Below are 54,363 nucleotides of genomic sequence, written 5' to 3'. Positions count from 1 at the left end.
CCGTGTTGCGCCTGGCGCGTGACCGGGGGCTCGACATGCCGGTGACGCAGGCGACCGACGACCTTGTCGCCGGCCGCGCAACGGTCAAGGATGCGATGCGCACCCTGCTCGACCGCGACCTCAGGACCGAATGACCATGCTTCATGCCCTTATCTGCACCGACAAACCCGACCACCTGAGCGTACGAAAGGAGAATCGCGAGGCGCATCTCGAGTATCTCCGGGCCGATCCGCTCGTGATCCAGGCCGGCCCGCTGATCGGTCCCTCGGGCGAGATGACCGGCTCGCTGATCGTGTTCGACACCGACAGCCGCACCCATGTCGAGGCCTTCGTGGCCGGCGACCCCTATGCCCGCGCCGGGCTTTTCGCCGACGTTCGGATCGAGACCTGGAACCGGGTGATCGACCGGTGAAGTACTGGCTCTTCAAGTCGGAGCCTTCGGTCTGGTCTTGGGACGACCAAGTCGCCAAGGGCGACATGGGCGAGGAATGGAACGGCGTTCGCAACTATCAGGCGCGCAACCACATGCGCGAGATGGCCATGGGCGATCGCGGGTTCTTCTATCACAGTCAGGACGCGCGGGCGATCGTCGGCACGGTTGAGATCTGCGCGACCGCGCATCGCGATTCCACCACCGATGACGACAGGTGGGACTGCGTCGACATCCGCGCACTCGCCCCCTTGCCGACACCGGTTCCACTGGCCCGCGTCAAGGAAACGCCGGAATTGTCGGATATGGTCCTGGTCAGGAACAGCCGCCTCTCCGTGCAGCCTGTGACCGAAAAAGAATGGCGCCTTATCTGTGAGATGGGCGGGTTGTCCTGAGACGATGAAACCGTCGGCGTCCGCGCCGCGTTCGTCGAGAACCAGGAGGCCGACCGATGATCGTCCCACGCGTGATCCGCATCGAAGCCGTTCGCTTCAACTATCTCGATGCCCGCTACGAGGGCGTCGCGATATGCCGGGCCGCGAATGGCGTCCTCACCCGTCGTGTCTGCAAGGTTCGCGGCGACCCGACTTGGACCCACGGACAGGCCGTGCGTGCCTTGGCCGGGATCGCCGCGCACTGAAGCGCCGCTGGACAGGACTGCACCGGTCCCCTAGGTCCGCCGGGCCGACTGCCCGGAGGTTGCCATGTCCCCTCACCCGTCATCCGACGACCGACTGATCGTCGCGCTGGACGTCCCCGATGCCCATGCCGGCCTGACGCTGGCCGAGCGTCTGGGCCCCGAGGTCTCCTTCTACAAGATCGGTCTCGGCATGCTGACGGGCGGCGGTCTGGCCCTTGCGAACGAACTGAAATCGGAACACGGCAAGCGCATCTTCCTCGACATGAAACTGTTCGACATCGGCGCCACGGTCGAGGCGGCGGTACGCGGCCTCGCGCGGTTCGACCTCGATTTCCTGACCGTTCAGGGCGACCCGCATGTCGTCCGTGCGGCGGCGCAGACGAAGGGGTCGATGCACATCCTGGCCGTGACCGTGCTGACATCGCTCGACCGCGCGGATCTGGACGCGGGTCTGATCGTGCCGGGCGATGTCTCGGACATCGTCACCACCCGCGCCGCCCGTGCGTTCGAGGCCGGCGCCGACGGCGTGATCGCCTCACCGCACGAGGCCGCGATGATTCGCGCCCTGCCCGAGGCTGACGGGCGATTGATCGTGACGCCAGGCGTTCGTCCGACGGGTTCCGCGCGCGGGGACCAGAAGCGGGTCACCACGCCCGCCGATGCCATCGCCGCCGGGGCGGACCATATCGTCGTCGGGCGACCGATCCACGCGGCCGACGACCCGTGCGCGGCGACACGGGCGATCCTGGCCGAACTGCCTGCGCCTATTCGTTCGCGATAGGCGCGATCGGATCGCCGTCGCCATCCACCAGGCCATCCTCGTCGGGCAGCACGATCCCTTCGACATCGTCGACGGCGGGGCCCTCGTCGGTCAGGAAATAGAGGTTCGGCAACACGAAGATCACCAGGACCGCGCCGATCAGAATGGCGACCACCAGACCGATGTAATAGTTCTTTTTGGACTTCTCCGGCACCGGCGCGTCGTCGGGTTCCCTGACCATGCTCATCTCCTGTCATGTGGCAGAAGGTGAACCGGCCCGGCCCGCGCCGCGTTCCATCGGAGCCCGCGTCAGGTGGACGCGGTCAATCGTTGATGTCGCGGTCGAAGGTCTGGGATGACTGCCCGGAACGACCGAACACGGCCCGCAGCCCAAGCCATGCGACCAGCGAGACCAGCGCGAAGATCAGCAGAAGCCAGGCCAGCCCGTAAGTCGTACCCGCCAGCGCGCCGAGGATGCCGAAGACCAGGCCCAGCGCGACGATTGCCGCGCCCAGCGCGAAACCCAGCAGGATATAGGTCGGCGCGACCACTTCCAGGATGGCCAGGATGACGGCGACGACCGCCCAGAACCACCACGCCGCCCACATTACGCGCGCCCCTTGAGCATGCGGAACGCCTCGCCGAACGCATCGAGCGCCGAGGCTGGGACCACGACCGTCTGCGACCCGTTCCCCTTGCCCAGCGCGGTCAGCGCCTCGACCTGCTTGAGCGCGACCTGGTACTGCGCCGCCTCCAGCCCGTTGTCGGCGATGGCGCGTGCCACGACCTCGGTGGCATAGGCTTCGGCATCGGCGGCGATCCGGCGGGCCTTGGCCGTCTGCTCGGCGGCGTAAAGCTCGGCATCGGCGGCCAGTTCCACGGCGCGGCGCTTGCCCTCGGCCTCGGTCACCTGCGCGCGGCGGGCCCGTTCGGCGTTGAGCTGCTGCAGCATCGCATCGCGCGTCTGTTCATCCAGGTTGACGTCCAGGATCTCAGCGCGCGTCACTTCGATTCCCCAGTCGTCGACGGCGTCGGCGACCTGCGCCTTGATCTTGGAGATCACCTCGGACCGGTTCGACTGTACCTCGTCCAGTTCCATCATGCCGATTTCGGCGCGCACGATGCCGGCCACGGTGGTCGCGATCGCGGCGTCCACGTCACGGATGCGGTAAACGGTCTTTTCGGGCTGCAGGATGCGATAGAACACGCTCGTCTCGACCTGGACGAGCACGTTGTCGCGGGTGATGGCATCCTGCTCGGCATTGGGAAGCTGGCGTTCCAGGATGCTGATGCGGTGCGCAACCTTGTCGAGGAACGGCACGATCAGGTTGATCCCCGGACCCAGTACGCTGCGCAGGCGTCCGAACCGCTCCACCACGAATTTCTGCGACTGCGGCACGATGCGGACGCCCAACAGAATGCAGAGCACCACGAAGATCGCGAGGCCGATAAGCACCGCGTTCTCGCCCAAGAAGTTCATGAGGTCCTGTTCCATGTCCGTCGATCACCGTTCAACCGCGTTTCAGGTTCCAGATAGGTACCCGGCACGGAAAAGGGGATGATCCGATCGGATCATCCCCCAAACGCGGACCGCATCTGTGGCACGCCGGGCGCAGTCGCCATCTAATTGCCCAGATCGCCCGCGGGTGCATCGTCGTCGGTCACGATCGGCGCGGGCTCGTCCGACGACAGGTCGGGCGCATCGTCGGCCCAGAGGAACACGATCGCCAGGACGGCCACGACGACCAGGGCGAACACGACGAAACCGGCGGTGGCGCGGCCCCGGTGCGGGGCCACGTCCTCGGGCGCCAGATCGCGCCCGCCGGGGGCACGATCGCGGTCGCTCATTCCTCGACCGGCGTGATCGGCACGGTCCCGGTGACGGCGTCGTCGCTGGCGCCCTCGACGGTGACCGCATCGCCGTCCACGGCCTCTTCGGGCACGACAACGACCTCGGCATCGCTCTCGTCGGTATCGACGACGACGGCGTCATCGGCGGGCACGACGGCGTCGGTCTCGACGGTCTCGACATCACCCGGCAGCAGGAAGAACAGCAACAGCAGCACGATCACGGCCGCGATGGCGATCCAGAGCCACTTCATGCTCGACTTGTCCTTGGGCTCCTCGACCGCGGCATGGCTGGATCCGGACGGCGGGACATGGGCGCCGGTGGGTTCGACATGTGCGGGATCGCGCGGGTCGGCGGGATCGAGGGCCGGGTCACGGGGGTCACGGGCGGGCGGCGGGGTGGTCGTGGTCGGCTTGGCCATGATTGGTCTCCGTTTACAGGTGTATGCAGACAAACGCCGATGGGTGCGGCGCAGGTTCCCCATCTCTCGGGCCACGCGCGGCTTTGCGCCGGCGCCGGCCTTGGTTAGATGGGGGAATGTCCGCCCTCTGCCGCCAATGCTCGACCGTGTTCGAGGACGCGAAACGCTGCCCCGTCTGCCGGTCGCCGCGCGTGTTGACGCATCCGGAGTTGTTCGACCTGGGCATCGCCCATATGGATTGCGACGCCTTCTATGCCAGCGTCGAGAAACGCGACCGCCCGGAACTGGCCGACAAGCCGGTCATCATCGGCGGCGGGCGGCGCGGAGTCGTCACCACGTGCTGCTACATCGCCCGGATCCGGGGCGTCCGCTCGGCCATGCCGATGTTCAAGGCGCTGGAGCTTTGCCCCGATGCTGTCGTCATCAAGGGCCGGATGGACCTCTACGTCGAAATCAGCCGCAAAATCCGCGCCATGATGGAGGAGCTGACCCCCGCGATCGAACCGCTGTCGCTGGACGAGGCGTTCATGGACCTGACCGGTACCGAACGCCTCCACGGCGCCCCGCCGGCGGTGATGTTGAACCGCCTGACGCGTCGCATGCGGGAAGAGATCGGCATCACCGGGTCCATCGGGCTGAGCCATAACAAGTTCCTGGCCAAGATCGCCTCGGACATGGACAAGCCGCAGGGCTTCTCGGTCATCGGACGGGCCGAGACGCAGGCGTTCCTCGGGCCGCGCAAGGTCGGCATCATCTTCGGAATCGGGACGGTCGGCGCGGAGACGCTGCGCAAGGCGGGGATCGAGACCATCGCCGACATCCGCCGTTGGGACCGTACCGACCTGATGCGCCGCTTCGGGTCGATGGGCGACCGCCTCTGGCACCTCGCCCGGGGCGAGGACAGACGGAGCGTGCGCGCCAACCGTCCGGTCAAGTCGATCTCGAAGGAGACGACGTTCCACGAGAACACGTCCGATCCCGATATTCTCGACGGTCATCTCTGGCGCCTGTCCGAACAGGTCTCGGCGCGCGCCAAGGCCCGCGACCTTGCCGGGCGCGTCGTTACGCTGAAGCTGAAGCACGCCGATTTCGCGGTCGTGACGCGCAGGCGCGCCCTGCCAGACCCCACGCAGATGGCGGACCGCATCTACCGCGAGGCGCGGGCGCTCTTCGATGCGCTCGGGCCGCCGGGGCCCACGCGGCTGATCGGGGTCGGCATCTCGGACCTGGTCGCCGCGCAGCAGGGCGACCGGGCCGGCGACCTGCTCGACCCCGATGCGGCACGGCGGGCGGGGGCCGAACGGGCCGCCGACGCGATCCGGGCCAGATTCGGCGACGACGCCATCCGCAAGGGGCGCGCGCTGCGCTGAGCTATTCGGCGGCCAGGTCCCGGATGCCGCCGACATGGGCGCAGATGCGACCGACGGCCTCGGTCATCAGGTTGCGCATGCCATCGAACCCATCGGCCGGCCGGACGCGCATCTCGTCGAGATAGAGCGCGCGGTCGATCTCGATCTGGATCGCCTGGCGCCCCCGTTCGGGCCGGCCATAGGCCTGCGTGATGTAGGCGCCCGCGAAGGGCGCGTTGCGGGCCACGCAGAATCCCAGATCGGCGAAGACGGCCTCGACCGCATCGACCAGATCGGCCGAGGCAGAGGCGCCGAACCGGTCGCCCAGCACGATCTCGGGCGTGCGACCCCGGGGGCCGGCCCCCTCGATCGCCTCGTGCGGCATGGAATGGACGTCGAGCAGAACGGCGTGGCCGAAACGGTCCTGCGCGGCCTGCATCAGCGCGGCCAGCTGGTCGTGATAGGGCCGCCAGACCCGGTCGATACGGTACCGCGCCTCGTCGCGGCTGATCTTGCCATCATAGATGGCCCGGCCCTGTGCCACGACCCTGGGAATCACGCCCAGACCCGACGTGATGCGCGGGTTGGTCGCACCGCGCGGCAGGCCCTGGATCACCGCCGGGTCGAGTTCCTCGGGCGCGCGGTTCAGATCCAGGAAGGCACGCGGCATCTCGGCGGCCAGAAGCGGCACGCCCAGGCCCGGCACGCCATCCAGGAGGAGGTCGACATAGGCATCCTCCGACGAGCGGATACGGTCGGCGTCGAGCACCGTGGCCGACAGAAAGTCCCAGTCGTAGATCCGCCCCGAATGGGGGCTGGCCACGACCAACGGGGCCATCACCGGGTCGGGGCGCATCAGGCGGAAAGTCGGTCGTGACATGGGGCGGGACGCTCTCATTTGGGCGCAGGATATGCCAGTGGCGAAACTCTCGAAAGCCCCCTTGCACGCCATCGTGAAAGACACTATCCACCGCGCACCAATGCGCCGGGCGGGCCAGGGTTGCCCTGTGTCGTCAGTCGCAACGGGGCGATTAGCTCAGCGGTAGAGCACTTCGTTGACATCGAAGGGGTCACTGGTTCGATCCCAGTATCGCCCACCATTCACCGCCCCGTTCGCCGGGGCACGCGTTCAACCCGAGGCGTCACCGCGCGCCGCGATGATAGGAGAGCAGCCATGAAGGTTCGCAATTCCCTCCGGTCGCTCAAGAACCGTCACCGCGACTGCCGTGTCGTGCGCCGCAAGGGACGGGTCTATGTGATCAACAAGACCCAGCGTCGGTTCAAGGCCCGCCAGGGCTGAGCCGCGCTGATCCGGCAGGATGGGCCGCCCGCTGGGGCGGCCCTTCTTCGTTTCAGGGGTCGGAATCGGGCCGGTTCAGCTCGGGTCCTTCGTGGTGCGAAGATAGGGGAAGTGGGTCGTGAACTCCCCGAATTTCGCCTTCGCGTCCTCGTCGCTGACCGTCGCGGGGATTACCACGTCGCGGCCGTGGTCCCAGTTCGCCGGGGTGGCCACCCCGTGCTTCGCCGCCGTCTGCAGCGCATCGACGGCGCGCAGAACCTCGGCGAAGTTGCGGCCGACATTCATCGGATAGGTCATCGACAGCTTCAACTGCTTGTCCGGCCCGATGATATAGACCGACCGGACCGTGGCGGTGTCGTTCGGGGTGCGCCCATCGGGCAGATACGCATCTTCCGGCAGCATGTCGTAGGCCTTGGAGACGTCCAGCCCCTCGTCCGCGATGATCGGAAACTCGGCCTTCGCCCCGCCGAAACCCTCGATGTCGCCCTTCCATCTGCGATGCGAGTCGGCATCGTCCACCGAGATGCCGATCACCTTGACGCCGCGCTTCTTCCACTCGGCATCCAGCTGCGCCACGGCGCCGAATTCGGTCGTGCAGACGGGCGTGAAATCCTTGGGGTGACTGAACAGGATCGCCCAGCTGTCGCCGATCCAGTCGTGGAAGCGGATCGGGCCCTCGCTGGTCTCGGCCTCGAAATCGGGAACGGTCTGATTGATGCGCAGGCTCATGGCTGCCTCCCGGGCAAGTTGCTGTCGAGCCTGTCTAGTCCGGCGGGCGCCCGGGGGGAAGAAGCGAGGTCCGTGCGTCCGCCCCGGGGCGGCGCGTCGCGACCGGACGGCGTGCACCAGTCAGAACGGACAGGGCGCCTCGAGCCGCAGGACCTTGCCGCTGATCGGATGCTCGAACTTCAAGCCCTCGGCATGCAGCATCATGCGCGGGAAATCGGCCGCCGGACCGTTGGCATAGAATGGATCGCCCAAGATCGGGTGGCCAAGGGAGAGCATGTGGACACGCAGCTGGTGGCTGCGCCCGGTGCGCGGCATCAGGCGCATGCGGGTCGTCCCATCTTCCACCGCCATGCGCCTCCAGTCGGTGACGGCCTTCTTGCCGCGTTCGTGGTTGACGTGCTGCAGCGGGCGGTTCGGCCAGTCGACGATCAGTGGCAGGTCGATCGTGCCTTCGGCCTCCGCCACCTCGCCCCAGACGCGGGCGACGTAGCGCTTGGCGATGCGCTTGACCTCGAACATGCGGCCGAGCTTGCGCTGCGCCGCCTTGGTCAGGGCGAAGACCATGATGCCGGACGTGTCGCGGTCGAGGCGGTGGCAGAGCAGCACTTCGGGAAACTCGATGGCAAGCCGCGCGATCAGGCAATCCGCCAGATGCGGCCCGCGTCCGGGCACCGACAGAAGGCCATGCGGCTTGTCCACGACCATCAGGTGTTCGTCGCGGTGGACGATCGGGATAGGCCCGTCGGGCGGGTCGTAGGGGGTCGAGGCGGCGGCGGCATCCATCCGCGCCGCCTATCGCGCCCGGCCGGGGGATGCCAGCCGGATGCGGGCGTCCGGGCCGACGGGTCAGGCGAGGTAGACGCGGAACCAGGCGATCGTATCCTCCCACGCGGCTTCGGCGGCGGCCGCGTCGTAGCGGGGCGTGGTATCGTTGTGGAAGCCGTGGTTCACGTCGGGCCAGATGTTGGCCTTGTAGATCTTGTCGTTCTCCTCCAGTGCGCGCTGCATCTCGGGCCAGCCGGAATTGATCCGGCTGTCGAGGGCCGCGTATTGGAACAGGAGCGGCGCCTCGATCTTCGGAACGTCCGACGCGGCGGCCTGCCGTCCGTAGAATGGCACGCCCGCCGACAGCTCCGGATAGGCCACGGCCAGCGCGTTCACCACGCCGCCGCCGTAGCAGAAACCGGTCGCGCCCACGCGGCCATTGGTGCCGTCGAGCGCGGCGAGGTATTCGTAGCCGGCGAAGAAGTCGTTCATCAGCTTCTCGCCATCGACTTGGCGCTGCATCTCGCGGCCCTCGTCGTCGTTGCCGGGATATCCGCCCATCGAGGTCAGCCCGTCGGGCGCCAGCGCGACGAAGCCGGCCTTGGCGACGCGGCGCGCGACATCGCGGATATAGGGGTTGAGGCCCCGGTTCTCGTGCACGACCAGAACGGCGGCGGGCGGCGCGTCGGTCGTGGCGGGGCGCACGAGATAACCATTGACGGAACCGTGGCCGTTCGGGCTGTCATAGGTGATGTCCTCGGCCGCGATGTCGGCGTCGTCCTCGGCGACCTGCTGCGCCAGGGCATAGTTCGGGCTGAGCGTCTGGAGAATCGCCACCGCGGTCAGGCCGCCGACGGCCCACTTGCCGGCGCGGTCGAGGAACTCGCGCTTCGATATCTTGCCATGCGCATAGAAGTCGTAGAGGTCGAGCAGATCCTGGTCGAAATCCTTGGCGGTCATGCGTGTCATCGTGGTCCCTCCGGAGCGGTATTGCCGTCGCGGCAAGCTAGCACGGAGCGGCGCGGGACATAGGGAACGAAGGCGCATGGCGCGGCGTTTGACCGCATGACACGCACAACGCTCGCCACCGCACTGGCCGCCGCCCTTCTCGCCCTGCCCGCCAATGCCGAACAAGTCGGCGAGGTCGGGGTCGACTGGGTCGGCAACGACATCATCATCGACGCCATCCAGGACCCAAAGGTCGAGGGCGTCACCTGCCACATCGCCTATTTCGAGCGGTCGCTGATCGACCGGCTGAGCCAGGGCAACTGGTTCGAGGACCCGTCGAACGCGTCGATCGCGTGCCGCCAGACCGGGCCGATCCGGCTGGGCGACATCGACACGTCGGAGGATGGCGAGCAGGTGTTCCGCGAAGGCCGGTCGATCATCCTGAAATCGCTGCGCATCAAGCGGATCTTCGATCAGCCGAACCAGACGTTGATCTATCTTGTCCATGCGCAGGAACTGACCGAGGGGTCGGCGAAGATGTCGATATCGACGGTCCCGCTCTACGGCGCAGAACTGGCGACGGACTAGCGGCCGGCGCCTAGATCTTGAGGAATCGCTGCGCGATGCGCGGCAAAAAGCCCGAGAACCGCAACGGCGCGTCGGTGACGACGAGGCAGATGCAATCCTCGCCCGCCTCGGCGGTCGGAGTGTGTTCGTCCGCCTCGGACGCGACCTCCAGGTCGCCGCGGGCGAACCGGGCGTCGCCGTCCAGGAACGCCCCCTGCAGGACCAGTGTGAACTCCGTACCGCCATGGCCATGGTCCGGCATCGCGTGCCCCGCGGGGATCGACAACAGACGCGCGACGCCACCGTCGTCTTCGCCCAGGTCGATCACGCATTGCCGTACGCCCATGCCCACCGGGCGCCAGCGCACCGCCTCCAGATCCCCGCCGACGGCATCGCGCAACGGTTGCGGCAACACCGCACCGGACGATGACGCGGCCCGCCCGGACGTGGCGGGCCCGTCGAGCCGTGCCATCACCGCGTCCAGCGCATCGGGCGCGATCTCGGTCTCGCCCGTATCCTCCAAGAGGATGCCGCCCAGCGCGTCGAACCCGCCAAGCCGCGCGCGGGCGTCATCGTCCAGCGACACCGCCGTCGCCACCAGCAGGTCCTGCGCGGCCGGCAGCCGGCCGGCAGCGTAGTTCAGCAGCATCTCGTCTCCGATGGGATGGTGGATCATCTTGGTTCGTCTCGCGTTCAATGTCGGTCGTGGGGGCGCGGCAGATCGCGCCGTTCGTTCTGCATGGCATGACGCAGCCGGTCGATCGCCAACCGGATGCGTGACTTGATCGTGCCAAGCGGCAAACCCGTCGCCGCGGCGATTTCGCTGTGCGTCGCATCGCCGAAATAGGCCCGTTCCACCAGGTCGCGCTGCTTGGGCGGCAGGGTCGCGATGGCTTGGGCCAGGCGCGCCGTTTCCTGTTGCAGGGCCAGCGCGTCGGCCTGTTCCGGCGCCGGCTCGGGCCCCCAGGGCAGATCCTCGGGTTCGGGCCGGCGGGTCCTGCGGATCAGGTCGATCTTGCGATTCCGCGCGATGGTGAAGAGCCACGTCGCCGCCCCCGCCCGCGCCGGATCGTATTGATGCGCCTTGCGCCAGAGCGTGACCATGACATCCTGCATGCAATCCTCGGCCATGGCGGGCGACAGGCCCGTCCGGATCAGGAAGGCCTTCACCCGCGGGGCATAGTGGCGGAACAGTTCGGCGAACGCGTCGCGGTCGCGGTCGCGACCCACCGCGACCAGCAGGGCCGACCAGCGGGCATCGTCCTTGGGTTTGGGGGCCAAGCGCATCTCCGGCGGGGCGGCAAGGTTCAGACCGAGCGCATTCATCAATCGCCTGACATCTTGAGGGCGGGACTGCCCGGGTTCAAGTTCACAGGCTCTACGCAACGTCGTGTTGTCCGGATCAGTTTTCGTGTCATGTAGAGAGGAGGGGACGCCACGACGGCATCCTGATCCGCGAGGCCGGCCGGTCCGTAGAGACACAAGAGCGAACCCGGAACGGAAACAGAGACAGCAGTGCCCTTCGACAAACAGACACTCAGCCGCGTCGCGATCATCGGCGGCGGCATAAGCGGCATGGCCGCCGCCCACGCGCTTTCTGGCGATCACCACGTCACCCTGATCGAGGCCGAGCCGCGCTTGGGCGGGCACGCACGCACCGTCCTGGCCGGGCGACGCGGCGACCAGCCGGTGGATACCGGGTTCATCGTCTTCAACAAGGTCAACTATCCGAACCTGTTGCGCCTGTTCGAGGACCTGGATGTCCCCATCGCCGACAGCGACATGTCCTTCGCGGCGTCGCTGGGCGGGGGCCGCGTGGAATACTCGCTTCAGACGGCGGACACGATGTTCGCGCAGCGGCGCAACCTGCTGTCGCCCCGGTTCCTGCGCATGACGCGCGACATCTTCCGTTTCAACGCCCGCGCCGCCGATGCCGCCAACGACCCGGACCTGCCGCTTGGCGCCTTCCTTGATCGGCTCGGCATGGGGCAGACGTTCCGCGACTGGTATATCGGGCCGATCTCGGGCGCGATCTGGTCCACCCCCAGCCAGAACGTGATGGATTTCCCGGCGCAGGCCATGGTGCGCTTCTTCCGCAACCACGCGCTGCTCAGCCACACCGGACAGCACGACTGGTTCACCGTTCGGGGCGGATCGGTGGAATATGTCCGCCGCCTTCAGGCGCATCTCGGACGGCAAAGCGTCGTCCTTCGCACCGGCACGCCCGTGGCCGGCATACGCCGTGTCCCGGGCGGTGCCGAGGTGCGCATGACCGGTGGCGAGTGGGAGGCGTTCGACGACGTCGTATTGGCGACCCATTCCGACGATAGCCTCGCCCTGCTGTCGGACGCCACCGAGGAGGAGACGGCCCTGCTGTCGCGGGTGCGCTATCAATCGAACGAGGCCGTTCTGCATGCGGACGAATCCGTCATGCCCCGGCGCCGGAAGGTCTGGGCGTCCTGGAACTATGCCGAACAGGCGGATCGCCCCGACCGCATCGGCCTGACCTACTGGATGAACCGGCTGCAGCCCATTCCGGCGGAGGATCCGATCTTCTCCACCCTCAACCCCCAGCATCCCATCCGGGAGGCGTTGATCTACGACCGGACGACCTTCCGTCACCCGGTCTACGACCTGGCCATGCTGGATGCCGTCGGCCGGCTGCGCGAACGTAACGGAACGGCAAACACATGGTTCTGCGGCGCCTGGATGCGGAACGGCTTTCACGAGGACGGGTTCGTCAGCGCCCTCGACGTGGCCGAGGGGATGGCCGGCCGCGCCCACCTCGCCGTCGCAGCGGAATGACCCGTGTCCTGGACCATGTGCCGGGTCTGACGTTCCATGGCCGCAAGGCCGAAGGGGTGGAGAACGCCTTTCGCTATGGCGTCGACTACGTGCTCCTCGATCCCGAAGACCGCGGCCCGTTCCCCCGGCTGTTCGGGCGAAATCGTGCAGCCCTCGCCAGCCTGCGCGACCGGGATCATGGTGGCCCCCCGGGCGACGGACGCGGGGTGGCCTGGCTGCATGACATGCTGGCCGAAAAGCTGCCGGACCTTCGCGCCGGGCGCATCCTGTTGCTGGCGCAGCCGCGCGTGCTGGGACACACGTTCAACCCGGTCAGCTTCTGGCTGGTGCATGACCGCGATGACGTCCTGCGTGCCGTGGTGGCGGAGGTCACCAACACCTATGGCGACCGCCATTCCTACCTTTGCCATAGCGCGGACCTGGCGCCGATCGGCGCGGGAACGACGCTTGCCGCACGCAAGATCCTGCATGTCTCGCCGTTCCAGCCCGTGGCCGGGGGCTATCGCTTCCGCTTCGACATCCGCGACGACCGCCTGGCGATCTGGATCGACTATCGCAGTCCGGGGGGCCGCCTGATGGCGACGCTGTCGGGCCCGCGCCGCCCGCTGACGAACCGGGCGATCCTCGGTGCGGCGCTGCGCCGGCCCTTCGGCACGCGCCGCGTCCTGGGCCTGATCCATTGGCAGGCGCTCCGGCTCTGGTGGCGCGGGGCGACGTTTCGCGGCCGGCCCGCCCCGCCCCCGTCCGAGGTCTCACGGTGACGCTTGCCGGCCTGCCGCGATACGCGGTCTTCGCCGGCGTCCTGGCGGCGGCCGGCCTTCCGATCTACATCCATGCACCCAAGTTCTACGTCGATACCTATGGCGTGACCCTCCGGCAGCTTTCGGTCGCGCTGTTCGTGCTGCGCCTGATCGACGTGGTTCAGGACCCGCTGCTGGGCCGCTTGGCCGAGACGACGCGCGCACGACGCGGGCTGATGGTCTGGTGCGCAGGCGTGATCATGGCCGGGGCGATGGCGATGCTGTTCGCCGTGCCCCCGCAACTGCCGGCGGTCTGGTGGTTCGCCCTGTCGCTCGCGGCGCTGTTCTCGACATTCTCCTTCCTGACGATCTGCTTCTACGCGCAGGGCGTCGCCAAGGCCGGCGCGGTGACCGACGGCCACCTGCGGGTGGCGTCGTGGCGCGAAACAGGGGCGCTACTCGGCGTCTGCCTGGCGGCGGCCCTACCGTCAATCCTTGCCGCGACCGGGCAGCCGTTCACGATCTACGCCGGGCTCTTCGCGCTGGCCGCGCTGGCGGCGCTGGCGGCGATGACGCCGGAATGGTCCGCCGCGGGGGCACCACCGGCCACCGGCGGCCTGCGGGCGGTGCTGCGCGACGGGACGGCGCGCCGCCTGCTGTTGATCGCGCTGGTCAACGCGACGCCGGTGGCGGTCACCTCGACGCTTTTCCTGTTCTATGTGTCCGACCGGCTGGCCGCACCGGGATGGGAAGGCGTCCTTCTGCTGACGTTCTTCCTGTCGGCCGCGCTCGCCGCACCGCTCTGGGCACGGGCGGCGGCGCGCTGGGGGACACGCCGCGCCCTGATGATGGGCATGGCGCTGGCGCTTGCATCCTTCGCCTTCGCGCTGCCGCTGGGGGCGGGCGATCTCTGGCCGTTCGCGGTGGTCTGCATCGCATCGGGCGCCGCCGTGGGGGCCGACCTGACGCTGCTGCCGGCACTGTTCGCGCGGCGGATGGCGACGATCGCGCCGTCGGCGGCCGACGGGTTCGGGCTGTGGTCCTTCGTCAACAAGGCGACGCTGGCGCTGGCGGCCATTCTGCTGTTCCCGGCGCTGCAACTGGCCGGATTCCAACCCGGGGAACCGAACGGAGCGGTCGCGCTTTGGTCCCTTACAGCGCTTTATGCGGGTTTGCCGCTCCTGCTGAAGGCGTTCGCGCTCATCCTGCTTGCCCGCACCGGGCCCGAGGTTCACCGATGACCCTTCTGCTTTCGTTCGCGCTCGGGGTTCTCGCCACGCTTCTCGGCCTCGTGCTCGTGCAGCGGGTCGCGGGGTTTCCGTCGCAGAAGGTGCGCGATCACCGTGCGCTGCAACCGGCTTTCGACCTGCCGACCCGGTTGTCTGGCCCCATGGATTGCACCGGGACGATCTTCGGGCCGCTGGGACGCGTCTCTTCGCGTTTCAAGGCGAGGATGCACACGAGCTGGAACGGACCAAACGGCATCATGGACGAGAACTTCACCTATGATGACGGCAGCACGCAAACCCGTCAGTGGCGGCTGACCATCGGTCAGGACGGATCCTTGCGCGCCGAGGCCGACGACGTGCCCGAGGCCGGCCACGGCCAGCTTGCCGGGAATGCGCTTCGGCTGACCTACCAGATCCGCCTGCCGAAGGAGAATGGCGGCCATGTCCTGGATGCGGTCGATTGGATGTACCTTCAACAGGATGGCACGATCCTGAACCGCAGCCAGTTCCGAAAATACGGGATCATGGTGGCGGAGTTGTTTTGCGTGATGCGCCCCGAGGAGGACGAGGATGCGTGACTGGACGGGAAAGCGGTATTGGCTGGTCGGCGCCTCGGAGGGGCTGGGCGCGGCGCTGGCGCGCAAGCTCTCGGCGGCGGGCGCGGTCGTGATCCTCTCGGCGCGGTCCGAGGACAAGCTGGCGAAAGTGGCCGCGGGTCTGCCGGGCCGGTCGGAGGTGGTGCCCTGCGACGTGTCCGACCGCGCGTCGGTCGAGGCGGCGGCGAAGGCGGCGGGCCGGATCGACGGGATGGTGTTCCTGGCGGGCGTGTACTGGCCGCAGGCGGCGCAGGATTGGAACGCCGAACAGGTCGAGGCGATGTGCGACGTCAATTTCACCGGTGCGGCCCGCGCGGTCGGCGCGGTGATCGGCGACATGGTGGCGCGGGACGAGGGCCACATCGTGCTGACCGGATCGTTGTCGGGGTTCCGCGGCCTGCCGGGGGCGACGGGCTACGGCGCGTCGAAGGCCGGCGTGATGTGGTTGGCCGAAGGAATGCACGCGGACCTGCGCAAGACCGGCGTGACGGTGCAGGTGGCCAATCCCGGCTTCATCGAGACCCGGCTGACCGAGAAGAACGATTTCGACATGCCGTTCCTGATGACGCCCGAGGCGGCGGCCCAGCAGATGTTCGAGTTGATGTGCACCGACCGCTTCAAGCTCAGCTTTCCGACGGTGTTTTCCTTGCTGTTCCGCGGCGGGCAATTCCTGCCGGACTGGCTCTGGTACGGGATGATGGCGCGCACGGGCTGAGATCGGCGCAGGGCCCCGGCCCTCCGCCCCCACGGGATATTTTCGAAGCGGAGAAACGGATCGTCGTTTCGCGCCCGCGCGGCGTCGCGGGCGGGCTTTCGGACGGGCGCCCGGGGTTCTAGTCTTCGGCGAAACGGAGGCACGCATGTCCGACGCGATCACATTCACGCTCGACGGCGAGACGGTCGCGGCGCAGCCCGGCCAGACGATCTGGGAGGTGGCGAACGGGCGCGGCCTGGTGATCCCGCATCTGTGTCACAAGCCGGCGCCGGGCTATCGCCCCGACGGCAATTGCCGCGCCTGCATGGTGGAGATCGAGGGGGAGCGCGTGCTGGCCGCGTCCTGCATCCGCGAACCGGCCGAGGGCATGGTGGTCACGACCGACAGCGCGCAGGCGAAGGGCGCGCGCAAGATGGTGGTCGAGATGCTTCTGGCCGACCAGCCGGAGCGGGACGCGGCGCATGACCGGTCGTCGCATCTGTGGGACATGGCCGATGCGGTCGGCGCGGGCGAAAGCCGCCTGCCGACGCTGGAGGCCGGGCGCATCCCGCTTCTGGACGACAGCCATGTCGCGATGCGGGTCAACCTGGATGCCTGCATCCAGTGCGGCCTCTGCGTGCGGGCCTGTCGCGAGGTGCAGGTCAACGACGTGATCGGCATGGCGGGCCGGGGGCACGACGCCTATCCCGTCTTCGATTTCGACGACCCGATGGGCGAGAGCACCTGCGTCGCCTGCGGCGAATGCGTGCAGGCCTGTCCGACGGGGGCGCTGATGCCGGCGACGATGGTGGACGCCGCGCAAGTTGGCGACAGCGCCGATTGGGACCGGGAAACGAAGAGCATCTGCCCGTTCTGCGGCGTGGGGTGCCAAGTGTCGCTGAAGGCGAAGGGCGACCGCATCGTCAAGGTGGACGGGATCGACGGACCGGCGAACGAGGGGCGGCTTTGCGTCAAGGGGCGGTTCGGGTTCGACTACATCCACCACCCGCACCGCCTGACCGTGCCGTTGATCCGCCGCGAGGACGCGCCGCCGAAAGGGTTGAACGTCGATCCGGGCGATTGGGGCAATGTGTTCCGCGAGGCGAGCTGGGACGAGGCGCTGGACGTGGCGGCGGGCGGATTGCGCGGCCGGGGGCGCGAAGTGGCCGGGTTCGGGTCGGCCAAGTGTTCGAACGAGGAGGCGTACCTGTTCCAGAAGTTCATCCGGCAGGGCTTCGGGCACAACAACGTCGACCACTGCACGCGGCTCTGCCACGCCTCGTCAGTCGCGGCCCTTCTGGAGAACGTCGGATCGGGCGCCGTCACCGCGACCTTCAACGAGATCGAGAATGCCGACGTCGCCATCGTCATCGGCGCCAACCCGGTCGAGAACCATCCCGTCGCCGCGACCTACTTCAAGCAGTTCGCCAAGCGCGGCGGCAAGCTGATCGTGATGGACCCTCGCGGCGTGGGCCTGCGGCGGCATGCCAGCCACATGCTGCAATTCCGGCCGGGGGCGGACGTGGCGCTGCTCAATTCGATCATGCACGTGATCGCCGAGGAGGGCCTGACCGACCGGCAATATATCGAGGCGATGACCGAGAACTGGGCGGCGCAGCGCGAACATCTGCGTGGCTTCGCGCCCGAGACGGTCGAGGGGCTGACCGGGATCCCGGCGGATGTCGTGCGCGACGTCGCGCGGACCTTCGCGGGCGCGAAATCCGCGATGATCTTCTGGGGCATGGGGATCAGCCAGCATATCCACGGGACGGACAATTCGCGCTGTCTGATCAGCCTTGCCCTGATGACGGGCCAGATCGGGCGTCCGGGATCGGGCCTGCATCCGCTGCGCGGGCAGAACAACGTGCAGGGCGCGTCGGATGCGGGGCTGATCCCGATGTTCCTGCCGGACTACGCCAGCGTCCTGTCGGACGACGTGCGGGCGAAATACGCGGCGCTCTGGGGGTCCGAGCCGCTGGCCGAGAAGGGCCTGACGGTGACGGAGATCCTGGACGCCGTCCATGCGGGCGACATCCGGGCGATGTACATCCTGGGCGAGAACCCGGCCATGTCGGACCCGGATGTGGACCACGCGCGCGAGGCATTGGCGGCGTTGGATCATCTGGTGGTGCAGGACATCTTTCTGACCGAGACGGCGAATTACGCTGACGTGATCCTGCCCGCCGCGGCCTTTGCGGAGAAGACGGGGACGGTGACCAACACCAACCGGCAGGTGCAGATGGGGCGCCCCGCCGTGCCGCCGCCGGGCGACGCGCGGGAAGATTGGCGGATCACGGCGGAGCTGGCCTGGCGCTGCGGCCTCGACTGGCGCTATGCCCATCCGAAGCACGTCTTCGCCGAGATGAAGCAGGTCATGCCGTCGCTCGACAACATCACCTGGGACCGGCTGGAGCGCGAGGGCGCGGTGACCTATCCGTCGCTCTCGCCCGAGGATCCGGGCCAGCCGATCGTGTTCGGCGACCGGTTCCCGAGGCCCGAGGGGCGCGCGAAGTTTACGCCCGCCGACGTGGTTCCGCCCGACGAGGTGCCGGATGCGGACTATCCGATGATCCTGACAACGGGGCGGCAGTTGGAGCATTGGCACACCGGGTCGATGACGCGGCGGTCCAGGGTCTTGGATGCGGTGGAGCCGGAGGCGAATTGCTCGCTGCACCCGGCCACCTTGCGGCGGATGGGCGTGGCACCGGGCGGGCATGTGCGCCTGACGACGCGGCGGGGCACGGTGACCTTGATGGCACGGGCGGACCGGGCGATCGCGCCGGACATGGTGTTCCTGCCCTTCGCCTATGTCGAGGCGGCGGCGAACCTTCTGACGAACCCGGCGCTCGACCCGTTCGGCAAGATCCCGGAATTCAAGTTCTCGGCCGTAAAGGTCGAACCCGCCAGTCCCGTCGCGGCGGAATAGGCGCATCGATCAGAAAGGGCCGGCCCCCGAAGGGACCGGCCCGATGCCGTCAGGCCGCGAAATGCCGACCTCCGCCCCTGACCGGCAAACAAAAACCCGCATGGGGTCGGCCGGAACGGTCACGGTATCCACGACCCAACCACTTGTGATTCAACACGGTTCCCGAGAATTCTCCGGTTGACGCCACGTCGTGGTCATTCGGTCATTCCGCAGTCAGGCGCGTGATGAGTACCGTGACCTCGGGTCGTTTTCCGACCTCGTCCTGGGCCACCTTTCGGACGCCCTTCACGATCAGATCCTCCAGCTTTTCGTCATCACCGGCCGTGCGCGTATCGGCGCGGGCCAACTGGCCGGCCAGATGCTCCTCCATCATCGACGCGAGGGAGGCGGAGCCGCGCGCGAGTTCGGGCAGGCCGCGAATGTCGACCCAGGTATCCTCCAGGATCTGGTCATCGTCGTCGACCATGACGGCCACCACCACATGGCCGTTCAGCGCCATGCGGATGCGATCGCGCACCACCCCGTCGAACTGCCCGACCAGGGCCGAGCCGTCGAGATAGGTGCGCCCGGTCTCGACATGGTCGACAACCTTCGGCTGGTTGCCCGACAGCTCCAGCATGGTTCCGTTCGGTGCGACCACACCGATCCGGCCCGTGGCTTCGGCGAGCTTGGCATGTTCGCGCAGGTGGCGGTGTTCGCCATGCATCGGGATGACGATCTGCGGATCGACGATGCGGTGCACGGTCTCCAGGTCCGGGCGATTGGCATGGCCCGAAACGTGGTAGAGGCCATCCTCGTCGGTCACGACATCCACGCCCAGTTCGGACAGGTTGTTCATGATCCGGGCGACGTCCTTCTCGTTTCCGGGGATCGTCTTGGAGGAGAAGAGGAACGTGTCGCCGTCCTTCAGCTCCATCCCGAAATACTTGCCACGGCTGAGTTGCGCGGAGGCGGCGCGGCGCTCCCCTTGGCTGCCGGTGACGATCAGCATCAGGTTCTCGCGCGGCAGGCTGGCCGCGTCCTCGGGCGATATGGTCCGGGGGAAGTCGGTTAGGATCCCCTCCTCGACCGCGGCTTCGGTCATGCGGCGCATGGCCCGGCCCATCAGGCAGATCGAGCGGCCCGCCGCGACGCCGGCATCGGCCAGCGACTTCAGGCGCGCGACGTTCGACGCGAAGGTCGTGGCGACAAACATGCCCTTGGCGGAGGCCACCAGCGGGATCAGGTTCGGCGCGACTTCGGATTCCGACCGGCCTTCGTGCTTGGAGAACACGTTGGTGGAATCGCAGACGAGCGCACGAACGCCGGGCTTCGACGCCTCGGCCCAGAGGTCGGCGTCGAACGCCTCGCCCACGACCGGCGCGCGGTCGATCTTGAAGTCGCCGGTATGGATGATGCGGCCGGCCGGCGTGTCGATCACAAGCGCGCCCGATTCCGGGATCGAGTGGGACACCGGCAGAAAGCCCACCTTGAAGGGGCCGGCGTCGATCATGGCGGGGAAGGGTTCGGCGGTCACGACGGCCTTCGGGTCCTGACCCTTCTCCTGCAGCTTGCGACGGGCGAGGTTCGCGGTGAACTTGCGCGCGTGGATCGGCTTCTTCAGTTGTGGATAAAGGTGGCCGACACCCCCCAGGTGGTCTTCGTGGCCATGGGTGATGAACACCGCTTCCAGCCGGTTCAGGTTGGCCAGCAGCCATGAGATGTCCGGCAGGATGATGTCCACGCCGGGGGTGGTGTCCATGTCCGGGAAGGCAATCCCGAGATCGACGAGGATCAGGCGTTCCTTTCCCTCGGGGCCGTAGCCGTAGACATAGGCGTTCATTCCGATCTCGCCCGCCCCGCCCAGGGGGAGGTAGATCAACCGCTCGCGCTTGGCGCTCATGCGTTTTCCTTGTTGTATCTGTGGATGACGGTCAGGCCGTGCATCGTGAGGTCATCGTCATAGGCGTCGAACAGCGTCTCGGCCTGTTGGAACAGGGGCGCGAGGCCCCCGGTTGCCACGACTTTCATCGTGCGCGCGCGCTCTGCGCGGATACGGGCGGACACTTCCTTGATAAGGCCCACGTAGCCCCAGAAGATGCCCGATTGCATGCAAGTAACGGTGTTGGTTCCCACCACCCGCTGCGGTTGCGTGATGTCGACATGCGGCAGGGCCGCGGCGGCCATATGCAGGGCTTCCAGCGAGAGGTTCACGCCGGGTGCGATCACCCCGCCGACATAGGCGCCGTCATGGTCGACCACGTCGAAGGTGGTCGCGGTGCCGAAATCGACGACGATCAGGTTGCCGCCGTGCCTGTCCCACCCCGCGACGGTATTTACAAGCCTGTCCGGCCCGACCTGCGTGCCCGCATCGACGCGCACGTCGACCGGAAGCCGCGTGTCCGGCTTGCCGACGACGTAAGGCCGCGTGCCGAAATAGCGGTCGCAGAGGACGCGCAGGTTGAAGACGACGCGCGGCACGGTCGAGGACACGATGACATCGGTGATCGTCACGTCGATCCGGTGCAGGTCCATCAAGGTGCGCAGCCAGGTATAATATTCGTCGGCCGTCCGCGTGGCCTGCGTGGCGCAGCGCCAGGAGGCCGCGAAGGCGGTGCCGTCCCAGATGGCGAAGACGGTGTTGGTGTTGCCGCAATCGATGGTCAGTAGCATCAGGTCCCTCCGAAGAAGACGTCGCCGGCCGCGATCCGCCGCACCCCGGACGGCGTCCGAAGGACGAGCCTGCCGTCGGCATCCACGTCCTCGAAACGCCCCGCGATCGTCTCGGACATGGTGCGGGCCGTGACCTGTTGCCCCCGCCCGGCGGCGCGATCCAGCCACGCGGCGCGGATGGCGGGGAACCCTTCGGCGCGAAACAGCGCCTCGCGCGCGGCGAAGGCCGGAGCGAGACGGTCCAGCAGCGCCTCGGGGGCCAGGCGGAGGCCGGACGCTTCCAAGAGCGAGACGGGCGCCACGGCGCCCGGTTCTACCTCGGCGGGCTGCGGCGCGGCGACGAGGTTCACGCCGATGCCGAGGACGAGCAGTCCCGGACGGGGGCATTCGAGCAGGATTCCGGCCAGCTTACGCCCCTCCAGCAGGACATCGTTGGGCCATTTGAGCGAAAGCCCCCGCACCCCCAACTCGATCAGCGCGTCGGACAAGGCCAGCGACGCGATGAAGCTGCGCAGCGCCATCGCCGCCGGATCGTCCTGTGGCCGCCAGACCAAGGAGGCGGCGAAGTTGCCAGGCGCCATCCTCCAAGCACGCCCGCGGCGTCCACGGGGCGTGGTCTGACGACGTGCCATGACCCATGTGGGCTGCGCCGGCGCGCGGCGGGCCGCCTCGACCGACGTGCTGTCGATCTCGTCCAGCACGACGCGCTCCACCCCCTCGGGCCAGGGAGAGGCGGACGCGGGACTAGTTGACAAGGGTGGCTGCTGCGGCCGCGGCGATGCCCTCGAGACCGAACATGTTCACGACGCCGAGGACCATGATCCCGGCCGCGACCACGAGCGCCGCCAGCTGAGCCACCGGCATATGAGTGTCCAGCTTGGGATCGCCTTCGCCGAAATACATGAAATACACGATCCGCAGATAGTAGAATGCCCCGATCACCGACGCGACGACCCCCAGGATCGCCAACCAGACGAGCCCGGCATCGACCGCCGCCTGCAGCACGTAGAGCTTGGCGAAGAAGCCGACCATCGGCGGGATGCCCGCAAGGCTGAACATCAACACGAGGATGGCCAGCGCCGTCCCCGGCCGTGCCTTCGAAAGCTGGTTGAGTGAGGCGATGTCCGTCACTTCCATCCCCTCGCGGGACATCGACAGGATGAACGCGAAGGTGCCGATATTCATCACCACGTAGATCGCCGTATAGAGCAGCATGGCCTGCACACCGCCCACCGTACCCGCCGCCAGACCCATCAGGGCGTAACCCATATGCGCGATCGAGGAATAGGCCATCAGCCGCTTGATGTCGCGTTGGCCGATGGCGGCGATGGCGCCCACGAACATCGACATCACCGACAGTACCACCAGGATCTGCTGCCAGTCGCCGACCGCGCCACCGAACGCGTCATGCGTGACTCGGGCGAACATGCCCAGCGCCGCGACCTTGGGTGCGGTGGCGAAGAAGGCGGTGACCGGCGTCGGCGCGCCCTCATAGACGTCGGGCGTCCACATGTGAAAAGGCGCGGCGCTGATCTTGAACGCCAGGCCCGAAATCATGAAGACCAAGCCGAACAGCAGGCCCAGCGAGGTCGAGCCGGTGGCGGCCAGGTAGACCGCGGCGAACTCGGTCGACCCGGCATAGCCGTAGGTCAGTGAGATGCCGTAGAGCAGAAGGCCCGACGACAGCGCGCCGAGGACGAAGTATTTCAGCCCCGCCTCGGTCGACTTGACGCTGTCGCGCCGCATCGACGCGACCACGTAGAGCGACAGCGACTGCAACTCCAGACCCATGTAGAGCGTCAGCAGGTTGCCGGCCGAGACCATGACCATCATGCCGATGACCGACAGTGTGATCAGCAGCGGATATTCGAACTTCATCAGGCCGGCGCGTTCCATGTAGTCCTGCCCCATCAGCAGGACGATGGCCGCCGACAGAAGGATCGTGACCTGCGCGAAGCGGCTGAACCCGTCCTTGACGATCATCGCGTTGAACCCCGTCCCCACCTCGGGCGAGACCGCGATCCAGAAAGCCGTCATGGCCAGCACCAGCGAGGTGAGCCAGATCAGCGGCCGGGCGAGCTTGTCCTGACCGGTATAGACGGCCACGAGCAGCGCCCCCATCGCGTAGACGGCGAGCACGACCTCGGGGAGGATGATGTTCAGATCAGCGATCATGACGACCTCTCTCAGTGTCCGGCATCGGCGACGGCGTGATCCAGGATCAGGTCGGCGGTTGCGATCTCATGGTTCTCGACAAGGTTCGCGACCGACGGCCCGATGATGTCGGTGATCAGGCTCGGATAGATCCCGAACAAAATCGTGGCCACGACCAGCGGTGCGAAGATCGCGCGCTCCCGGCCTGTCATGTCGGTGATCGAGCGCAGGCTCTCCTTGATCAGGTCGCCGAAGACGACACGGCGATAGAGCCAGAGCGCGTAGCAGGCCGAGAAGATCACACCCGTCGTCGCGACCAGCGCGACCCAGGTGTTGACCTGGAACACGCCCATCAGTGTCAGGAATTCACCGACGAACCCGCTGGTGCCGGGCAGGCCGACATTGGCCATGGTGAACAGCATGAAGACGAGCGCGTAGGCCGGCATCCGGTTCACCAGCCCGCCATAGGCCGTGATCTCGCGCGTGTGCATCCGGTCGTAGATCACGCCCACGCAGAGGAACAGCGCGCCCGAGATGAAACCGTGGGAGATCATCTGGAAGATCGCCCCGTCGACGCCCTGCTGGTTGGCGGCGAAGATACCCATGGTCACGAAGCCCATATGCGCGACGGACGAATATGCGATAAGCTTCTTCATGTCGTCCTGCATCATCGCCACGAGCGAGGTGTAGACGATCGCGATCGCCGAGAGCCACAGAACGAGCGGGCCCATCACTTCGGACCCCACGGGGAACATCGGCAGCGAAAAGCGCAGGAAGCCGTAGCCGCCCATCTTCAGCAGGATCGCGGCCAGCACGACGGAGCCCGCGGTCGGTGCCTGGACGTGCGCGTCGGGCAGCCAGGTATGGACCGGCCACATCGGCATCTTGACCGCGAAGCTGGCGAAGAAGGCGAGCCATAGCAGCGTCTGCGCCCCGCCGACGATACCGAGGCCCAGCACATTCAGCGGCGCATAGCTGAACTGATGCTCCAGCAGCGTCGGGATGTCGGTGGTGCCCGCGTCGAGATACATGAAGATCATCGCCACCAGCATCAGGACCGAGCCGAGCAGCGTGTAGAGGAAGAACTTGAACGCCGCGTAGATGCGGTTCGCCCCGCCCCAGATGCCGATGATCAGGAACATCGGGATCAGCCCGGCCTCGAAGAACAGGTAGAACAGGATCAGGTCCAGCGCGCAGAACACGCCCAGCATGAGCGTTTCCAGCACCAGGAGCGCGACCATGTAGTCCTTTACCCGCGTCGTCACGTTCCAGCAGGATGCAATCACCAGCGGCATCAGGAAGGTCGTCAGCATCACGAACAGGACCGAGATACCGTCGACGCCCATCTTGTATTGCAGGCCCAGCAGCCATTCCCGCTCCTCGACGAACTGGAAGCCGGTGTCCTGCGGGTCGAACCCCGTCAGGATGAAGATCGAGACGAGGAAGGTGAAGCTCGTGGCGCCGAGGGCCAGCCACTTGGCGTTGCGCTGCGCCGCCTCGTCATCGCCGCGCAAAAACAGCGCGAGGATCGCGGCGGCGATCAGCGGCGTGAAGGTGACGATGGAGAGGAGATTATCCATTGGCTTAATTTCCCGCGGCGATCGTCGTCCAGGTGATCAGGACCACGATCCCGATGACCATCGCGAAGGCGTAGGTGAAGATGTATCCCGACTGCGCCCGGTTCAGCGCGCGGGTGAAGAACGGCACGATCCCCATGGCCAGACCATTGATCGACCCGTCGATGACGGACCCGTCGCCCCGGCGCCATAGGAACGTGCCGATCCGCTTGGCCGGACGCACGAACACCGCGTCGTAGATTTCGTCGAAATACCACTTGTTCAGCAGGAAGCGGTGCAGGGGTGCCAGGGTCGTGGCCCATTGCCGCGGCAGGTCGGGCCGGCGGACATAGGCCAGATAGGCTGCGCCAAGGCCCAGCAGCATGGCGATGAAGGGCGACACCTTGACCCAGGCGGGCACCTCGTGGGCTTCGTGGATGATGTGGTTGTCGTCACCGATATAGATCGCGCCCTCGCCCGGAACCTGGTGTGCGCGGGCCGCCGCGTGCTCCTCGTCGTGTCCGTCATCGACGGCGACGACCGCGCCGCCCTCGGTCACGACGACATCGGTGTCATGCGCCTCCTCGACGATCCCTTCGCCGTGGCCGTCTTCCACCAGGGGCGTGCCGTGTTCGGCGTCGGTGCTGGCGCCGATGCCGAAATAGCGGTCGACGCTGGCCTGGCTGCCGAAGAACGGGCCGTAGAACACCATGCCGGCCAGCACCGACCCCACGGCCAGCACGGCCAAGGGTCCGGTCATGACCGCCGGGCTCTCATGCGCATGCTCATGCGTGTGCTTGTCGCCGCGCGGGGCGCCGTAGAAGGTCAGGAACATCAGGCGCCAGGAGTAGAAGCTGGTGAACATCGCCGCGATGACCAGCGCCCAGAACGCGCCCGAATGGCCGGCGAAGGCCACTTCGATCACGGCGTCCTTCGACAGGAAGCCGGCGAACCCGATATGGGTCAGCGGGATGCCGACGCCGGTGATGGCCAGCGTGCCGATCATCATCGCCCAGAATGTGTAGGGGATCTTCTTCCGAAGGCCGCCGTAATTCCGCATGTCCTGTTCGTGATGCATCGCGTGGATGACCGAACCCGCACCCAGGAACAGCATCGCCTTGAAGAACGCATGCGTCAGCAGGTGGAACATCGCCACCGAATAGGCGCCCAGTCCCGCTGCCACGAACATGTAGCCCAATTGAGAGCAGGTCGAATAGGCGATGACGCGCTTGATGTCGTTCTGCACCAGGCCCACGGTCGCCGCGAAGAACGCCGTCGCCGCGCCGATCACCACGACGAAGGCCATGGCCGCGTCGGCGAATTCCATCAGGGGCGACATGCGGCAGACGAGGAACACGCCCGCCGTCACCATGGTCGCCGCGTGGATCAGGGCCGAGACGGGGGTCGGACCCTCCATCGCGTCGGGCAGCCAGGTGTGCAGGCCCAGCTGCGCCGACTTGCCCATCGCGCCGATGAACAGCAGGAAGGCGAGCAGGTTCGCCGCGTTCCAATCCGTCCAGAGGAAGCGGATCTGCGTCTCTGCCAGGGCGGGCGCCGCCGCGAAGACGTCCGAGAAATTGATCGAGTCGGTCAGGTAGAACAGCCCGAAGATGCCCAGCGCGAACCCGAAATCGCCGACCCGGTTGACGATGAACGCCTTCATCGCCGCGCCCGAGGCGGACGGCTTGCGCCAGTAGAACCCGATCAGCAGGTATGACGCGACGCCCACGCCTTCCCAGCCGAAGAACATCTGCAGCAGGTTGTCGGACGTCACCAGAGCCAGCATCGCGAAGGTGAAGAACGACAGATAGGCGAAGAAGCGCGGCTTGTAGACCTCACCCTCGCGCCATTGCGGGTCGTGATCCATGTAGCCGAAGCTGTAGAGGTGGACGAGCGAGGACACCGTCGTCACCACGATCAGCATGATCGCAGTCAGCCGGTCCAGCCGGATCGCCCAGTCGGTCAGGAGCGACCCGCTCTCGATCCAGCGGAACAGGTGGATGATCTCGGTCTGGCCGTCATGCGTCAGGAACACGATCCAGGACAGAAGCGCCGCGAGGAACAGAAGCCCCGTCGCCACGACCAGCGCGGCCTTCTCGCCGATGAAACGCCAGCCGAAACCGCAGATCAGCGCGCCCAGCAGCGGGGCCAGCAGGATGATCGTCGCCATGATGTTCAGCCCTTCATCACGTTGACGTCTTCGACGTCGATGGTGCCGCGGTTACGGAAGAAGCAAACCAGGATCGCCAGGCCGATCGCCGCCTCGGCCGCGGCCACGGTCAGGACGAACAGCGTGAAGACCTGCCCCGTCAGATCGCCCAGGAAGCCCGAGAACGCGACGAAGTTGATGTTCACGGCCAGCAGCATCAACTCGATCGACATCAGGATGATGATGACGTTCTTGCGATTCAGGAAGATGCCGAAGATGCCGATCACGAACAACGCGGCCGCGACGGTCAGGTAATGCTCAAGTCCGATCATGTCCGTTCCCTTCGGTGCGCGCCGGACGCGCGCCCGTTCTTGTCCGTTCGCGATTGACTGACCCGCGCGGGGTTCAGAGGAAGCCGAAGCCGCCGATGAGAAGGATGACGACGACGATGACGATGATCAGCGTGGTTCGTGACATGGTGGAATCTCCTAGAGGCCTTGGCCGGGTTTCACGTCGCGCACATCCATGGCCTTGGCCGGGTCGCGCCACATCTGGTGCAGGACGTTCTGCCGCTTGACGTCCTTGCGGTGCCGAAGGGTCAGGGCGATCGCCCCGATCATGGCCACCAGCAGGATCAGCCCGGCAAGCTGGAACATCAGGAAATAATCGTCATAGAGCACGAGGCCCAGCGCCGAGGTGTTCAGCGTCGGCGGGACCGGAATGTTCGCCAGCCCGTCGGCCACAACCACCCCTTCCGCGGCTTCCCAGACGCCGAAGGCAATGGCCAGTTGCATCAGCAGGACGATCCCGATCAGGCCGGCCAGGGGCACGTATTTCGCCATCTCGGCCTTCAGCTCCGCGAAGTCGACATCCAGCATCATGACGACGAACAGGAACAGGACCGCGACCGCGCCGACATAGACGATGATCAGCAGCATCGCCACAAACTCCGCCCCCAGCAGAACGAACAGGCCGGCGGTCGACAGGAAGGTCAGGATCAGCCACAGCACCGAATGCACGGGATTGCGCGACACCACCACGAACAAGCCCGCCGCCACGGTGACGATCGCGAACAGGTAGAAGGCGAAATCGAGAACCGTCATTCCTTGTCCTCCAATACCTCGTTGGCGAGGGACATCGCCTTGTTCATCGCCGGCAGCCCGCCGAACAGGCCCATCAGGCCGATCGTCTCGGCGATCTCCTGCTTGGTGGCACCCTGTTCGGACGCCTGGCGGACGGTCATACGCACCTGCGCCTCGGCCTGCGCGCCCAGCACCGTCAGTCCGGCCAGCGTCAACAACATCTTGGTCTTGGCGTCCAGCCCCTCGGGGTTCACGCCCTTGCCCATGAACGCCTCCATCACGTCCTTGGGCATGGTCGGCCACAGCTTCTCGAACCCCTGCGGCGTGAAATTCACCAGCGCGGGGTTCATGGTCTTGGCCATGTCCTGCACGTGGCCCATCCAGGCCGCGAAGGGATTCTGCGGATCACTCATCGGTACGGCGCGTCCAGTTCGAGGTTCTTGGCGATGATCGCCTCCCACCGCTCGCCGTTCTCCAGGAGCTTCTCCTTGTCGTAGAACATCTCCTCGCGCGTCTCGGTGGCGAACTCGAAATTCGGTCCCTCGACGATGGCATCCACGGGGCAGGCTTCCTGGCAGAACCCGCAGTAGATGCACTTGGTCATGTCAATGTCGTAGCGGGTCGTGCGCCGGCTTCCGTCGACGCGCGGCTCGGCGTCGATGGTGATGGCCTGCGCGGGGCAGATCGCCTCGCAGAGTTTGCATGCGATGCAGCGTTCCTCGCCGTTGGGATAGCGGCGCAGCGCATGCTCCCCCCGGAACCGCGGCGATTGCGGGCCCTTCTCGTGCGGATAGTTTAGCGTGGCCTTGGGGGCGAAGAAGTACTTCAGCCCGAGGCGCAGACCGCTCCACATGTCGGCGAGGAGGAAATACTTGGCTGAACGCTTCCAGTCGATCTTGGTGTCGGTGGTGGTCATTGCTGAACGTCCTCCGCCTGTTCCGGAATTTCGCCTAGGTCGTCATCGGCGCGGTATGCGCCTGTCCGGCCGTTGTATCGCGTGAGAGAGCAACCGGCCATCAGTTCACCACCACCAGGACCTCGGGCCAGCGGGCCCAGAAGCCGCCCAGAACCTCGAACTTCGCGAGGAATGCCACGATCACCACCCAGGCCAGCGACAGCGGCAGGAACACCTTCCAGCCCAAGCGCATCAGCTGATCGTAGCGGTAGCGGGGCACGATCGCCTTCACCATCGCGAAAAGGAAGAAGATGAGCGCCATCTTCAGCACCATCCATGGCGCACCGTCGGGCAGGAACGGCACCGGCGACAGCCAGCCGCCGAAGAAGATGAGCGTGATCAGCGCCGTCATAAGCACGATTGCGGCATATTCCCCGATCATGAACAAAAGGAACGGCGTCGAGGAATATTCGACCTGATATCCCGCCACCAGCTCCGACTCGGCCTCGGGCAGGTCGAAGGGCGGGCGGTTGGTCTCGGCCAGGGCCGAGATGAAGAACAGGAACACCATCGGCAGATGCGGCAGCCAGTACCAGCCCAGTAGGCCCAGGTCGCCGTCCTGCGCGCGCACGATATGCGTCAGGTTCAGCGACCCGGTCGAAATGATGACGCCGATCAGGATCAGGCCGATGGACACCTCGTAGGAGATCATCTGCGCCGCCGAACGCAGGCTGCCAAGGAACGGATATTTCGAGTTCGACGCCCAGCCGCCCATGATGATGCCGTAGACCTCGAGCGAGGAGACCGCGAAGACATAGAGGATGGCCACGTTCAGGTCGGCGATCGCCCAGCCGTCGTTGAACGGGATCACGGCCCAGGCAATCAGCGACAGCGTGAAGGCCACCATCGGCGCAAGGAAGAAGACCGCACGATCCGCGCCCGCAGGCACCACGATCTCTTTCAGGGCGTATTTGAAGAAATCCGCGAAGGATTGCAGCAGCCCGAAGGGCCCCACGACGTTCGGCCCCCGCCGCATCTGGACGGCCGCCCAGATCTTGCGGTCGGCATAGAGAAGGACGGCGAGACTCATCAGGAGCAGAACGACCAGGAGCAGGCACTGCGCCAGGATCGTCAACACGATGCCCAACGGAGATGCGAGAAAGTCCGCCATAGTCACGTCCCTTATACGGTCGGGATGCCTCGGGCCGCGCACGCGTCGACGACCACTTCGGCATCAATCGTCCTCAGCCCCCGTGGGAGCGATGGCGAGACGGTGTAAACCGCATCCGCGCGCCAAACGCCACCCTCTTCGACCACGTTTGTCCGCACCTGACGCGCGAAACCGAAGCCACGGATCAGCGCGTATTGCGCGGCCGCGCATTCGGCGTAGTCCACCACGTCCCGGCCGTCGCGCGCACCCTCCATAGCGACGATGAAGTTGACGAGATCGCCCTCCAGGAGCCGCGTTTCCACGCCCTTGTAGTCTGGGCGGAACACGTCGACCACCGGGGCCTCCTCGGATCGGCAGGCGGCCAGGACGAAGGCCATCGCAAGGACCGGGGCCCGCCGCATACGCGTTACTCCGCCGCGATCGGCCGCGTCTCGCGTCCCTTCGCCAGCTGCGACAATTCCGCCATCAGGCGACTGGCACGCGCGATCGGGTTCGACAGATAGAAGTCGCGCACCGCCAGGCCGAAATCGCCGTCACCCATCGGCCCGACCTCGCCCAGGGGGGCAAACGCGTTGACGGGCACCTCGTCCAGGTCGGCCAGTTGCGGCGCCGACGCGACCAGTTCGCCGCGAAGCTGCGCCAGGCTGTCGAACGGAAGCTGGTATCCGACCTCGGCCGAAAGCGCACGCAGGATTGCCCAGTTCTCCTTTGCCTCGCCCGGCGCGAAGCCGGAACGCAGCGCCAGTTGCGGGCGGCCCTCGGTATTGACGAACAGGCCCTGCTCCTCGGTCCAGGCGGCACCGGGCAGGATGATGTCGGCGCGGTGTGCACCGCGATCACCATGGCTGCCCTGGTAGATGACGAAGGGACCGTCGGGAATGTCGATCTCGTCGGCAGCCAAGTTATAGATCACATCGGCCGACAGGGCCGCGTCGATGCCGCCGGGACTGTGACAGCCCGCATCCATCGCACCCACGCGCGCGGCGGCGGTATGCAGGATCAACAGGCCGGACCCCGAGTTTTCGGCCAGGCGCCGTGTGTGGGCCAGAACGGCCGCGCCGTCGCCCCCGGACAGGGCCGCGTTCCCCAGGATCACGAGGGACGGCGCCGCGCGCGTCTCGTCGCTGACCTTCTGTTCGGACAGCTTGGCCAGCGCCGCGCGATCCGTCCCGACATGGGCGTAGTCGTAGGTCAGGTCCACCGCCTCGCCAAGCAGCCCGACATTCGCGCCGCGCAGCCAGGCCTTGCGAATGCGCGCGTTCAGCACCGGCGCCTCGCGCGCGGGGTCCGTGCCGATCAGCATGATGTTCTTCGCGTCGTCGATATCCTCGATCGCGGCGGTGCCGGCATAGCCGGCCCGCTCCGTCGGAAGCATGGCGCCGTCGGTCCGGCATTCGGTCACGCCGCCCAAGGCGTCCATCAGCTTGCGCAGCGCGTACGCGGCCTCGGTCGCGACCAGGTCACCGACGATCCCGGCGACCGATCCGCCCTTCATCGCCGCCGCCGCGGCATTCAGCGCCTCGGGCCAGGTCGCCGGCCGCAGCTTTCCGTCCACCCGGATATAGGGCTTGTCCAGCCGCTGGCGGCGCAGCCCGTCCCAGACGAAACGGGTCTTGTCGCTGATCCACTCCTCGTTGGTGCCGTCGTGGTTGCGCGGCAGGATGCGCATGACCTCGCGGCCCTTGGTGTCCACCCGGATGCTGCTGCCCAAGGCGTCCATGACGTCGATCGTCTCGGTCTTGGTCAATTCCCAAGGGCGGGCGGTGAAGGCGTAGGGCTTGGAGACCAGCGCGCCGACGGGGCACAGGTCGATGATGTTCCCCTGCAGGTTCGATTTCAGCGTCTCGCCCAGATAGGACGTGATCTCGCTGTCCTCGCCCCGGCCGGTTTGGCCCATCTGGGTGATGCCCGCCACCTCGGTCGTGAAGCGGACGCAGCGGGTGCAGGAGATGCAGCGCGTCATGTGCGTTTCGACCAGCGGGCCGAGATCGAGGTCGACGGCCGCGCGCTTGGGCTCCCGGTAGCGGCTGAAATCGACCCCGTAGGCCATCGCCTGGTCCTGCAGGTCGCATTCCCCGCCCTGATCGCAGATCGGACAGTCGAGCGGGTGGTTGATGAGCAGGAACTCCATCACGCCTTCGCGGGCCTTCTTGACCATCGGCGAGTTGGTCTTCACCTGGGGCGGTTCGCCATCCTTGCCGGGGCGAAGGTCGCGGACCTGCATCGCGCAGCTTGCCGCCGGCTTGGGCGGGCCGCCCACGACTTCCACCAGGCACATCCGGCAGTTGCCGGCGATGGACAGCCGTTCGTGATAGCAGAAGCGCGGGATCTCGATCCCAGCCTGTTCGCAGGCCTGGATCAGGGTCATCTCGCCGGGAACCTCCACATCGGTTCCGTCGATCACGATCTTCTTGAGGTCGGCCATGCCCATCGCTCCGATCTGCTAGCAGCGCGTTTCAGAGGGGGTTCTAGCCCGGTCATACGGCAAGGGCCAGTCGCCCCGGGGCCAAATGCCGCGCCTTATCGCGGCGAAAGCAGGCGACCGACCTGGCTGTCGGCGGCCACCTCGCCGCGGCCTACGCGGCAATGGGCCCCGACATCGCCGCGAACCGCACCCATCCGCGCCAGACGTTCGCGGGCGATCTCCTCGAGGCGGTCCTTTTCGGCGTCGTCGTCGATGAAGGCCTCGATCTCCTCTGCGCTATAGCCCAGATCCCCCGCCGCCGAGCGCAGCGCCAGCAGATAGCGCAGGCCAAGCAGGCGCCGCGCGTCGATATCGGGGCAGACCTCGGAGATCTCGTAGGCGATGCCGACATTGATCAGACCTTCGGTGATCCGGGGCTCGTTCGCCAGATCGGCCAGGGCCGGGGTCGCCAGGAACGTCAGGGCAAGGGCACATCCGCGCATGAGGGTATCCTTCGTCGTCGGGGTCGACTGACAGGTCGGGACCGGAGCGCCGATATTCAATATCCGGACCGGCGAGGCCGATAGCCGTCCGTTCAGCGCGTCAGGCAGACGCCCCGGAGGCGCAGCGTGCCGTCCGCCTCGACCGCGGCGGCCGCGTCGAACCCCTCGGGGGCGATGTCCCACGCGATCTCGGACCCGCCGAACCGGCGGATGCAGTATTCCGTCGCGCGAAGGCGTCCGGCCTCGGCCGCCGACACAGGCGCACGGGCGGCGCCGCGCGTGGCCGTCGCGAAGCCACGCCGATCCTCGCTCACGACGCTCAGGCGGGTCCGGAACCGCAGACCGCCCACCTCGGCCTGCGCGCCGCGGAGCCCGTCGCCACGGAAGGGCGATGACACGCCGGAGCCCAGCCGATCGATCGTGCCACAACCGACCAGCATCGCCGCCATCAGCGTCAGCAATGTGATCCTCATTCCTCGACCTCCACCAACAGCTTTCCGATGTTCGTGCCCTCGGCGATCTCGCGCAGTCCGGCGACACAGACCTCAGCCTCCGAGGCGCCCTCGGTCAGGTCGTGCTTCTGCAGGAACGTCCGCTGCTGCACCGCGACCTGCGTCGACGGATCGGCCATGCGGGTCGCCAGGTTCTCGGCCGTGAAGCCATCGCGCGCCAGGGCGTCGAGGACGGCATCGCCATGCCGGGTCATCTCCACCGGGTTGACCGAAAGTCGCGTGCAGCTGCGCGCCAGGACCTGGGCCGTGGACGTCGCCATCGCCGAGTCCACGAAATAGTCGGGCGCGGGCAGCACCTCCTCGGCCCATGCGGGTGTGGCGAGCATGCAGACGCACAAAACGCGGATCACGCCGTCACCGCCCCGACGAGCGCCATTCCGGCCAAGCCGATAACGCAGAAGAGACCCACGGCGAACAAGGCGGAACGGGCCGGCTGATTTTCCGTCCCGATATGGACGATGGCCATCCCGATCCGCGCGACAAGGAAGACCGACGCCAGAAGGTTCACCCAGAAGGGCGGCGCGCCGATCAGAATGGCGGCGACCGCGGCGGCGATGAAGGGGCCCGTACTCTCTACCGCGTTCAGATGGGCCCGCGTGCGGCGATAGAACGGATCGGAATAGTCGCGTGCCGGATGCCCGCTTTCGGTGCGGATTTGGGGTTTGCCGCAGGTCGACAGGGCGGCCAGAACGGTCGTCAGGACCGCCCAGCCAGCCAAGGCGGCCAACGTGTGCGCATAGGCCGCGAAGGGCGCCAGCGCATCGGCCGATCCGTCCTGCGCGAGGGCGGGGCCGGCCAGCAGCACCGAAAAGACGACCGCGCGGATCACTCGGCGGCCACGGCCGGGCGAGGGGTGCGCTTGTGCAGGATGCGGTCCTCGATCTCGTCGCGGAAATGCCGGATCAGACCCTGGATCGGCCAGGCGGCGGCGTCGCCCAGTGCACAGATCGTATGACCCTCCACCTGCTTGGTGACGTCGAGCAGCATGTCGATCTCCTCGACCTCCGCCTCGCCCTTCACCAGCCGGTCCATGACGCGCATCATCCAGCCGGTGCCTTCGCGGCAAGGCGTGCACTGGCCGCAGCTTTCATGCTTGTAGAAGGCCGCAAGCCGCCAGATCGCCTTGATGACGTCGGTGGAGTTGTCCATCACGATGACCGCAGCGGTGCCGAGGCCGGATTTCTGCTCCTTCAGGTAGTCGAAATCCATGATCGCGTCGCGCATGTCGCGCCCCGGGATCAGCGGCACCGAGGAGCCGCCGGGGATCACCGCCTTGAGGTTGTCCCAGCCGCCGCGGATGCCGCCGCAATGCGTCTCGATCAACTCCTCGAACGAGATGCTCATCGCCTCCTCGACAACGCAGGGCCGGTTCACATGGCCCGAGATCGCGAAAAGCTTGGTGCCCGCGTTGTTCGGCCGGCCGAAACCAGCGAACCATTCGGCGCCGCGCCGCAGGATCGTGGGCACGACCGCGATCGACTCGACATTGTTCACCGTCGTCGGACAGCCATAGAGCCCCGCACCCGCCGGGAAGGGCGGCTTCATGCGCGGCATGCCCTTCTTGCCCTCTAGGCTTTCGATCAGGGCGGTCTCCTCGCCGCAGATATACGCCCCCGCCCCATGCGTCAGGTACAGGTCGAAATCCCAGCCTGATTTCGCCGCGTTCGGCCCCAGGAGCCCGGCCTCGTAGGCCTCGTCGATGGCGTTCTGCAACGCCTCCTTCTCGCGGATGTATTCGCCGCGGATGTAGATGTAGCAGGCATGCGCGCCCATCGCGAAGGACGCGATCAGCGCGCCCTCGATCAGGGTGTGGGGATCGTGGCGCATGATCTCCCGGTCCTTGCAGGTGCCGGGCTCGGATTCGTCGGCGTTGATGACGAGATAGGCCGGGCGGCCGTCGCTCTCCTTGGGCATGAACGACCATTTCAGGCCCGTGGGGAAACCCGCGCCGCCCCGGCCGCGCAAACCGCTCGCCTTCATGATCTCGACGATCTTGTCGCGGCCCAGGCCGATCAGGTCCTTGGTGCCGTCCCAATGGCCCCGCGCCTGCGCGCCCTTCAGCGACCGATCGTCCATGCCATAGATATTGGTGAAGATCCGGTCCCGGTCCTGCAGCATCGTCAGTTCTCCTTGTCGCGGCGCATCTTCCAGATGCCGACCGCCACGATCATCGCCCAAGCCAACGCCGCCAGTGCGATCAGGTCGATCAGCACCATCCAGCGCACCGGCACCCCCAGGTTCGCGCCCGCGAACTGCGCCACCATCCAAAGAAGCGCCGTCCCGACGATCACCATGGCCACCATGCGGGAGCGTCTGGCGATCGCCATCTCATGGTCCGGGGGCCGTGTCATTTCGCGCCCTCTTCAACAGGTCGCGCCGAACGGCGTCAAGCCGCCCCGCGGTCGCAGGCCGATCCCGGTTTCAGTACATGCCGCCCTTGTCCACCCGGCGCGAGAAATCCGTGTCGCCGCCGCCAGCCAACTGACGCGCCTGCGTGACCCAGTCGTCGCGCCGGACGCGGCCCTTGAAGCCCTCGAGATGCCGGTCGACCCAGGCGACCTCCTCGTCGGACCAGTTCGCGATCTGGTCGAAATGCCAGAAGCCGAGCTTGTTGCAAAGCTCCTCCAGCTTCGGCCCCACGCCCTTGATCCGCTTCAGGTCGTCCGCCGATCCGTCCCGCGGGGCGTCCAGCGTCTCCGGCTTGACGCCGGGATCGGCGTCGTCGTCGGCGCTGGCTGCAGGACCTGAAGTGGTGCCCTTGCCGGACCGGGTGGCCGCCTTCGCGGCGGCGGCGTCCTCGGACCGCTCGGATGACGTATCGGCACCCTCCCCGACCGGCGTTCCCGTCGCCGCGGGCGATGTCGCGGCGGGCGCGCCACCCCCGGCCGCCGCACCGCCGCCGCCGACGCTCGGGGGCACGGTGCTGCCGCCCGTGGAGGCGGAATGATGGCCCGCCCCGGAGGACGCGCTGAACGGCGCAGAACCGCTTGCGCCGCCACCCGCGCCGATCATGCCGATCAGGACGTAGAAGAGCGCGAACAGCACCAGCCCCATCAGCAACGCGCCGAAGAAATTCCAGCCGCCGGCGAGCCAGAACAGTATGAAGGCCAGGAAACCGCCCGCGCCCGCGACGGCCAAGCGATTGCGAAAGATCTTGCCAGCGGTGTCGTTCATGTCGTCACTCCCCCTTGGACGGGGCGCGCGACATGGCAGGCGGCCCCTGGTTCACTCGGAACGCGGTCCCGCGCCCCCCTCAGACAGCATCTTAGCCTGTTTGACCCATTCGTCACGCGTCACGCGTCCCTTGAACCCCTGCAGGTGGCGGTCCACCCAGGCGACCTCCTCGGCGGACCAGCCGGCGATCTGGTCGAAATGCCAGAAACCAAGGGAGTTGCACAGCTTTTCAAGCTTCGGACCGATCCCGGCGATCCGCTTCAGGTCGTCGGGTTGTCCGCCCCGAGGCGCGTCCATCGCCTCCGGGCGGCGGCCCTCGGTCGGCGTGGCCAGCGATTCGGCTGCCGTCTGCGTACCCGCCAGGCCGCCGTCGGTGTCGGTATCGCCCGTGACCCGGGGCGCGTTGCCTTCGCCCAGGCCCTCGCCCGCGTCCGGCCTGCCCTCCGGTGCGACGTCGCCCTCGTCCGGGCGGCCCTTGGCATCGGCGTCCGAGCCGCGAACATTGGCGACCCCGTCGCTGGCATCCCCGCGTTCGCGGTTGGCATCGGGCTGGCCACGGACCTTGCCCGCCTGCTTGCCGTCCGGCCCGCTGGGTCCCAGCATCGGGTCGCGCGCCGCGGTTTCGGGGTTCGGATCGGCCTGCTCGGCGCGGTGCCAGGGATGCGTCAGCGGAACCTCGGTGCCGTCGATACGCTTGACCGTGTCGCCGATCGAAACGGCGAGGGCCACGCTGGCGTTCCGCGCATGGTCGGGGCTCTGCGCATGGTCGGTCAGGCTGGTCGCCCCGCCCAGCGGCTCGGAGGCGAAACGGCCGTTCTGCGGGCCGGGGACCGGAACGCCGCCGGTGCGAAGTTTCTCGAGCAGATCACCAAGGCGCTCCGGCGTCAGATCCTCGTAGTAGTCCTTGCCGATCTGCGCCATCGGCGCGTTCGCGCAGGCGCCGAGGCACTCGACCTCCTCCCAGCTCAACTGCCCGTCGGCGCTGATCTCGTGCGGCCTGGGCGCAATCTTCTCGCGGCAGACGGCGACCAGGTCCTCGGCCCCGCAGATCATGCAGGACGTCGTGCCGCAGATCTGGATATGCGCCGCCTGCCCGACCGGGCGCAACTGGAACATGAAGTAGAAGGTCGCCACTTCCAGCACCCGGATATAGGCCAGGCCCAACATCTCGGCCACATGCTCCATGGCGGGGCGGGTCAGCCAGCCCTCCTGCTCCTGCGCACGCCAGAGCAGCGGGATCACGGCACTGGCCTGCCGCCCTTCAGGATACTTGGTCATCTGCGCCTCGGCCCAGGCCTGGTTGGCGGGCGTGAAGGCGAAGGTCTCGGGCTGTTCGGCGTGGAGGCGGCGTAGCATTATTGACTGACCACTTTCTATTCGATCTCGAAGGCAGGCTCATTCGGCATCGGGTTACCGATCGATCTCCCCGAACACCACGTCCAGCGTCCCGATGATGGCGGCGACGTCGGCCAACTGGTGGCCCTTCGAGATGTGGTCCATCGCCTGCAGGTGCAGGTATCCCGGCGCGCGCAGCTTCGCGCGGTAAGGTTTGTTCGAGCCATCCGAGACCAGATAGACGCCGAACTCGCCCTTGGGCGCCTCGACGGCGGCATAGACCTCGCCCTCGGGCACGTGGAACCCTTCGGTGTAGAGCTTGAAGTGATGGATCAGGCTTTCCATCGACGTCTTCATGTCGGCACGCTTCGGCGGGGTGATTTTGCCGCGGGCCAGAATGTCGCCCTGCCCTTCGGGTTCGCGCAGCTTGGCGATGGCCTGCTTCATGATGCGCAGCGACTGCCGCATCTCCTCCATCCGCACGAGGTAGCGGTCGTAGCAATCGCCGTTCTTGCCGATCGGGACGCCGAACTCGAACTCGCTGTAGCACTCGTAGGGCTGCGCGCGGCGCAGGTCCCATGCCAGGCCGGACCCGCGCGCCATGACGCCGGAGAAGCCCCAGTCCATCACCTCCTGTTCGGAGACGATGGCGATGTCGACGTTGCGCTGCTTGAAGATACGGTTCTCGGTCAGCAGCCCGTCGATATCGGCCAGCACAGAAGGGAAGGTCTCGCACCAGGCTTCGATGTCGTCGATCAGCGAGGGCGTCAGGTCCTGATGTACGCCGCCGGGCCGGAAATAGGCCGCGTGCAAACGCGCGCCGCAGGCCCGCTCGTAGAAGACCATCAGCTTCTCGCGCTCCTCGAACCCCCAGAGCGGCGGCGTCAGCGCGCCCACGTCCATGGCCTGCGTGGTCACGTTCAGCAGATGCGAAAGGATGCGCCCGATTTCGCAGAACAGCACACGGATCAACTGCGCGCGACGCGGCACCTCGACGCCGGTCAGACGCTCGATGGCCAGACACCAGGCATGTTCCTGGTTCATCGGGGCCACGTAGTCGAGACGATCCAGATAGGGCAGGTTCTGGAGATACGTGCGGCTCTCCATCAGCTTCTCGGTGCCCCGGTGCAGCAGACCGATATGCGGATCGCACCGCTCCACGATCTCGCCGTCAAGCTCCAGCACCAGCCGCAGCACACCATGGGCCGCCGGGTGCTGCGGACCGAAGTTGATGTTGAAATTGCGGATCTTCTGCTCGCCGGTCAGGGCGTCGTCGTAGCCGCGGGGATTCAGGTCACCATCCATCATTTCGCCCCCTCCCCCTTCTCATCACCCGGCAGCACGTATTCCGCCCCCTCCCACGGGGACATGAAGTCGAACTGGCGGTATTCCTGCGTCAGCGAGACGGGTTCGTAGACCACGCGCTTCTCGACCTCGTCGTACCGCACTTCGGTATAGCCGGTGGTAGGAAAATCCTTGCGCAGCGGATGCCCGCGGAAGCCGTAGTCGGTCAGGATGCGCCGCAGATCCGGGTGGCCCGAGAACAGGATGCCGAACATGTCGAACACCTCGCGCTCGAACCAGTTGGCCGCCGGGTAAATGTCGATGATGGAGGGGACGATCTCCTCCTCGCGCACATGGATCTTGAGGCGGATCCGCTGGTTCAGGTACATCGACAGGAAATGGTAGACCACGCAGAAGCGGCGCTCATCGCCCGGATAGTCGATCGCGGTCAGGTCGACGAAGGTGGCGAAACGGCATTGCTCGTCGGTCTTGAGGAACTCCGCCAGCGCGGGCAGGTCCGAACCCGTCGCCTCGATCGTCAGCTCACCCCGGGCGATCTCGGTGTTCGAGACGAGGTCGGGCTGCCGAAGCTCGATATGCGCGGCCAGTTCCCGCAACTGATCCGTCTGGTCCAGATAGCTCATCAGCGCACCAAGGTTCCGGTCCGGCGGATCTTCCGCTGGAGTTGCAGGATCCCGTAGAGCAGCGCCTCCGCCGTCGGCGGGCAGCCGGGGACGTAAAGGTCCACGGGAACGATCCGGTCACAGCCGCGCACGACGCTGTAGCTGTAATGGTAGTACCCGCCCCCGTTCGCACAGGAGCCCATCGACAGTACGTAGCGCGGCTCGGGCATCTGGTCGTAGACCTTGCGCAGTGCGGGCGCCATCTTGTTGGTCAGCGTGCCGGCGACGATCATCAGGTCCGACTGGCGGGGGGACGCGCGGGGCGCGGTGCCGAACCGCTCCATGTCGTAGCGGGGCATGGCGGTGTGCATCATCTCGACCGCGCAGCAGGCCAGCCCGAAGGTCATCCAGTGCAGCGAACCGGTGCGCGCCCAGTTGATGATGTCCTCGGTCGAGGTCAGCAGGAAGCCCTTGTCCTGCAACTCCCGATTAAGAAGCTGGGTGGCGTGCTCCTTATCACCGCCCGCTCGGTTCAGTCCGGTCTGCACACCCATGGCAACGCTCCGTCAGGTCTCTCGCTCGGGGCCGCGGCCGCCGGTCGGGTCGGGGTGTAGCCCGCGGCCCAGGGGGGGTCAACGCGGGCACCGCCCCGGACGATAACATAGGTCGGCGAACCGCATCGCGTGAGGGGAAGGCCCGCGACATCGCGTCCCGCCCCGCCATGGCGCCTCAGGCGGCCCCGCGCAGATGGCGGGCCGGCCCGCTCATTCCCACTCCAGCGCACCCTTCTTCCATTCGTAGGCGAAGCCCACGGTCAGCACGGCCAGGAACGCCATCATCGACCAGAACGCGGCATCCGACAGGCCGGCGAAGCTGACGGCCCAGGGGAACAGGAACGCGATCTCCAGGTCGAAGATGATGAACAGGATCGCGACCAGGTAGAAGCGCACGTCGAACTTCATCCGCGCGTCGTCGAAGGCGTTGAACCCGCATTCATAGGCCGACACCTTCTCGGGGTCGGGCGCGCGCACGGCCAGGATCGCCGCCGCCAGGATCAGCACCAGGCCCAGCCCCACGGCCAAGCCCAGGAAGATCAGGACCGGCAGGTATTCGAGCAGCAGGACTTCCATCATGGCCTCCGGGCAGGGCGGGTTCGGGGGTTTCTAGGCCCGGGGCACCCTGTGGTCAACGTGCACGGATCAGAACATCGCCAGCAGGCGCAGGGACGGATCGCCGGTCGCGGGCAAGCCCCGCGACCGCTGGAACGCGGCGATGGCCGCGCGGCTCTTCGGGCCGATCACGCCGTCCGTGCCGTCGGTGTCGAAGCCGGTGGCGGTTAGGCGGCGCTGCAGCTCCTGCCGCTGATCCTTGGTCATGCCGAACCGGTCCGGCCCGAACGACGCGCGCAGCGGCCCGCCCCCCGCGATCCGGTCGGCCAGGTGCCCGACGCCCAGTGCGTAGCTGTCGGAATTGTTGTACCGCTTGATGACGCGGAAGTTCGGCCCGGTCCGGAAGGACGGCCCGCCCGCATCGGGCGTCAGGCCTCCCGACGGGTCCTCGACGGCCCAGGTCGCCCCCCGCTGCCATCCCGCCCCGGCAAGGTAGGACGCGGCGGAGGCCAGCGCATCCGTCGGATCCTCGCCCCAGATGTCGCGCCGCCCGTCGCCGTCGAAATCCACCGCCGATTGCAGGTAGCTGGTCGGGATGAACTGCGTGTGGCCCATCGCGCCCGCCCAAGACCCGACCATCCGGTCCGGCGCAACGTCGCCCGCCTGGAGGATACGCAGCGCGGCGATGAGCTGGCTTTCGAAGAATGCGCCGCGCCGACCGTCATAGGCCAGCGTCGAGATGGCGGAGATGGTCGGGATGTCGCCGCGCCGCTGGCCGTAATTGCTCTCCACGCCCCAGATCGCGCAGACGATCTCGGCCGGCACGCCGTAGCGCGCCTCGATCGCCGCGAGCGCCCGCCGCTGCCGCGCGAAGGCGGCGCGTCCGGCCTCGACCTTGCTCTCGGGCGCGACGATGTTGAGGTAATCCTCGAAGCTGCGCCTGAACTCGGTCTGGTTGCGGTCGCGCGCCACCACGCCGGGCACGAAACCCGCGCCGCGAAACGCCGCGTCGATCACGTCCGCGCGGATGCCCGCGGACCGGGCACGGCCCTTGAAGGACGCGACCCAGGCGGACCAGCCCGCCGTCGCGCGCGGCACCAGATCGGGATCGGCCGCGCGCGCGCCGGGCCGCGCCGACATGGCGGGCGCGTCGGCGCAGGCCGAAAGCGGCGTCGCGGCAAGCATCAAGGTAAATGTTCGGCGGTTCAGCATGTCTGCAGGTCCTTCTGGCGAGGGTTGCGGCCACACTATCGCGGGCGGGGGGAACGGCAAGCGGCGATGACCCGGCAGGCCGCGTTCCGCCGCGCGTCGTCAGGTCGCCCAGCGCGGCTTGCGCTTGTCGAAGAACGCGCCGACCCCCTCGGCGGCCTCGTCCCCCTCCCACCGCGCGGCGAGCGCGTCGATCGTGGCGGCGATCACCCCCTCATCGATGGTGGGCCCCAGGCTGCGGGCCAGCCGCTTCGCATCGGCCACGGCCCCCGGCGCGCAGGACAGGTAGGGCACGACCTCCGCCTCGACTGCCGCATCCAAATCGGCCGTAGCGACGGCACGCGACAGGACGCCGAGTTCGACCGCCTCGGCCGCGTCGAAGCGCCGCGACGACATGAACACGCGCCGCGCCCGCCCCTCGCCCATCCGCGCGATGACGTAGGGTCCGATCGTCGCGGGGATCAGGCCCAGCCGCGTCTCGGTCAGGCCGAACAGCGCGGTGTCGACGCCCACGGCTACGTCCGCCACGCAGGCCAGTCCCACGCCGCCGCCGAAGGCCGCGCCGTTCACCCCCGCGATCAGCGGCTTCGGCAGCGTGTTCAGCGCCTGCAGCATGCCGGCCAGCCGCCGCGCTTCCGCCGCACGCGCGGCGGCATCCGCGTCGAACTGCGCCCGCATCCAACGCAGGTCGCCCCCGGCGCAGAACGATTTGCCATTGCCGGTCAGGACGACGGCGCGGCTGTCATCGGCGCCCACCGTCCCGGCCAGTTCGGTCAGCTCGTCCATCATTCGCGCCGACAGGGCGTTGTGCGTGTCGGGCAGGTTCAGCCGCACCGTCACCACGCCGCGTTCGTCGCGCGTCACATCCAGGGTGTCGTGGGTCATTCGCCATGCCTCATACGTTGCGCCATGTCTCCGGCCTCCGCCACGATCCCGGCATCCAGCCCGGTGTCGAACCCGGACGCGTCCAGATGCGCCAGCACCGCCCCGGTCGCCACGTTGCCCGCGGCCCCCGGGGCATAGGGGCAACCGCCAAGGCCGCCCACCGCCGCATCGAACACCCGCAACCCCCGCGCCAGCGCCACGTCGACATTGTCGAGCGCGCGCCCCGCGGTGTCGTGGAAATGTCCGGCCAGCCGGTCGGCCGGCATCTCGCCCAGCACCGCAGCCAGCATCGCATCGACCGCCTCGGGCGTGGCCCGGCCGATCGTGTCGCCCAGGCTGATCTCGTAGCAGCCGAGGTCGCGCAAGGCGGCGACCACGTGCGCCACCTCGGCCGGTGGAACCGCCCCGTCGAACGGACAATCCACCACGCAGGAGACATAGCCGCGAATCGGCAACCCGTCGGCCTTCGCCGCCCGGACCACGGGGGCGAACCGCGCGAGACTCTCGGCAATCGTCGCGTTCAGGTTGGCCCTGGAGAACCCCTCGGACGCGCTCGCGAAGATCGCCACCTCATCCGCCCGCGCCGCCTTCGCGCCGTCATAGCCGCGCAGGTTCGGCGTCAGCGCGGCGTAGGACACGCCCGGCGTGCGGTCGATTCCGGCAAGCACCTCGGCGCCGTCGGCCATCTGGGGCACCCATTTCGGGCTGACGAAGCTCGCCACCTCTATCCGGCGGAACCCGGCGCGCGACAGCAGGTCGATCAGCGCGATCTTCTCCGCCGCGGGGATGAAACGCTTCTCGTTCTGCAACCCGTCGCGGGGGCCGACCTCAAAAATCTCGACCGTCTCAGGCATCGGGAACCTCATAGAAGTCGCGATCGTAGAGGCCGCCGTCTTCGGCCGGAAAGGCCTCCCGCGCTTCGCAGCGGTCCATCCACGCGGCCATCCGCGCCCGGTCGCCGACCCGGTGGAACCGCCGCGCCATGACCGCCGCCTGCGCCACCGCGACATCGGCGGCCGAGAACCCGCCCCGCAGCAGCCAGTCACCGTCCAGCCGCGCCTCGATCGCGTCGAAGCACTTGCCGACCCGCGCGGCCTCCAGCTTCATCACCACGGGCGAGCGCGTCGAAGGGTCGCGCAGCATCAGATGGCCCTGCGTCAGCACGGCGGCATGCTGGCTGATCGTCTCGGCGAAGTGGATCTGGATCAGCCAGTCGATCCACTCCGCATGGCCCGGCGCACGGTCGAGGCCCGCATCGGGAAACCTCTCGCACAGCACCTGCAGGATCGCGCCCGTCTCCCAGACCGGCCGGCCGTCTATCTCCAGCGCGGGGACGCGCCCGACAGGGTTCAGCGCGAGGAATTCCTCGCCGCGCAGTGTCTTGTCGAAGGGCCATTCCCGGACCTCGAACATCACGCCCAACTCGCGCAGCAGCCACAGCACCCGCTGCGACCGGCTCTGCGGGACGTGGTGCAGGACGATCCCGGTCATTCCTCCTCCAGCCGCACCAGCGGCGCGCCCGCCTCGACCTGCGCGCCCGCCTCGGCCAGAACCTCGGCCACGGTGCCGTCGCGTGGGGCGGTCAACGTATGCTCCATCTTCATCGCCTCGAGGATGGCGAGACGATCGCCCGCCGAGACCGCGGCCCCCGCCTCGACGAACACCGCCTTGACCAGACCCGGCATCGGCGCCTCGACCACGCCCGACATGGCGCCCGCCGCGGCCGCGACGTCCAGCGGGTCGGACGCGTCGAAGGAGTAGACGTTGCCCCAGAAGACGTGGACCTTGCCTGGCGCGCGACCGACCTCCGCCGCGATCGGCGCGCCATCGACGCGCCACTCGCCATCAGCCGCGACCTCGTGCACGTCGTCGCCGATGGTGATGCGCCAGATGCCGTCCAGCCCCTCGACCCGCGCCGTGATCTCCTCCTCGTGCCAGACAAGGCGCGCGGTCCAGGCCAGCGGCGCCCACAGATGGAACCCCCGATGGTCGCCAGGCGCGTCGAGCCCGAGTGCGGCGACCGCCGCCACCGCGCGCGTCCGCGAACAGGGCACCGGGCGGGCGGCCAGCGCGTCGATGTCGCGATCGATCAGCCCGGTATCGACCTCGCCCGCCATGAAACCCTCGTGCCGCGCGAGGTTGCGCAGGAACGAAAGGTTCGTGACCGTGCCCGCGACCTGCGTGGCGGCCAGCGCGCGCTCCAGCGACAAAAGCGCCATCGCGCGCGTCGGCCCGTGCGTGACGATCTTGGCGATCATCGGGTCATACCACGGGCTGATCGCATCGCCGGCGCGCACCCCGGTCTCGGCGCGGGCGCCGTCCGGAAAGCGCAGATGCGTCAGCGTCCCGGTCTGCGGCAGGAAGCCGTTCGCCGCATCCTCGGCATAGAGGCGGGCCTCGAAGGCGTGGCCGGTGATCGACAGGTCCGCCTGGCGCGCGGGCAGCCCTTCGCCGGACGCCACACGCAGCTGCCATTCGACCAGGTCGACGCCGGTGATCGCCTCGGTCACGGGGTGTTCGACCTGCAGGCGGGTGTTCATCTCCATGAAATAGAACCGGTCCGCGCGCAGCCCCTCCGACGCGTCCACGATGAACTCGGCCGTGCCGGCGCCCGAATAGCCGATGGCCTCGGCCGCGCGGACCGCCGCCTGCCCCATCGCGTCGCGCATCTCGGGCGTCATGCCGGGGGCGGGCGCCTCCTCGATCACCTTCTGGTGACGGCGCTGGAGGGAACAGTCGCGCTCGAACAGATGCACGGCGCGCGTGCCGTCGCCGAAGACCTGCACCTCGATATGGCGCGGCGTCGCGACCCATTTCTCGATCAGGACGTGATCGTTGCCGAACGCCTTCGAAGCCTCGGATTTCGCGCTGTCCAGCGCATCCGCGAACCCCCTCGCCATCTCGACCCGACGCATCCCCTTGCCGCCGCCACCCGCGACCGCCTTGATGAGGACGGGATAGCCGATCGCCGCCGCCTCGCGCGCCAGATCGTCCGGGTCCTGCCCCGCGCCCTGATAGCCGGGCACGACGGGCACGCCCGCCTTCTCCATCAGGTCCTTCGCCGCGTCCTTCAGGCCCATGGCCCGGATCGCCTCGGCGGACGGTCCGATGAAGGTCAGACCCGCCGCCTCGACCGCCTCCACGAAGTCGGGGTTCTCGGACAGGAAGCCATAGCCCGGATGGATCGCCTGCGCGCCCGTCGCCCTTGCCGCCGCGACGATGGCGTCCCCGCGCAGATAGCTGTCGGAAGGCGCCGCGCCGCCCAGGCTCACCGCCTCGTCCGCCATCGCGACATGCCGCGCGTCCCGGTCCACGTCCGAATGCACGGCCACGGTCCGCACGCCCAGCCTGCGGCAGGTGTCGATCACCCGGCAGGCGATCTCGCCCCGGTTGGCGATCAGGATCTTGGTGAACATTCGATATCCTCGGATGTGATGACGGCCACTCTGACGCCTTCGGAGATTTCGGACCGATCCATGAGGACGCCGATCACGGCAGCGCATGGCATGCCGGTGAGGCGACTGCGAACGCGGACACCTCGATCCTCGACTTCGATAACCGAACCGCCGCCCCCTCCACGGAGAAACAGGTCTCCTCTGCGCGGAACGTCGATGGCGAACAGGTCCGACGGGATGTGGTGATGCCGATGCGGTCCCGGCCTGACGCCGCCGAGCTGGCCCATCGGGGCGACGCCCAGGCCGGGTATCTCGAACGCATTCTCGGCAACGCCTGAAAACGCCATCACAGCACCTCCACCACGCGGAACCGTTCGCAGAGCAGCCACATGTCCTCCGACCAGCCGCCGTTCCGCTCAAAAAAGCGGATGTGGCCGTCACGCCATTCGGCGAACCTGCCCTCCCCCTCGGCCAGCGCGAACTCCTCCGGGACGTCACCGAAGCGGCGTTCGGTGACCTCCGTCGTCTCGATGACCACACGGGGTGTGCCGTTCCAGTCGGTGGCGATGTCGCGACGTCCGACCACGGGGCGGCCCGGATCGCCTTCGGGATAGTCGCGCAGCGCGCCGCAGGTCGCGGTCTTGGTGCCGGCGATCACCAGATCGGTCAGTTGGTCGCAGAGCTCCGGCCCGTCGCCCAGGCGGAACGTGCCGGCGCCGGGATAGTCATCATTCAGGTCGCGGAACTCGCCCATACCGGTCACATTCGGAACACGCCGAAGCGTGTCTCCTCGATGGGCGCGTTCAGTGCCGCGCGCAAACTCAGCGCCAGCACATCACGCGACCGGCGTGGGTCGATGATGCCGTCGTCCCAAAGGCGGGCCGAGGCATAGAGAGGGTGCGACTGTCGCGCGAACATCTCCTCGGTCGGGCGGCGAAAGGCAGCTTCGTCATCGGTTGACCAATCCTGCCCCGCCCGCTCCATCGCATCGCGCTTGACCGTCGCCAGCACGCCCGCGGCCTGCGCGCCGCCCATGACCGAGATGCGGCTGTTGGGCCAGGTCCACAGGAAGCGCGGCTGATAGGCACGCCCCGCCATCCCGTAATTGCCGGCGCCGAAGGACCCGCCGACAAGCATGGTGATCTTTGGGACGGACGTGCTCGCCACCGCGGTCACCATCTTGGCGCCATGCCGCGCGATCCCCTCGTTCTCGTATTTCCGGCCGACCATGAAACCGGTGATGTTTTGCAGAAACACCAGCGGGATCTTCCTCTGGGAACAAAGCTCGATGAAATGCGCGCCCTTCTGCGCCGCCTCGCTGAAGAGGACGCCGTTGTTGGCGACGAGGCCGACGGGCATGCCCTCGACCTGCGCGAAACCCGTGACCAGTGTCTCGCCGAAACGCGCCTTGAACTCGTCGAAGCGGGATCCGTCGACGAGGCGCATGATGACCTCGCGGATGTCGTAGGGCGTGCGCAGGTCGGCGGGCACCACGTCCAACATCTCGCCCGGGTCATAGGCGGGCGGCTCGAAGCTGGACGCGCCGGAAGTCACGATGCCGCCGGCAGAGCGCACCGCCTCGCGCGCGAGCGCCAGGGCATGCGCGTCGTTCTCGGCCAGGTAGTCGGCCACGCCCGACAGCCGCGTGTGCACGTCGCCGCCGCCCAGATCCTCCGCCGTGACCACCTCGCCCGTGGCGGCCTTCACCAATGGCGGGCCGGCCAGGAAGATCGTCCCTTGCTCGCGCACGATGATCGACACGTCGGACATCGCGGGCACGTAGGCGCCGCCGGCCGTACAGGACCCCATCACGACGGCGATCTGGGCGATGCCCTTCGCGGACATCCGCGCCTGATTGTAGAAGATGCGCCCGAAATGGTCCCGGTCGGGGAAGACCTCGTCCTGATTGGGCAGGTTCGCGCCGCCGCTGTCGACAAGGTAGATGCAGGGAAGGCGGTTCTCCTCGGCGATCTCCTGGGCGCGCAGGTGTTTCTTGACGGTGATCGGGTAATAGGTCCCGCCCTTCACCGTGGCGTCGTTGCAGACGACCATGACCTGTCGCCCATGGACGAGGCCCACGCCGGCGATGGCCCCGCCCCCCGGGGCCGCGCCGTCATACATATCGTGACCGGCGAAGACGCCAACCTCCAGGAAAGGCGAGCCGGGGTCGAGCAGGTTCGCCACCCGGTCGCGAGGCAGCATCTTGCCGCGCGACAGGTGGCGTTCGCGGGCCTTTTCGCCGCCCCCGCCCTGGGCGGTCGCTGCAGCCTCCCGGATCTCGGCCAGGGCGGCGAGATGGGCTTCGCGATTGGCGCGGGCCTCGTCGGAGGCGGGGATGAGGGTGGAGGTGAGTTTCATCGCAAATCCTCGCCAAGCCGATCCTCGAGCTTCAAGGCCTGTTCGCCGGTCAGGGACATCACGCAGGCCGCACCAGCCGGCCCCTGTCCCGTTCCGCCACCCCAGTTCGCGCGTTCATAGGCGCAGGCCGCATCGCGATAGTCGATCCAGGCGCGCTGCATCTGCTGCAGGGTCTCGGCCAGAGACGGCACTGTGATGTCCAGCAAGGCGGCTTCGGCGTCGGCATCGAGATGCCGTGCCCGCAGTGTCCGATAGGCGGCGTTCAGGCGGTCGTCCCAGAATTCCGCCTCCGCCCAGAGACAGGCGCCCATTCCCACGGTGGAGTCGCCGCCGGGCGTGGCGCCCATGCAAGTGCGCGCCGCCCGGCCGATGCAGTCCGTCGGGGTATCCTCGGCCTCCAGACATGACAGGATCGGCATGGTGTCGAATGCGATGTCCTGCGCGGCGAGCGGCGCGGATAGAAATGCGGCGATCAACAGGACCGAGGTGGACGTCGAACGGATCACTCTCCCAACTCCTTCTTCACCTGCTCCAACTCCCGGTCGAGGAAGAACGAGATGAGCGAGCGTATCACGACCAGCAGCCCCAGGAAGATCAGGTCGATCATCGCGAGGCTCAGCGCCGTGTGAATGATGTCGGAGACGATCAGCAGTTCCAGCCCGCCCAGGATATAACGGCCAAGTTCCACGCGCTCGCGGTTGACGCCCCGTACCCGGCGGGCGTCGTCGCGGCTGATCTCCGCGCGGGCGAAGCCCGCGATGAACCGAATACCGCCGATCAGCAGGATCAGGCAGGCGAAGACGTCGATGGCGACGACCGCCCATTCGAGCGTGTGCACCAGCCAGGACAGATCCTCGTGCAGGATGCTGGCGTCCCGCTCGTAGCCGAGCCAGCCGTCGAGATGGACCTCCTCGTCCATTCAGCGGATCCCCCTCCGAACCCGGTCGAAACCCGAGGAAACCGGTCCGCGTCGGACCGCCGGATCCGCAGCGGTTCGTACCGGGAAAGCGCGGTCATGCGACACCTGATCTTCTGCCGCTGCCGCGGGGGCAATCGGCGACCCTGCCATAGCGTGCTCCGTCCTCGTCCGGACCGGCGCGAACCGCCCGACTTTCAGCGCCCGCTCTTTCGTCCGAGGTTCCGCTCGCTCCGTCGTGACGGTCTCGCTCGCCATTTCACGTCTCCCGTCGTGTCGGTCAATGGGTTGCCGCATCCAGCCGATACAGATGCGCCTCGGCCGAAATCAGCGTCGCATGCCACTGCAATCGCGCGATAAGCGTGCAACTGCGCGCAGCGTCCAGCGTTCCGGCGGATGTCTCCAATGGCGGCACGAGGCCGCAATCGGTCGGCAGGGGGTTCATCAGCGATTGGAGCGCGCCGACCATCTGGCCCCGCTCTGGCTCGGAAAGCGACCCCGCCAAGGCGATGTACCGTTCCACATCCAATGCCTCGGCCCTGCGCGCGACCCGCTTCGACAGGGCATCGCCGACCGCGGCGAAGCAATCCGGCGCATCCGCGCGTGCATCGCAGCGCATCAGCTCCTCCGAGGCGCAATCCATCCGGTCGATACCGCCGGCCGTCGCGCGTTCCATAATGCAGGCCATGTCACCGTCGCATTCGGCCTGGTCGATCAAGGCCTGCTCGACCGCCGTCGCGGCGGCGGCGACATCCTCCAGGTGGCAAAGTTCGAACCCCGGACTCAGTCGCGGATCCGCGGCCGCCCCGTTGGCCAGCACGACGAGGAGGAACGCGGCCACCCTCACCCCATCGCCCCCATCAACTCCCGTCCGACCAGCATCCGGCGGACTTCGCTCGTCCCGGCGCCGATCTCCATCAACTTGGCGTCGCGGAAGAGGCGGCTCACGGGCGTGTCGTTCATGAAGCCCGCGCCGCCCATGGCCTGCACGGCCTGGTGGGCCTGCACCATCGCCTGTTCGGAGGCGTAGAGAACGCAGGCCGCAGCGTCCTGGCGGGTGACCTGCCCCCGGTCACAGGCCTTGGCGACCTCGTAGACATAGGCGCGCGCGCTGTTCATCGCGGTGTACATGTCGGCGATCTTGCCCTGCATCAGCTGAAACGACCCGATGGGCTTTCCGAACTGCTTGCGCTCGGCCAGGTAGGGCATGACCTCGTCCAGGCAGGCGGCCATGATCCCCGTGCCGATGCCCGAGAGCACGACGCGTTCGTAATCGAGGCCCGACATCAGAACGCGGACGCCGCCGCCTTCCTCTCCCAGCACGTTCTCGAACGGCACCTCGACATCCTCGAAGACTAGCTCGGCGGTGTTGGACCCGCGCATGCCCAGCTTGTCGAAATGCGGGCTGCTCGAGAATCCCGCCATCGACTTCTCGATCAGGAAGGCGGTGATGCCCTTCGACCCGGCCTCGGGGTCGGTCTTGGCATAGACGACCAGCGTCGTCGCGTCGGGGCCGTTGGTGATCCAGTACTTGGTGCCGTTCAGGATGAAGCGGTCGTTCCGCTTCTCGGCGCGCAGCTTCATCGACACGACGTCCGATCCGGCCCCCGCTTCGGACATGGCGAGGGCGCCGACATGTTCGCCGGAAATCAGGCCCGGCAGGTACTTCGCCTTCTGCTCGGCCGTGCCGTTCAGCGCGATCTGGTTGACGCACAGATTGCTGTGCGCGCCGTAGCTGAGCGAGACGGAGGCCGAGGCGCGGGCAATCTCCTCCACCGCGATGACATGGTCGAGATAGCCCATCCCGGCACCGCCATCCTCCTCCGGCACAGTGATGCCCAGAAGGCCAAGTTCCCCCATCTCGGTCCAGAGTTCGGGCGGGAAGGTGTTGGTCGCGTCGATCTCGGCGGCCATCGGCTTGATGCGCTCCTGCGCCCAGCGGTGCACCATCTCGCGCAGCGCGTTCGCATCGTCGTCCAGATCGAACTGCATGGTCGCGGTGAACATCCCCGAATCCCCTCCCAGAGAATTGAACGCTTGTTCATTTCATAGCGCCGGCATGAGCCCACGTCCAGTTTGGCATCGCCGGGCACCTGCGGAAACCCCGACTTGCGCGGCGCCGGTCGAGACCGCAAGGTTGACCCCTACGTCAAGTCTGGGGAAGCGGGGGTTCGTCATGTCTGAATACTACATCGCGTTTCATGGCGGGAAGGGCCGGATGATGGACACCGTCATCGTCTGGGCCACCCGGTCGCGCTTCGCCCATTGCGAGCTGATCCGCTGCGATCGCCGCCCGCGGGACGGCGAGACGCATCGCTGCATCGGCGCGTCGCTGATGGATGGCGGGGTTCGGGTCAAGGCGATCACCTTCGATCCGGGAAAATGGCGGTTTGTGCATATCCCCTTCGCACCGAAGAACACCTGGAACCGCGCGCTGCGCCATGTCGGCCGGCCCTACGACCTGCAGGCCTTCATCTGGACACATCTCTTCAATTTCCGCCGCCAGGCCCGCGACAAGTGGTTCTGCTCGGAACTGATCGCCGAGGCGCTGGATCTGAACATGCCGCATGCCTATTCGCCCGGCGATCTGCGCCGCGCGGTCATCGACCACCGACGGACCTGGAGCCGGGCGCGGATCGACCTGGCTGAGAGCGAGATGAATCCCGCAGAAGAAGCCCGCCGCCTGCGCGAGGAGAACGAACGGTTGAAAGCCGCCGAGAAGCGGCGGCGCCGGAACCGGTCCGCCGACCGCGGGGCCCGCGAGGATGCCACGCGCGTGACGCTCAACTAGGCCGCAAGAAAAAGGGGCGGCACGCGCCGCCCCCGAAAGGTGTCCGGACCGATCGCGCGGCCCGGCTATCCGGCCTTCTTCAGAAGCCCACGACCAGCGACAGGCCGATCGTGTTGTCGGTCGATTCCAGACCGGGCAGCGGATCGGAAGTGTAGTCGGTGCGATAGCTGACCCGCGTCGACAGCGTGTCGGTCACCTTGAAGTTCACGCCGAAATCATTGGTCACGACGGTATCGTTGTCCGAGGACAGGATGTCGGTGTCGTTGGTCAGCGAGACGGTGTCGGTGAACCCGTAGTAGAAGCGCGACGACGCGATGCCGGCGCCCTCGGTCTCGGAATCGCCGTTCTGATCCTCGATGTAGCGGATGCCGGGGCCGGCCTGGACGCGCCAGGCGACCTGGTCGCTGTTGAGGATGCGGTAACCCAGGCCCCCGCCCGCGAAGGCGTCGCGCTCGTTGGTCGCGAAGCCGTCATACTCAAAACGGCCGGTTCCGAACGCGTAGAGCTGCGGGGTGAAGTAGCGGCTGCCCTCGTAGATGGCGAAGAACTTCTCCTCGTTCTGCTCGCCGTCATCCTCGCCATACTCGCCGGCGAAACCGAACAGGTGATTCCAGTTGCCCTGGCCATAGGTCAGGCGTCCGGCGAAGGTCAGATCGGCCGTATCGGTATTGCCGGTCGTGCCCGACGCGGTCAGCGCGGCCGAGCCACGAATACCTTGCACGACGCCGTTCGGACCGAAGCGCTCGTCGTCGAAGCCCCGGTCCAGGTCGTCCTGCGCGGCTTCGGTGATGTCGTCGATGCGATCGTCGAGACGCGAGACACCCGTCACCGTATCCTGGGCAAAGGCCGGCAGCGCGACAGTCAGCGCCAGAGCGGCCGTGAGGGACGTGATCGTCTTCATGGAATAATTCCTCTCGGTAAGGATGATCCGGCGGCATGACCGCCCGGAGGCCCTTCGGCTGACCCGGCTGATAAGCGAAAACCGAAGGAGAGGATAATTCATATTTCTGCGCCTAAAGCCGATTATCGCTTATAACGTAACAAACGCCGTGAGCGACTCGGCATGGGCGATGCGAACGATGGCGGCGCAGTCATTCGTATCGAAAGTCAAGGGGATACGGAGGTCCAGAAGGCGCGAGAGAACCGCGTCCGTTCGCCGCAGGTCCTGAGGTTCGACATAGGTCCAGTGACGATGGGCCGATGTGAACCCCTGGGCGGATTCCGCCCCGAACCACTTGAATTCAACGCCGCGCGCGGCACAGCCTGCCAGAAATTCCGGCACCCGGTCCGGATCGTCGGCCAGAAACTGGATGGACGATCCGACATATCGCTCGGCACGGGGCCGCTCGATCACGGAAAGGCCCGGAATGTTTCGGAACCCCGTTTCAAGGGCGCGATACAGGACGTTCCACCGCTCCGCCTGGCGCGGCAGATCGGCCACCTGCGGGCGCAGGATCG

At 67.3% G+C, this 54,363-nt stretch carries 64 protein-coding genes and 1 tRNA gene (2 of these 65 only partly in view); 16 read left to right on the top strand and 49 right to left on the bottom strand.

What is annotated here, in order from left to right; all coding sequences use genetic code 11:
• From MWU52_RS15810 to pyrF, 5 genes are all read left to right on the top strand, one after another.
• Positions 1-134, top strand: the 3' portion of a protein-coding gene (locus tag MWU52_RS15810) for an NAD(P)H-dependent glycerol-3-phosphate dehydrogenase (RefSeq protein WP_246953956.1). 817 nt of this gene lie to the left of the window's left edge; only the last 134 of its 951 coding nucleotides appear in the window; its start codon lies off the left edge, out of view; it ends in the stop codon at positions 132-134.
• 2 nt (positions 135-136) lie between these two features.
• Complete coding sequence (locus MWU52_RS15805) at positions 137-412, top strand: YciI family protein (RefSeq protein WP_246954633.1); 276 nt, start codon at positions 137-139, stop codon at positions 410-412.
• Positions 409-825, top strand: coding sequence for an EVE domain-containing protein (locus tag MWU52_RS15800; protein ID WP_246953954.1), 417 nt, complete (start codon positions 409-411; stop codon positions 823-825). Before MWU52_RS15805 ends, MWU52_RS15800 begins: the two co-directional genes overlap by 4 nt.
• A 56-nt stretch (positions 826-881) precedes the next feature.
• Positions 882-1,070 (top strand): hypothetical protein, encoded by a 189-nt coding sequence (locus MWU52_RS15795; protein WP_246953952.1) that lies wholly within the window; start codon positions 882-884, stop codon positions 1,068-1,070.
• Positions 1,071-1,134: 64 nt separating this feature from the next.
• Positions 1,135-1,851 (top strand): orotidine-5'-phosphate decarboxylase, encoded by a 717-nt coding sequence (gene pyrF, locus MWU52_RS15790; RefSeq protein ID WP_246953951.1) that lies wholly within the window; start codon positions 1,135-1,137, stop codon positions 1,849-1,851.
• Here the strand turns inward: pyrF and MWU52_RS15785 are convergent.
• From MWU52_RS15785 to MWU52_RS15765, 5 genes are all read right to left on the bottom strand, one after another.
• Positions 1,835-2,071: a hypothetical protein gene (locus MWU52_RS15785; protein ID WP_246953949.1), complete on the bottom strand. Its 237-nt coding sequence runs from the start codon at positions 2,069-2,071 to the stop codon at positions 1,835-1,837. The two genes, pyrF and MWU52_RS15785, sit on opposite strands and share 17 nt — an antisense overlap.
• Before the next feature lie 82 nt (positions 2,072-2,153).
• Positions 2,154-2,438 carry a hypothetical protein gene (locus MWU52_RS15780; protein WP_246953947.1) on the bottom strand — a complete coding sequence of 95 codons (285 nt, stop codon included), beginning with the start codon at positions 2,436-2,438 and terminating at the stop codon, positions 2,154-2,156.
• Positions 2,438-3,325: an SPFH domain-containing protein gene (locus tag MWU52_RS15775; protein WP_246953945.1), complete on the bottom strand. Its 888-nt coding sequence runs from the start codon at positions 3,323-3,325 to the stop codon at positions 2,438-2,440. The genes MWU52_RS15780 and MWU52_RS15775 overlap by 1 nt, the downstream gene beginning before the upstream one ends.
• Before the next feature lie 128 nt (positions 3,326-3,453).
• Positions 3,454-3,678 carry a hypothetical protein gene (locus MWU52_RS15770; protein WP_246953943.1) on the bottom strand — a complete coding sequence of 75 codons (225 nt, stop codon included), beginning with the start codon at positions 3,676-3,678 and terminating at the stop codon, positions 3,454-3,456.
• Positions 3,675-4,100 (bottom strand): hypothetical protein, encoded by a 426-nt coding sequence (locus MWU52_RS15765; RefSeq protein WP_246953941.1) that lies wholly within the window; start codon positions 4,098-4,100, stop codon positions 3,675-3,677. Before MWU52_RS15765 ends, MWU52_RS15770 begins: the two co-directional genes overlap by 4 nt.
• Before the next feature lie 116 nt (positions 4,101-4,216).
• Between MWU52_RS15765 and MWU52_RS15760 the strand changes: the two genes are divergently transcribed.
• The gene (locus MWU52_RS15760; RefSeq protein ID WP_246953939.1) at positions 4,217-5,470 is read left to right on the top strand and encodes a DNA polymerase IV; all 1,254 of its coding nucleotides are present in this window, start codon (positions 4,217-4,219) and stop codon (positions 5,468-5,470) included.
• 1 nt (position 5,471) lies between these two features.
• Here the strand turns inward: MWU52_RS15760 and MWU52_RS15755 are convergent, their stop codons facing one another.
• Entirely contained in the window at positions 5,472-6,329 is an 858-nt protein-coding gene (locus MWU52_RS15755) for an N-formylglutamate amidohydrolase (protein WP_246953937.1), read from the bottom strand.
• A gap of 145 nt (positions 6,330-6,474) precedes the next feature.
• Here MWU52_RS15755 and MWU52_RS15750 point away from each other — a divergent pair.
• Together MWU52_RS15750 and ykgO are read left to right on the top strand one after the other, a co-directional pair.
• Positions 6,475-6,549, top strand: a tRNA-Val gene (locus MWU52_RS15750).
• Positions 6,550-6,623: 74 nt separating this feature from the next.
• Entirely contained in the window at positions 6,624-6,749 is a 126-nt protein-coding gene (gene ykgO, locus MWU52_RS15745; RefSeq protein WP_005850168.1) for a type B 50S ribosomal protein L36, read from the top strand.
• Between the two features lie 75 nt (positions 6,750-6,824).
• On the opposite strand, the gene MWU52_RS15740 is transcribed toward ykgO, so the two are convergent.
• The 3 genes from MWU52_RS15740 to yghX all read right to left on the bottom strand — a co-directional run bounded on the left by MWU52_RS15740 (position 6,825) and on the right by yghX (position 9,212).
• Positions 6,825-7,478, bottom strand: a complete 654-nt coding sequence (locus tag MWU52_RS15740; protein WP_246953935.1) for a peroxiredoxin — start codon at positions 7,476-7,478, stop codon at positions 6,825-6,827.
• Positions 7,479-7,598: 120 nt separating this feature from the next.
• A complete protein-coding gene (locus tag MWU52_RS15735; protein WP_246953933.1) occupies positions 7,599-8,261 on the bottom strand; it encodes an RluA family pseudouridine synthase in 663 nt (220 codons plus the stop codon).
• 63 nt (positions 8,262-8,324) lie between these two features.
• The gene (gene yghX, locus MWU52_RS15730; RefSeq protein WP_246953931.1) at positions 8,325-9,212 is read right to left on the bottom strand and encodes a YghX family hydrolase; all 888 of its coding nucleotides are present in this window, start codon (positions 9,210-9,212) and stop codon (positions 8,325-8,327) included.
• Between the two features lie 96 nt (positions 9,213-9,308).
• Between yghX and MWU52_RS15725 the strand changes: the two genes are divergently transcribed.
• Entirely contained in the window at positions 9,309-9,779 is a 471-nt protein-coding gene (locus tag MWU52_RS15725) for a CreA family protein (RefSeq protein WP_246953929.1), read from the top strand.
• A 10-nt stretch (positions 9,780-9,789) separates the two neighbouring features.
• Here the strand turns inward: MWU52_RS15725 and MWU52_RS15720 are convergent, their stop codons facing one another.
• Positions 9,790-10,434: a ChrR family anti-sigma-E factor gene (locus MWU52_RS15720; RefSeq protein ID WP_246953927.1), complete on the bottom strand. Its 645-nt coding sequence runs from the start codon at positions 10,432-10,434 to the stop codon at positions 9,790-9,792.
• A gap of 17 nt (positions 10,435-10,451) precedes the next feature.
• Positions 10,452-11,084, bottom strand: coding sequence for a sigma-70 family RNA polymerase sigma factor (locus MWU52_RS15715; RefSeq protein ID WP_281494151.1), 633 nt, complete (start codon positions 11,082-11,084; stop codon positions 10,452-10,454).
• A gap of 189 nt (positions 11,085-11,273) precedes the next feature.
• On the opposite strand from MWU52_RS15715, the gene MWU52_RS15710 reads away from it, so the two are divergent.
• From MWU52_RS15710 to fdhF, 6 genes are all read left to right on the top strand, one after another.
• Complete coding sequence (locus MWU52_RS15710; protein ID WP_348645525.1) at positions 11,274-12,563, top strand: FAD-dependent oxidoreductase; 1,290 nt, start codon at positions 11,274-11,276, stop codon at positions 12,561-12,563.
• Positions 12,560-13,324 carry a DUF1365 domain-containing protein gene (locus tag MWU52_RS15705; RefSeq protein ID WP_246953925.1) on the top strand — a complete coding sequence of 255 codons (765 nt, stop codon included), beginning with the start codon at positions 12,560-12,562 and terminating at the stop codon, positions 13,322-13,324. The genes MWU52_RS15710 and MWU52_RS15705 overlap by 4 nt, the downstream gene beginning before the upstream one ends.
• Complete coding sequence (locus tag MWU52_RS15700) at positions 13,321-14,544, top strand: MFS transporter (protein ID WP_246953922.1); 1,224 nt, start codon at positions 13,321-13,323, stop codon at positions 14,542-14,544. Before MWU52_RS15705 ends, MWU52_RS15700 begins: the two co-directional genes overlap by 4 nt.
• Entirely contained in the window at positions 14,541-15,110 is a 570-nt protein-coding gene (locus tag MWU52_RS15695; protein ID WP_246953920.1) for a DUF3833 family protein, read from the top strand. Before MWU52_RS15700 ends, MWU52_RS15695 begins: the two co-directional genes overlap by 4 nt.
• Positions 15,103-15,843, top strand: coding sequence for an SDR family NAD(P)-dependent oxidoreductase (locus MWU52_RS15690; protein WP_246953918.1), 741 nt, complete (start codon positions 15,103-15,105; stop codon positions 15,841-15,843). The genes MWU52_RS15695 and MWU52_RS15690 overlap by 8 nt, the downstream gene beginning before the upstream one ends.
• A gap of 145 nt (positions 15,844-15,988) precedes the next feature.
• A complete protein-coding gene (fdhF, locus tag MWU52_RS15685; RefSeq protein WP_246953916.1) occupies positions 15,989-18,748 on the top strand; it encodes a formate dehydrogenase subunit alpha in 2,760 nt (919 codons plus the stop codon).
• A gap of 202 nt (positions 18,749-18,950) precedes the next feature.
• Here the strand turns inward: fdhF and MWU52_RS15680 are convergent, their stop codons facing one another.
• The 36 genes from MWU52_RS15680 to MWU52_RS15505 all read right to left on the bottom strand — a co-directional run bounded on the left by MWU52_RS15680 (position 18,951) and on the right by MWU52_RS15505 (position 52,121).
• Positions 18,951-20,630 (bottom strand): ribonuclease J, encoded by a 1,680-nt coding sequence (locus MWU52_RS15680; protein ID WP_246953915.1) that lies wholly within the window; start codon positions 20,628-20,630, stop codon positions 18,951-18,953.
• Positions 20,627-21,400: a type III pantothenate kinase gene (locus MWU52_RS15675; protein WP_246953913.1), complete on the bottom strand. Its 774-nt coding sequence runs from the start codon at positions 21,398-21,400 to the stop codon at positions 20,627-20,629. The genes MWU52_RS15680 and MWU52_RS15675 overlap by 4 nt, the downstream gene beginning before the upstream one ends.
• The gene (locus MWU52_RS15670) at positions 21,400-22,101 is read right to left on the bottom strand and encodes a biotin--[acetyl-CoA-carboxylase] ligase (protein ID WP_246953911.1); all 702 of its coding nucleotides are present in this window, start codon (positions 22,099-22,101) and stop codon (positions 21,400-21,402) included. Before MWU52_RS15670 ends, MWU52_RS15675 begins: the two co-directional genes overlap by 1 nt.
• 43 nt (positions 22,102-22,144) lie before the next feature.
• Positions 22,145-23,575: an NADH-quinone oxidoreductase subunit NuoN gene (nuoN, locus tag MWU52_RS15665; RefSeq protein WP_246953909.1), complete on the bottom strand. Its 1,431-nt coding sequence runs from the start codon at positions 23,573-23,575 to the stop codon at positions 22,145-22,147.
• An 11-nt stretch (positions 23,576-23,586) separates the two neighbouring features.
• A complete protein-coding gene (locus MWU52_RS15660) occupies positions 23,587-25,134 on the bottom strand; it encodes an NADH-quinone oxidoreductase subunit M (RefSeq protein WP_246953907.1) in 1,548 nt (515 codons plus the stop codon).
• 4 nt (positions 25,135-25,138) lie between these two features.
• Entirely contained in the window at positions 25,139-27,280 is a 2,142-nt protein-coding gene (gene nuoL / locus MWU52_RS15655) for an NADH-quinone oxidoreductase subunit L (protein ID WP_246953905.1), read from the bottom strand.
• A gap of 5 nt (positions 27,281-27,285) precedes the next feature.
• Positions 27,286-27,591, bottom strand: a complete 306-nt coding sequence (gene nuoK / locus MWU52_RS15650; protein ID WP_092780793.1) for an NADH-quinone oxidoreductase subunit NuoK — start codon at positions 27,589-27,591, stop codon at positions 27,286-27,288.
• A 156-nt stretch (positions 27,592-27,747) separates the two neighbouring features.
• Complete coding sequence (locus tag MWU52_RS15645; protein ID WP_246953903.1) at positions 27,748-28,362, bottom strand: NADH-quinone oxidoreductase subunit J; 615 nt, start codon at positions 28,360-28,362, stop codon at positions 27,748-27,750.
• Positions 28,359-28,754 (bottom strand): carboxymuconolactone decarboxylase family protein, encoded by a 396-nt coding sequence (locus MWU52_RS15640; protein ID WP_246953901.1) that lies wholly within the window; start codon positions 28,752-28,754, stop codon positions 28,359-28,361. Before MWU52_RS15640 ends, MWU52_RS15645 begins: the two co-directional genes overlap by 4 nt.
• Positions 28,751-29,257: an NADH-quinone oxidoreductase subunit NuoI gene (nuoI, locus tag MWU52_RS15635; RefSeq protein WP_246953899.1), complete on the bottom strand. Its 507-nt coding sequence runs from the start codon at positions 29,255-29,257 to the stop codon at positions 28,751-28,753. The genes MWU52_RS15640 and nuoI overlap by 4 nt, the downstream gene beginning before the upstream one ends.
• 100 nt (positions 29,258-29,357) lie before the next feature.
• Positions 29,358-30,407: an NADH-quinone oxidoreductase subunit NuoH gene (gene nuoH / locus MWU52_RS15630; RefSeq protein WP_246953897.1), complete on the bottom strand. Its 1,050-nt coding sequence runs from the start codon at positions 30,405-30,407 to the stop codon at positions 29,358-29,360.
• A gap of 11 nt (positions 30,408-30,418) precedes the next feature.
• Positions 30,419-30,784: a hypothetical protein gene (locus MWU52_RS15625; protein ID WP_246953895.1), complete on the bottom strand. Its 366-nt coding sequence runs from the start codon at positions 30,782-30,784 to the stop codon at positions 30,419-30,421.
• Positions 30,785-30,813: 29 nt separating this feature from the next.
• Positions 30,814-32,832, bottom strand: coding sequence for an NADH-quinone oxidoreductase subunit NuoG (nuoG, locus tag MWU52_RS15620; RefSeq protein ID WP_246953893.1), 2,019 nt, complete (start codon positions 32,830-32,832; stop codon positions 30,814-30,816).
• A 95-nt stretch (positions 32,833-32,927) separates the two neighbouring features.
• Complete coding sequence (locus MWU52_RS15615) at positions 32,928-33,314, bottom strand: DUF5333 family protein (RefSeq protein WP_246953891.1); 387 nt, start codon at positions 33,312-33,314, stop codon at positions 32,928-32,930.
• 92 nt (positions 33,315-33,406) lie between these two features.
• Entirely contained in the window at positions 33,407-33,787 is a 381-nt protein-coding gene (locus tag MWU52_RS15610; protein WP_246953890.1) for a hypothetical protein, read from the bottom strand.
• Positions 33,784-34,176 carry a DUF5333 family protein gene (locus MWU52_RS15605; RefSeq protein WP_246953888.1) on the bottom strand — a complete coding sequence of 131 codons (393 nt, stop codon included), beginning with the start codon at positions 34,174-34,176 and terminating at the stop codon, positions 33,784-33,786. The genes MWU52_RS15610 and MWU52_RS15605 overlap by 4 nt, the downstream gene beginning before the upstream one ends.
• Entirely contained in the window at positions 34,173-34,655 is a 483-nt protein-coding gene (locus tag MWU52_RS15600) for an MAPEG family protein (RefSeq protein WP_246953886.1), read from the bottom strand. Before MWU52_RS15600 ends, MWU52_RS15605 begins: the two co-directional genes overlap by 4 nt.
• Positions 34,652-35,944 (bottom strand): NADH-quinone oxidoreductase subunit NuoF, encoded by a 1,293-nt coding sequence (gene nuoF, locus MWU52_RS15595; RefSeq protein ID WP_246953884.1) that lies wholly within the window; start codon positions 35,942-35,944, stop codon positions 34,652-34,654. Before nuoF ends, MWU52_RS15600 begins: the two co-directional genes overlap by 4 nt.
• Positions 35,945-35,946: 2 nt before the next feature.
• Positions 35,947-36,177 carry a DUF5337 family protein gene (locus MWU52_RS15590; protein ID WP_246953882.1) on the bottom strand — a complete coding sequence of 77 codons (231 nt, stop codon included), beginning with the start codon at positions 36,175-36,177 and terminating at the stop codon, positions 35,947-35,949.
• Positions 36,178-36,247: 70 nt separating this feature from the next.
• Entirely contained in the window at positions 36,248-37,000 is a 753-nt protein-coding gene (locus MWU52_RS15585; RefSeq protein WP_246953880.1) for a hypothetical protein, read from the bottom strand.
• A gap of 51 nt (positions 37,001-37,051) precedes the next feature.
• Entirely contained in the window at positions 37,052-38,356 is a 1,305-nt protein-coding gene (locus tag MWU52_RS15580; RefSeq protein ID WP_246953878.1) for an NADH-quinone oxidoreductase subunit E, read from the bottom strand.
• 54 nt (positions 38,357-38,410) lie between these two features.
• Positions 38,411-39,643, bottom strand: a complete 1,233-nt coding sequence (locus MWU52_RS15575; protein WP_246953876.1) for an NADH-quinone oxidoreductase subunit D — start codon at positions 39,641-39,643, stop codon at positions 38,411-38,413.
• The gene (locus MWU52_RS15570) at positions 39,640-40,263 is read right to left on the bottom strand and encodes an NADH-quinone oxidoreductase subunit C (RefSeq protein WP_246953874.1); all 624 of its coding nucleotides are present in this window, start codon (positions 40,261-40,263) and stop codon (positions 39,640-39,642) included. The genes MWU52_RS15575 and MWU52_RS15570 overlap by 4 nt, the downstream gene beginning before the upstream one ends.
• Entirely contained in the window at positions 40,263-40,796 is a 534-nt protein-coding gene (locus tag MWU52_RS15565) for an NADH-quinone oxidoreductase subunit B (protein ID WP_246953872.1), read from the bottom strand. Before MWU52_RS15565 ends, MWU52_RS15570 begins: the two co-directional genes overlap by 1 nt.
• 210 nt (positions 40,797-41,006) lie before the next feature.
• A complete protein-coding gene (locus MWU52_RS15560; RefSeq protein ID WP_246953870.1) occupies positions 41,007-41,372 on the bottom strand; it encodes an NADH-quinone oxidoreductase subunit A in 366 nt (121 codons plus the stop codon).
• A 69-nt stretch (positions 41,373-41,441) separates the two neighbouring features.
• Positions 41,442-42,536, bottom strand: a complete 1,095-nt coding sequence (locus tag MWU52_RS15555; protein ID WP_246953869.1) for a lytic murein transglycosylase — start codon at positions 42,534-42,536, stop codon at positions 41,442-41,444.
• A 126-nt stretch (positions 42,537-42,662) separates the two neighbouring features.
• A complete protein-coding gene (locus MWU52_RS15550; RefSeq protein WP_246953867.1) occupies positions 42,663-43,445 on the bottom strand; it encodes a crotonase/enoyl-CoA hydratase family protein in 783 nt (260 codons plus the stop codon).
• Positions 43,442-44,299: a hydroxymethylglutaryl-CoA lyase gene (locus MWU52_RS15545; RefSeq protein WP_246953865.1), complete on the bottom strand. Its 858-nt coding sequence runs from the start codon at positions 44,297-44,299 to the stop codon at positions 43,442-43,444. Before MWU52_RS15545 ends, MWU52_RS15550 begins: the two co-directional genes overlap by 4 nt.
• Positions 44,292-44,936: a glutathione S-transferase gene (locus tag MWU52_RS15540; RefSeq protein ID WP_246953863.1), complete on the bottom strand. Its 645-nt coding sequence runs from the start codon at positions 44,934-44,936 to the stop codon at positions 44,292-44,294. Before MWU52_RS15540 ends, MWU52_RS15545 begins: the two co-directional genes overlap by 8 nt.
• Positions 44,933-46,861, bottom strand: a complete 1,929-nt coding sequence (locus MWU52_RS15535) for an acetyl/propionyl/methylcrotonyl-CoA carboxylase subunit alpha (RefSeq protein ID WP_246953861.1) — start codon at positions 46,859-46,861, stop codon at positions 44,933-44,935. Before MWU52_RS15535 ends, MWU52_RS15540 begins: the two co-directional genes overlap by 4 nt.
• A gap of 325 nt (positions 46,862-47,186) precedes the next feature.
• The gene (locus MWU52_RS15530; RefSeq protein ID WP_246953859.1) at positions 47,187-47,594 is read right to left on the bottom strand and encodes an ASCH domain-containing protein; all 408 of its coding nucleotides are present in this window, start codon (positions 47,592-47,594) and stop codon (positions 47,187-47,189) included.
• Positions 47,595-47,599: 5 nt separating this feature from the next.
• Entirely contained in the window at positions 47,600-49,198 is a 1,599-nt protein-coding gene (locus MWU52_RS15525) for a carboxyl transferase domain-containing protein (protein WP_246953857.1), read from the bottom strand.
• Positions 49,195-49,704, bottom strand: coding sequence for a lysozyme inhibitor LprI family protein (locus tag MWU52_RS15520; protein WP_246953855.1), 510 nt, complete (start codon positions 49,702-49,704; stop codon positions 49,195-49,197). Before MWU52_RS15520 ends, MWU52_RS15525 begins: the two co-directional genes overlap by 4 nt.
• Positions 49,701-50,117: a DUF1622 domain-containing protein gene (locus MWU52_RS15515; protein ID WP_246953853.1), complete on the bottom strand. Its 417-nt coding sequence runs from the start codon at positions 50,115-50,117 to the stop codon at positions 49,701-49,703. Before MWU52_RS15515 ends, MWU52_RS15520 begins: the two co-directional genes overlap by 4 nt.
• Before the next feature lie 277 nt (positions 50,118-50,394).
• Positions 50,395-50,955 (bottom strand): hypothetical protein, encoded by a 561-nt coding sequence (locus tag MWU52_RS15510; protein ID WP_246953851.1) that lies wholly within the window; start codon positions 50,953-50,955, stop codon positions 50,395-50,397.
• A 2-nt stretch (positions 50,956-50,957) separates the two neighbouring features.
• Complete coding sequence (locus MWU52_RS15505; protein WP_281494149.1) at positions 50,958-52,121, bottom strand: isovaleryl-CoA dehydrogenase; 1,164 nt, start codon at positions 52,119-52,121, stop codon at positions 50,958-50,960.
• A gap of 169 nt (positions 52,122-52,290) precedes the next feature.
• Here MWU52_RS15505 and MWU52_RS15500 point away from each other — a divergent pair, with 169 nt between their 5' ends.
• Entirely contained in the window at positions 52,291-52,905 is a 615-nt protein-coding gene (locus tag MWU52_RS15500) for a hypothetical protein (RefSeq protein WP_246953849.1), read from the top strand.
• A 79-nt stretch (positions 52,906-52,984) separates the two neighbouring features.
• Here the strand turns inward: MWU52_RS15500 and MWU52_RS15495 are convergent, their stop codons facing one another.
• Positions 52,985-53,806, bottom strand: coding sequence for a DUF481 domain-containing protein (locus MWU52_RS15495; RefSeq protein WP_246953847.1), 822 nt, complete (start codon positions 53,804-53,806; stop codon positions 52,985-52,987).
• A gap of 129 nt (positions 53,807-53,935) precedes the next feature.
• Positions 53,936-54,363, bottom strand: the final stretch of a protein-coding gene (locus MWU52_RS15490) for a DegT/DnrJ/EryC1/StrS family aminotransferase (protein ID WP_246953845.1). The gene runs 748 nt beyond the window's last position; 428 of the gene's 1,176 nt are visible here — the last part of the coding sequence; its start codon lies off the right edge, out of view; it ends in the stop codon at positions 53,936-53,938.

The sequence above is a fragment of the Jannaschia sp. S6380 genome (genome assembly GCF_023015695.1).
Taxonomy (GTDB): Bacteria; Pseudomonadota; Alphaproteobacteria; order Rhodobacterales; family Rhodobacteraceae; genus Jannaschia.
The sequence above is the reverse complement of the archived record's forward strand: the minus strand, read 5'-3'. Positions and strand labels throughout refer to the sequence as shown.

Coding starts and splice junctions, on each gene's coding strand:
- ykgO (WP_005850168.1), top strand. CDS start 6,624: ATGAAGGTTCGCAATTCCCTCCGGTCGCTCAAGAACCGTCACCGCGAC.
- MWU52_RS15715 (WP_281494151.1), bottom strand. CDS start 11,084: ATGAATGCGCTCGGTCTGAACCTTGCCGCCCCGCCGGAGATGCGCTTG.
- MWU52_RS15805 (WP_246954633.1), top strand. CDS start 137: ATGCTTCATGCCCTTATCTGCACCGACAAACCCGACCACCTGAGCGTA.
- MWU52_RS15740 (WP_246953935.1), bottom strand. CDS start 7,478: ATGAGCCTGCGCATCAATCAGACCGTTCCCGATTTCGAGGCCGAGACC.
- MWU52_RS15575 (WP_246953876.1), bottom strand. CDS start 39,643: ATGATGGATGGTGACCTGAATCCCCGCGGCTACGACGACGCCCTGACC.
- MWU52_RS15765 (WP_246953941.1), bottom strand. CDS start 4,100: ATGGCCAAGCCGACCACGACCACCCCGCCGCCCGCCCGTGACCCCCGT.
- MWU52_RS15615 (WP_246953891.1), bottom strand. CDS start 33,314: ATGCGCGGATGTGCCCTTGCCCTGACGTTCCTGGCGACCCCGGCCCTG.
- MWU52_RS15675 (WP_246953913.1), bottom strand. CDS start 21,400: ATGCTACTGACCATCGATTGCGGCAACACCAACACCGTCTTCGCCATC.
- MWU52_RS15545 (WP_246953865.1), bottom strand. CDS start 44,299: ATGCCTGAGACGGTCGAGATTTTTGAGGTCGGCCCCCGCGACGGGTTG.
- pyrF (WP_246953951.1), top strand. CDS start 1,135: ATGTCCCCTCACCCGTCATCCGACGACCGACTGATCGTCGCGCTGGAC.
- MWU52_RS15610 (WP_246953890.1), bottom strand. CDS start 33,787: ATGAGGATCACATTGCTGACGCTGATGGCGGCGATGCTGGTCGGTTGT.
- MWU52_RS15760 (WP_246953939.1), top strand. CDS start 4,217: ATGTCCGCCCTCTGCCGCCAATGCTCGACCGTGTTCGAGGACGCGAAA.
- nuoI (WP_246953899.1), bottom strand. CDS start 29,257: ATGACCACCACCGACACCAAGATCGACTGGAAGCGTTCAGCCAAGTAT.
- nuoF (WP_246953884.1), bottom strand. CDS start 35,944: ATGCTGCAGGACCGGGACCGGATCTTCACCAATATCTATGGCATGGAC.
- MWU52_RS15515 (WP_246953853.1), bottom strand. CDS start 50,117: ATGGACGAGGAGGTCCATCTCGACGGCTGGCTCGGCTACGAGCGGGAC.
- MWU52_RS15725 (WP_246953929.1), top strand. CDS start 9,309: ATGACACGCACAACGCTCGCCACCGCACTGGCCGCCGCCCTTCTCGCC.
- MWU52_RS15705 (WP_246953925.1), top strand. CDS start 12,560: ATGACCCGTGTCCTGGACCATGTGCCGGGTCTGACGTTCCATGGCCGC.
- MWU52_RS15555 (WP_246953869.1), bottom strand. CDS start 42,536: ATGCTTGCCGCGACGCCGCTTTCGGCCTGCGCCGACGCGCCCGCCATG.
- MWU52_RS15505 (WP_281494149.1), bottom strand. CDS start 52,121: ATGTTCACCGCGACCATGCAGTTCGATCTGGACGACGATGCGAACGCG.
- MWU52_RS15550 (WP_246953867.1), bottom strand. CDS start 43,445: ATGACCCACGACACCCTGGATGTGACGCGCGACGAACGCGGCGTGGTG.
- MWU52_RS15570 (WP_246953874.1), bottom strand. CDS start 40,263: ATGAGCTATCTGGACCAGACGGATCAGTTGCGGGAACTGGCCGCGCAT.
- MWU52_RS15625 (WP_246953895.1), bottom strand. CDS start 30,784: ATGGCCTTCGTCCTGGCCGCCTGCCGATCCGAGGAGGCCCCGGTGGTC.
- MWU52_RS15690 (WP_246953918.1), top strand. CDS start 15,103: ATGCGTGACTGGACGGGAAAGCGGTATTGGCTGGTCGGCGCCTCGGAG.
- MWU52_RS15640 (WP_246953901.1), bottom strand. CDS start 28,754: ATGAGTGATCCGCAGAATCCCTTCGCGGCCTGGATGGGCCACGTGCAG.
- yghX (WP_246953931.1), bottom strand. CDS start 9,212: ATGACACGCATGACCGCCAAGGATTTCGACCAGGATCTGCTCGACCTC.
- nuoH (WP_246953897.1), bottom strand. CDS start 30,407: ATGGCGGACTTTCTCGCATCTCCGTTGGGCATCGTGTTGACGATCCTG.
- MWU52_RS15785 (WP_246953949.1), bottom strand. CDS start 2,071: ATGGTCAGGGAACCCGACGACGCGCCGGTGCCGGAGAAGTCCAAAAAG.
- MWU52_RS15780 (WP_246953947.1), bottom strand. CDS start 2,438: ATGTGGGCGGCGTGGTGGTTCTGGGCGGTCGTCGCCGTCATCCTGGCC.
- MWU52_RS15580 (WP_246953878.1), bottom strand. CDS start 38,356: ATGCTACGCCGCCTCCACGCCGAACAGCCCGAGACCTTCGCCTTCACG.
- MWU52_RS15525 (WP_246953857.1), bottom strand. CDS start 49,198: ATGAAACTCACCTCCACCCTCATCCCCGCCTCCGACGAGGCCCGCGCC.
- nuoG (WP_246953893.1), bottom strand. CDS start 32,832: ATGGCCGACCTCAAGAAGATCGTGATCGACGGAACCGATGTGGAGGTT.
- MWU52_RS15535 (WP_246953861.1), bottom strand. CDS start 46,861: ATGTTCACCAAGATCCTGATCGCCAACCGGGGCGAGATCGCCTGCCGG.
- MWU52_RS15645 (WP_246953903.1), bottom strand. CDS start 28,362: ATGACGGTTCTCGATTTCGCCTTCTACCTGTTCGCGATCGTCACCGTG.
- MWU52_RS15755 (WP_246953937.1), bottom strand. CDS start 6,329: ATGTCACGACCGACTTTCCGCCTGATGCGCCCCGACCCGGTGATGGCC.
- fdhF (WP_246953916.1), top strand. CDS start 15,989: ATGTCCGACGCGATCACATTCACGCTCGACGGCGAGACGGTCGCGGCG.
- MWU52_RS15680 (WP_246953915.1), bottom strand. CDS start 20,630: ATGAGCGCCAAGCGCGAGCGGTTGATCTACCTCCCCCTGGGCGGGGCG.
- MWU52_RS15795 (WP_246953952.1), top strand. CDS start 882: ATGATCGTCCCACGCGTGATCCGCATCGAAGCCGTTCGCTTCAACTAT.
- MWU52_RS15565 (WP_246953872.1), bottom strand. CDS start 40,796: ATGGGTGTGCAGACCGGACTGAACCGAGCGGGCGGTGATAAGGAGCAC.
- MWU52_RS15495 (WP_246953847.1), bottom strand. CDS start 53,806: ATGAAGACGATCACGTCCCTCACGGCCGCTCTGGCGCTGACTGTCGCG.
- nuoK (WP_092780793.1), bottom strand. CDS start 27,591: ATGATCGGACTTGAGCATTACCTGACCGTCGCGGCCGCGTTGTTCGTG.
- MWU52_RS15695 (WP_246953920.1), top strand. CDS start 14,541: ATGACCCTTCTGCTTTCGTTCGCGCTCGGGGTTCTCGCCACGCTTCTC.
- MWU52_RS15775 (WP_246953945.1), bottom strand. CDS start 3,325: ATGGAACAGGACCTCATGAACTTCTTGGGCGAGAACGCGGTGCTTATC.
- MWU52_RS15560 (WP_246953870.1), bottom strand. CDS start 41,372: ATGGAAGTCCTGCTGCTCGAATACCTGCCGGTCCTGATCTTCCTGGGC.
- MWU52_RS15720 (WP_246953927.1), bottom strand. CDS start 10,434: ATGATCCACCATCCCATCGGAGACGAGATGCTGCTGAACTACGCTGCC.
- MWU52_RS15530 (WP_246953859.1), bottom strand. CDS start 47,594: ATGGGCGAGTTCCGCGACCTGAATGATGACTATCCCGGCGCCGGCACG.
- nuoN (WP_246953909.1), bottom strand. CDS start 23,575: ATGATCGCTGATCTGAACATCATCCTCCCCGAGGTCGTGCTCGCCGTC.
- MWU52_RS15500 (WP_246953849.1), top strand. CDS start 52,291: ATGTCTGAATACTACATCGCGTTTCATGGCGGGAAGGGCCGGATGATG.
- MWU52_RS15660 (WP_246953907.1), bottom strand. CDS start 25,134: ATGGATAATCTCCTCTCCATCGTCACCTTCACGCCGCTGATCGCCGCC.
- nuoL (WP_246953905.1), bottom strand. CDS start 27,280: ATGGCGACGATCATCCTGCTGGCCCCGCTGCTGGGCGCGCTGATCTGC.
- MWU52_RS15590 (WP_246953882.1), bottom strand. CDS start 36,177: ATGACACGGCCCCCGGACCATGAGATGGCGATCGCCAGACGCTCCCGC.
- MWU52_RS15540 (WP_246953863.1), bottom strand. CDS start 44,936: ATGACCGGGATCGTCCTGCACCACGTCCCGCAGAGCCGGTCGCAGCGG.
- MWU52_RS15735 (WP_246953933.1), bottom strand. CDS start 8,261: ATGGATGCCGCCGCCGCCTCGACCCCCTACGACCCGCCCGACGGGCCT.
- MWU52_RS15585 (WP_246953880.1), bottom strand. CDS start 37,000: ATGAACGACACCGCTGGCAAGATCTTTCGCAATCGCTTGGCCGTCGCG.
- MWU52_RS15770 (WP_246953943.1), bottom strand. CDS start 3,678: ATGAGCGACCGCGATCGTGCCCCCGGCGGGCGCGATCTGGCGCCCGAG.